Origin of the sequence: Pseudarthrobacter phenanthrenivorans, from assembly GCF_000813845.1 — a bacterium.
GTDB lineage: Bacteria > Actinomycetota > Actinomycetes > Actinomycetales > Micrococcaceae > Arthrobacter > Arthrobacter phenanthrenivorans_B.
Genome location: NZ_JWTB01000035.1, coordinates 1 through 57,671, shown reverse-complemented (window position 1 = coordinate 57,671; position 57,671 = coordinate 1). Strand labels below are relative to the sequence as shown.

The window sequence follows — 57,671 nt, the reverse complement described above, 5'->3', positions numbered from 1 at the left end:
CAAGAACCCGAGACGTAACGGGGAATCAACATCGGTCGCAGAGCGAGCCTTGTATGCAGCTCGGCGCCTTGCCAGGCCGCCCTTGCCTTTCTGGGCGGGGTCCCTTGGGGGGCCAGTACTGTCAGAAGTGGCGCAAAAGGGCCAGGAATTTCCCTTGCGTGGGCCCTTTGTGGCTGTAATTAGGACTGGTTCTGGCCTGCTGCCAGGCGCAGGGAGATGGTGTTCGCCGCCTTCTTCACAGCCTGGATTGCCTGCTCGACGTTGATGTCACGAACGTTTTCGTCCCATGCGACCCCGACGCTTCCTACAGCCGTCTTCTGGTCAGTGAGGATAGGCGCTGCCACCCCGTAGACGCCCGGATTGAACTCGCCCTTGGTCAACAGGTACCCATTTTTCTTGATTTCGCCAAGGTTCCTGCGGAATTCGCTCCAGCTGGCGCCCAGGCCGGCCCGCTCGATTTCTTCGAGATGACGAGGATAGATGGCCTTCAGTCGGTGGTGGGGCAGATGGGCCAGGATGACTTTGGAACCGGCTCCCTGAAACATCGGACGCCGCTGGCCCCGGCTGAACCGGTTGGCGGGGCTTTGGGGGGCCCGGCATTCGCCAATGCACAAGACTGAATCGCGGAACGCGGTCAGCAGAAGTGCCGAGTGTCCGACATGTTCCACCAGATCCTCAAGAACTCCCTGGCTTGCCAGGAGGAGGGGATCCGTCTGCCGGATTTGCAGGTCCATCTCTATGATGCGTGGGCCAAGACTGTAGTAACCGTTGCGTACTGTGGTGAGAAGCCCTGCATCATGCAGGGTCTTAATGTAGCGGTATCCCGTAGAGCGGGATGTCTCCAGTGCAGTAATGAGGTCCGCGGTAGACCAAACCGGATCCTGCTCTGTGAACAGTTCCAGGATCTGAAGCATGCGCGAGAGGCTGCCGGCGCTATCAGCGGTTTCTGCGACCTCGCCAACGTCAGCCGAACCGCGTCCACTCATAAGATGGATCCCATCCTTCTCTTCACATCCCAGCAGGGGTGCCTCCACACCTAAGTGAATCATCCACGTCTGGGTGCTGATCAGGGCAATAGCGCCAATGTCTCTTCGACGGTACCAGCAATGGTGATGATTATAGTGCCCGGGGGCGGCCACTGGCTTTTGTCGCCAGCGACCGCGCCCGCTGTATTCACGGATTTGATATGTGAAGGGTGTTCTAGGCTCTTTGGATGCTGGGCGAAAACGTTTCCAGAGGACCGCGAGCGACTACAGCTGCATGTAAACGCTCTTGGTATAGAGGTAGGTGTCCATGTGCGCTGCAGTTCCCTTGAAGCCGTAGCCGCTGAGTTTGGTGCCGCTGAACCCAACGAGCGGGTCAATGTAGCCGTAGCAGTTGACCCACATGGTTCCTGTATGGACCCCGTTGACAGCCCGCAGGGCTGTGGAGAGGTTTTGCGACCAGACCGCTCCTCCGAGGCCGTACTCGGAATCGTTGGCAATGGCGATGGCTTCGTCAATGTCATCGAACGGCAGAATTGATAGGACCGGCCCGAAGATCTCTTCGCGGGCGATGCGCATGGTGTTGTTGACCTCACCGAAGACGCTGGGTTGGACGAAATAGCCGTTGCCGAGGTCATCGCCGAGGCGTGCCCCGCCGTAGAGCAGCTCTGCGCCTTCGTTCCGGCCAATGTCGATGTAGTTAAGAACTGTATCCAGTTGATTCTGATTGACGACCGGACCCAAAGTGGATGCGCTGTCCAGGCTGTGTCCGACCCGCAGCGTATCCATGAATGACAGCAGTCGCTCGGTGAACTGGTCGACAACGGACCTCTGGACCAACACCCGGGTTCCCGCGAAGCAGATCTGGCCAGAGTTCGCGAAGACGCCCATGGCGGCTCCGGGCACAGCTTTGTCCAGGTCCGCGTCTGCGCAGATGATGTCTGCAGATTTGCCGCCCAGTTCCAACTGCAGCTTTTTGATGTTGACCGTTGATGCCTCGATGATGCGGCGGCCTGTTTCCGTCGAACCGGTGAATGCGACCCGGTCAACATCCGGGTGGGCTGCCAGTGCGTTCCCGGCGGTGCTGCCGGATCCGGTGACGACGTTGATGACACCTGCGGGGACGCCGGCTTCGTGGAGGATCTCGGCTGTACGCAGCACCGACAGCGACGCTTCCGAGGCCGGCTTGAGCACGGCGGTGCAGCCGCTGGCCAGGACAGCACCGATGATCCAGAACTGGCCGTTCAAGGGCCCGTTCCACGGAATGATCCCGCCGATGACACCTACGGGGGCCTTCAGGGTCATCGTCGCTACATTGCCCGGGATTCCGTTCATCAGCGTTTCACCGGAAATGCTGGTGGCCTGGGAGGCAAAGAACGCAAGCATTTTCATCAGCGAGGCCTTGGAGTTCCGCAGCCTCGAAACCGGGGCGCCCATATCCAAGGCCTCAATCTGGATCAGTTCCTCAAACCGCTGGTCAAGGACCTGCGCGACGCGGTTCAAAAGTGCCTGCCGCTCGTAGGGGCTCCATGAGCTCCACGGTCCGTTGAATGCCTTCCGTGCGGCCAGTACCGCGCGGTCGACGTCCGATGGTCCGCCGGCGGCGAACCGGGCCAAGACTTCGCCGGTGGAGGGATTATTGGTGGTGAGCGTGTTTCCGGACTCCGCCGGGACCATCTGGCCGTCGATGAAAAGCTGGTGCACTTCACGGGACAGGAAGCTCTGGGCCTGTTCTGACGGGGCGAAACTCTGCTTGGTGGTGGTCATGACATTCCTTCCAGGATGACCGTTGACATGCTGTCAGTCGAAGATGAAGACGCCTTTGCCGATTTTGCGCTGGTCGAACAGCTCGTAGGCTTTCTCGGCCTCGGCGAGACGGAACTCGTTGGTGAACAGCGACTCCACGTCCAGGCCCCGTTCGGCGACGAACTGGGCGCAGTCTTCCTGCTGGTTTTTGCTGAACGTGAGCGAGCCGAGGACGGTTTTGTGCAGGTGGATCAGCTCTTCGCTGTCCAGGTCAATTTTTCCGAAGACTCCGACCATGCATGCCGTGCCCCAGGGCCGAACAGCCTGTATCGCCTGCCGGCGCACAGCAGGGATGGCACTGCACTCAATTGATTTGTCGGCGCCCTCACCGCGGCGGGTCAGCTCCCTGATGGCTTCCACAGGGTCCTGTTCGCGTGAGTCGACAACATAGTCGGCGCCGAATTGTTTCGCCATCTCCAGCCGGGACGGTTCGACGTCAACGGCGATGACCCTCGCGCCAAAGGCCTTCGCCAGCAGGGTCACGCTCAGCCCCACAGGTCCCTGGCCAAAGACTGCCACGGTATCGTCGGCTGAAAGCTCTACGCGTTTGATGGCCGCGTAGGCAGTTCCGGTTCCGCAGGAGATGGCGGCGCCAGTCTTGAAGGACAGCGAATCAGGCAACTTGATCAGCGTGTGGGCGGGAATCTTCATAAAATCTGCGTGCCCGCCGTCGCCGTTGAGGCCGCCATAGACGATCCGGGCGTTGGGACAGTACTGTGTCCAGCCGGAGCGGCAGTACTGACAGGTCCGGCATCCGTCGTAGTGGTGGACCATGACGCGGTCACCTACCTTGGCCTCGCTCGGCTTGACGGCATCGCCGACAAGTTCCACGACTCCACACGGTTCGTGACCCTCAATAACGAGCTCCGAGCCGGTACGGACGGGCCCATGAAGGTGGTGGAGGTCGCTTCCACACATACCGGAAGCCTTAATGCGGATCACAACTTCATCCGGCCCAGGTACGGGGTCCGGATAGTCGCGGATCTCAAGCCTACCCTCGCCTTGGAAAACAACGGCTTTCATAACTACTGCTCCTTGATGGTCAGGAGATGGACGGCACCGGCGGCGCCTTCGGATACATTCTGCATCGGAGTTGTGGCGCCAAGCCCTCCCTGACCGCAGGAGAGCCATGCTGTAACGATGAATTGTGGAGAAGCCCCCAGTGGTGGTGTCACCGTGGAGATTCTGTCGGCTGATGGATCTGGCGTCCCCGGACCTTTAAGTCAGGTCCGGGGACGCCAGGCTTAGTGGTACACAGTGGTACACATTCAGGGGTGCTGGGTTGTTGCCGCAGAGCCTCCTTGGGGAGCAAGCGCAACAGCGCGTCTAGGCGCGGGACTTGGGTTCCTCAGCATCCACGTCGGCCGTGTCACCGGCAGGGGCGATCTGAGCCAGAGCCTCGGTGGAAGTGTCCACACGGGATGCGGCGAAGATCACCGTAGCGGCAACGTATAGGCCGGACACGGTCAGGATCACTCCGACGATTCCAAAGCTGGTGAACAGCCCCAGGACGATGAACGGGGAGAAGATCAGGCAGACGCGGCCTACGGTCTGGGCGAGGCCGCCGCCGCGGAAGCGGAAGGCGGTGGGGAAGAACTCCGGCACGGTACCCAGGCACATGGTCAGGAAGGCCGCAGCCATGGCGACCAGGATGAAGCCGATCGTAATGATGAGCGCGGGGTCGGTCATGAAGGGGTAGACACCGGCGAAGATGGCGGCGAGGGTACCGGAACCGACGATGCTGCGCCGGCGGCCCAGCTTGTCAGCAAGCAGCGCACAGAGCAGGGGACCTACAACGTAGCCGGACATGATCGCGGCGTTGAATCCCAGGGAGGACGTAACGTTCATTCCCTGCTTCACGAAGAAGGTGGGCATCCAGCCGGTCACGGAGTAGGAGCCAAACAGGCAGATGACGGTCAGGCACAGTGCCAGTACGGTCCGCCCGATGACGCCGCGAGAGAAGAGCACCGTGACGGGCACGTAGTTGGCCTTGTCATGGGCAATACCGACCTTCTGGTCGACAACCGGCGCCGGGGTGACCTTCGGGCTGGTAACGCCCGATTCCTTTTCGATCTTCTGGAGAGCTGCTTCGGCTTCCTCGTAGCGGCCGCGCGATTCGAGCCACCGCGGAGACTCCGGCATATTGCGGCGCAGCCACCAGGCGATCAGGGCGCCAACGCCGCCGATGATGAACATTGCCCGCCACGAAAACGCAGGAATGACCAGGAAGCCGATGAGCGAGGACAGTGAAACGCCAAATCCGCCGAAAACCCCGAGGAGCCCGAGGTATTTGCCGCGGTGGGAACGCGGGAAGAATTCGGTGATCATGCCGTAGCAGATGACGTATTCGGCACCCATTCCGATGGCCATCAGGAGCCGCAGGCCGATGAGCACTTCGATGTTGGGCGCAAAGGCCGCGGCCAAGGCCAGGATTCCGAACAGGCCGAGGCTGAACTGGAACGCGAAGCCTCGTCCGATCCGGTCGCTGAGCCAGCCTGACAACGCCGCTCCAGTTGCCAAGCCGGCGAATGTGGCTGACAGGAACAGGGAATTCAACTCGAGCGTGGAGAACCCGGCGGGCAGCATGGAGGCCAGAACTGCGGACGAGAGGGTGTTGTCGAACGAGTCGAAGAACAACCCAAGGCCAACCAGCCATGCCATGCGCCGGTGGAACTTGCTGATGGGGAGGCTGTCGAGCCGGTGGGCCGCGTTGACGTGCGTGGTGGTCATCGGACAGCACCTTTCGGACGTGCTGCCGGGGACGGCACCTGGCAGGGAGTTGCTGAGGAACGGGAGGACGTGAGAGGGAGCAGAGCGCGCTCCGGAAGAGCCCGCGTGATACGGGCGTGGTCGACTGGGCTGAGGGCACAGGCTTCGCATGAATTCGATCGACACTGTTCAGGCATGCGTCTAACTACCTTTGGCTTGGTGTTCTTTGCGCATCGGCGCGAACACGACGGTGTGTGTATTGAACTGATCCTCATGGCCCTGCCGGACTCCTCAAGGACAAGGATTTGCCGTATCTGTCAGGACAGAAAGTTTGAAGTCAAACTCTGCCACGACGGTGACGGCGCACACAGTTCTTATGAACAAGTTCACGATATCCTGCATTATGGGACTTCGTCAATATAGCCATTTCACGTGCCTAAACCCGCAGATAACTGAATAGGCCCCACAGCGCGGCAGCGGTGTGGGGCCTATTCGTGGTCGGAAGCTAGGGCTGCTCGGCCACGGACTGGCCGATGCTCTCCTTAGCTGCCGGGCTTACCCCGTGGTGCAGTTGTTCCCGATCCCGCGTCTGGGCAGCGGTACGGGCGGGGACCTTTACGAAAAGCAGCAGGACGAATGCAAGGGCCAGTGCAACCATGGGGACGGTCATTCCCACGATTGTGTCCCCGGGTGTGGCGAGTTTGCCGATCAGGAACGGACCGAAGAAGCCACCGGCAGATGCAAGGGCGTTGATTACGGCGATTCCCACAACAGCCTGCCGCTTGGTCAGCACCTCGCTGATGAGGGCCCAGTAGGTGGGAATGTTTCCGATAACGCCGCACGCGAGCAGGATGAGTCCGAGCATGCCGAGCACGGGGGACCCGCGGAAGACGGCGGTCATGATTAGTCCAATGATTGCGGTGGCGAAACAAGCCAGGACGATGAATTTGCGGCGGCCGCTGATGTCGGCGTAGCGGACGAGCAACAGCATGACGACGGCGCCGCAGGCGTAGGGGATGGCGCCGAAGATGCCGATATTGGTGGGGGAGTAGGACGGGTTCAGCTGGGAGACAACCTGGGGGAGGAAGAAGGTCATGCCGTACGTCGCAACTCCGGCGAGGGCATTGATGAGGCCGAGGTAGAGGATTTTTGGATTTTTCAGGGCGCGGAGCTCGCTGCCGTGGTCGTGCTCTTCGGCGGGCATGGCGGCGTATTCGTCCGCGATTGCACCTTCCAGCCATTCTTTTTCATCAGTCTTGAGCCATTTGGCCTTGTGGGGGCGATCAGCGAGGGTAAGCAGGATCCAGATTCCGAGGAGGACCGGGGGCAGGCCCTGGAGAATGAAGATCCAGCGCCAGGAGCTAAGACCGAACCAATCGGCGTGGTCGAGGATTAATCCGCCGCTGAGGCTACCCACAATGAGGGCGACGGGCATTGCTAGTGCCATGGCGCCAATGGCACGCCCCCGGTCGTGATTGAGGAACCAATACGTGAGGAAGAGGATGAGCCCCGGGAAGAGCCCGGCCTCGGCTATGCCCAGAAGGATCCGGGCGATGTAGAGCTGGGTCACGTTGTACACAAACCCGGTGGCTACCGTGACCAGTCCCCAGGTGATGGCGATACGGGCCAGCCAGAGACGGGCGCCGACCTTGGCCAGGATCATATTGCTGGGTACCTCAAGAACCACATAGGCGATGAAGAAGATGGCAGCGATGGCGCCGTATGTCGCTACGTCTATACCGAGCTCCTTTCCCATCGTCAATTGCGCGTAACTGATGGAAGACCGGTCCATATAGTTGAATGCGTAGAGCAGGAAAGCGACGGGAAGAATTGTTCGCCTGACTTTCCTAATCACTGCTGATCGGCCTACCGCCGCGTTGGCGGGTAATGAATTTGTAGCCACGCTACCTCCTTGTAGGGTGCGCCCAAGAGAGCTTGATGTGTGGGTGTTTGGTTGCCGGATGCCTGCGGGCTTCCGTATTGCAATTGGCGAGCCGCCCATGCTTAGGTCTGATGCTTAAGAAGGGGACAGTATTCCTGTTTATATTCTCCGAGTAGGGCTTCTTCGGAGATTACATGACCTTGGAGTACATCATTCAAGGCCTTCTTCAGGACATTAACTAGTCAGTTCAAGAAGCCGAGTTACCTCGTCGCAGTGTTCCAAACTTCTGATGAGACTTTGCGCCCTGGTGATCGTTTCTGTAGCCATATGTGCGGTTGATGCGTGGGCGCAGTCGCTGAACTTTTCGTTGAGCTCCTCCCAGGTCATGGGCCTTTCTGGTGTACCAGGGACTGCTGAGCCGTCACGCTCTAGACGGCGGCCGTCATGGGTGGTGACTTCGACCTTCCCTGCCGGCAACTTGAGGTTCCAGTTGAAATTTGGGTCAAAAACGGGTTCCACTTTGTCGGCAAGGGCTAGGACGCGGGGGTCATTGAGGCTGTCGGTAGAGAAATCGGAGATCTTCATTCTGCCCTTGATGAGTGCCAGGGCGACAGTAAATGGCAATGAGAATTTAGCGTCCATTATCGTGTTGGGTTTCTTTCGTTCGTCGATGGGTTTCACCATCCGCTCAGCAAAGTCGCCCACATAGACACGCACCTCCTTTATTTCCTCAGGCTTTAACCCGTGTTCCCGGGCAAGTTCGATGGCAGCATGGATGTAAGTATGGGCGTTGCCCACCGCCGGCCAGTATTTGTACGTCATTCCTGCAGAAAGAAATGTTCCGCCTAAGTCCGCCAGAATTTTTTCGCGGTTGTAATCGCCGTGGAAGTAGACCTTGAAAATGCCTGCTTCGCCTTCGAAGAGGTCCTCCATGCCGAGCATCCCGTTCTGAGCCAGAAGGGTTGCGTTGACGGCGTTTTGTGCGATGAATCCGGCATAAAGTCCCCGAAGGTTGCTGCCGGTCCCGAAGATCTGTTGCATCGTCCCGCCGGCATTGAGGCTGGCGATGCCCATAGCATGTGCGATCTGTTCGGCACTCAGGCCCAGGAGTGAGCCGCATGCTGCCACGCCGGAGTATATTCCGACGACACTGGACAGGTTCCAGTCCATCTTCCAGCCGACGTTGCAGCGCAGGCGAATAAACAGTTCCTGACCGATGGCAATTGCCGTGATCAGTTCCTCGCCGGTCACATTTCCCTGGCGATCTGCCAGGGCTAGGAGGGCTGGAATGAGGGAGCTGTCAGGGTGCGCGCCCCAGGGTGTCTGGCTGTCGTAGTCCAAGCCATGCGCGAGTGTTCCGTTGGCAAAGGCTGCGGCAGCCGCCGGTACGCGACCCCCGAATCCCAGGATTCGTGCTTCTTCCTTGCCCCCGGCATCTGCGACGAGTTCGATGATTGGCCTAACGGCCGGTTCCATGCCGCTGGCTCCGAGCATTACGCCCAAGGTGTCCAGAAGGCTCTTCTTAGCGGCGTCAACTGCATCGTGGGGCAGGTCGGCAAAGCGTATCCCAGCGGCGAACTCCGCAAGGGGGTGGGAGAGGTCAGGTGTGTTTCCCATGAGGTGGTGATCTTCCTAGTGGTTATTGACGTTTGGGATGGACATTGGTGGCGAAGGTCATCCGGCGAAGCGTGTTTCGGGGAGGCCGGTGACACCGAGTCCGTAGATCGCGAAAAGTCCGCCGGCTCCGGGCTGTGTGCTTGGCACACCACGCACTGGCTTGGCCATACTGGTGAAGTAGAGGATGTCCAGATTGGGCCCTCCAAACATCACGCTTGTCACGTTTCGGACAGGAAGGGCAATCTGACGGTCGATGGATCCGTCGGGTGCGTAACGAATGATGCGGCCGCCCAGGACTTTCGCGTTCCAGAGGAAGCCTTGGGAGTCAACGGTCGCACCATCGACGGTGCGGGCGAAGTTCGTGTCCGAACAATGGACCCGCTTGTTCGTTGCTTCCCCCGTGGCTAGATCGTAGTCATACGCCCAAATGACCTTGTGCTCGGAATCACCGAAAAAGAATGTCTCGCTATCGGGACTCCAGCAGGGGCCGTTGGAGCAGATCATGCCGGTGTCGATCTCCGTCACGGAGAGGTCGGGATCGAGCCGGTAGAGGGACCCGTTCGCGGAAGGTTCCCGGGAAACGTTCACGTTTAGAGGATCAAAGTCATAGCCCATTGTCCCTGCGAAAAATCTGCCGGCTCGGTCGACCTTGCCGTCGTTGAAGCGGTAGTTCTCCTTGTCCTGCAGTGGGTTCGCGATGGGCGTCACTTCTTGAGTATCGAAATCGTAGAAGTTGAAGCCGTTCGCCAGGGCCACAACGGCGCCCCCGCTTTCGCGGAGCGCCATGGAGCCGATATAGGTAGGAAGGTAGTAGGTGAGCCTGTCCGACCCGTCCTCACGGCAGCTCCAGATTTCGCATGCCGTGCTGTCCACCCAATACAGCCGTTGATCCCCGACGTCCCACAACGGGCCCTCACCGAGGTGATTCTTGCAGTCGACCAGAAGCCGGATCTCGACCATGGACGTCTCCCTTCGTACTGGGAAGCTCGAGCAGGTGAGCCCGAAAGTCAGAGGCAGGCTGTTTGGCCACCGTCCACCGAGACGACGGCACCCGTCATAAAACTTGCATCATCCGTGAGCAGGAACGCGATCACGGCAGCTATCTCCTCGGGGTTTCCGATCCGGCCTATGGGATGTTTCGCGTTGATCCGCTCGACGGCTGCCGGGTCTTGCATCATGTATTCGATCAATGGCGTCCTCGTCATCCCAGGAGCGACTGCGTTGACGCGGATCCCAAGAGGACCAAGCTCAGGTGCCATTGACTTAGTGATGCCGGAAATACCGAACTTCGATGCCACGTAAGAAAGCCTGTTGGGTACGCCAAGCAAACCGGCCCCGGATGAAATATTTACAATTGCGCGCGGCCCAGTGTCATCCTTCACCGCGCGCACAAAGGCTTGGCACATGTTTATGGTTCCGTCCAGATTCACTGCCATGATCTTTCGGTGCTTTTCGGGATCCGAATCAATTATCGTTCCTTCTCCGGTAATTCCCGCGCAATTGATCAAGCCATTGAGGCTCCCCAGTTTCTTGCGCATTTCGGCAAGAGTGGAGACAGTCGCAGTGTGGTCGCTAACGTCCAGCACGGCGCCATGAATCCGGTCTGAGTCAGGGTCGACGGCTTTGGCAGCATTGACGCCGGATTCGTTAACGTCCACCGCGACGACTGTTGCTCCCTCGTCGAGCAGTCTCTTCACACTTGCTGCTCCGATGCCACTCCCGGCGCCGGTGACTACGACACTTTGCCCTTCGAATCGCTTCATCGAGACTCCCTCTAGGTTCTTGCAGGCCGTCGAGCTGCTGATTGGAAACCACAGCAAGGCGGCCGTCAAATTTTGTATTTGAAATAGCGTTCCATATTTGGTGGGCAGCGTCAATAGGATTACTCGCCTGCATGGCATAGGGCGACGAGGCCGGCGCTTCGTTGGCCGCGGGGATGGGGGATTAGGAGCGCGGCCGCGGCTGAGGGCGAAGCTACGGGAGCTCTCTTTTGGGTCGGGGGAGAGGGTGAAGGGGTGCAGTGATAGTGGCTGCAGAGTAGTCCGGTGCCGAGTGAGTGACTATCCGGCGCGGCCTACGAGAGCTGATCCTGAGGAGGACGGACAGACCCGCGGCGTCCACGGGATCAACACGCAGGCAAGGCTTCACCTGCTAGCCCAAGCCAACTAATCGTCACTGCCGGCCAAGGGGGCGAGTGCTGGTCATGGCCAGCGCTGGGCATCAGGCCCGTCGGGGGAGGTTGAAGCTCCTCTAGTTATTCCTGGCCGCGCCCGCGCCCATCCTGCGAGAAAGTTCTGCGCAGGTCTCTACAAGGAGTGCTCGGGCTTCATCGACGGGCATGTTATCTGTCCCGGTGAGGCGATGAATGTACGGCGTAGTCACGGCTGCTACAGCTTTGCCCGTGTAGTCGAACACCGGAGCCGAAATATTCGTCACACCTTCAATCGTCAGAGACTTCCCCTGGCAGAAGCCGGACTTCCGTACTTCCTGCAGGTCAGCAAGGAATCTTGCTCGTCGGGCACTCGTCTCGTTGCCCGCGAGTTTCAGCAGATGATCCAGTTCTTGATGCTCCATGAACGCTGCGAGAACCCGTCCGGAAGCGGAATCGTCGATGGGAATTTGCGACCCTAGTCGCACGGTATTGACGTTGGTATCCGGGCAGTCTACTTGAGCGATAACGAGCAGCTTTCCCGAACTGAGGATGCAGAGGTGAATGCTCTGGCTGATGCGGTTGGCGAGCTTCTGCATCTCGTCTCCGGCAATCGCTGTCAAGCGCCGAATGATGGGATGGCGATGGGCTACTTCGAAGAGTTTGGTGGCGAGATGGTAGCGCTCCCCGTTGTCCAACTCCACATAGCCTCGTTCGAGCAGCACCATCAGCACGCGGAAGATCTCGGATGTGGTTCTACCCAGGCGTTTCGCGATTTCCGCTTGGCCAAGACCCTCGTCTTCAGACGCTAAAAGTTCGAGAATGTCCAAGCCCTTTGACAGGGCGGGCGCCTTGTACTTGCTCTCGCTTGCGTCAGCCTGCATTCCTCGACCCCTCAAGCTTGTGCCAGTAGCGGCGCTTCCACTGGACCATCAAATATAAAACGCTCACAGTATATATGAAATGCAACAACTCCTGGTCCATCTTGGCCGCTTCGCCTCCTGGCCCGGGCCATGATCGCCTATCGTGAGTCATCATCTGTCACGGACTCCGCAATGGCGACAGAAAGAAGCTCCCCGGGGCCCCGCCGACGCAGCAAGGGGCCCACTGGGGCTCCGGATTGGACCTGAAACCGGGAGCCTGGTTCGGTAAATGCCAAAAAGTGGCGGGTGGGGGCTCGTAGACGACCCGCCGAATGAGTCGCGGAACAGCCTGGCAACTAATCCTGACCTGGAATGAAATTACAGCCGACGCTCTTCGCTTGGCGACCGTTGCCTGATCGACAAAGCATGATCATCATTGCATAAGCCATTGACCATGTCCCACAATGCCGGATATCTTTAGTGTGTCCTCAATGACTGAATACGACGCTGTAGAACGGCAGCCTTGTAAAGGACAACCATCATCACCAGACGAGTGGGTGGGGCACCCGACTAAACGCGTGATGATGTCGCAAACCAAGGACACGACTAGCACGCGCTCAGCTTTTGGGTGCAAACAGTGTTCACGACGCTTTAGGGAGATCGCGAAAGATGAAGACGAAGATGTCAGAAGGGCCTTCCGTAGCCTCGGGAAAAGATGACTACCGTGTCGGGCTTATTTCTGCGGAGGGTGTGACCGTTCCTCGGGGCGGTTACGTGATGGACATTCTAAATCCCGCCACGGGTCAGGTGATCGGGACCCTGTTTGAGGCCGGGGCTGCCGACGTCGATGCCGTGGTGGCCGGTGCGAAGGCTGCCTATGAGAAGGTCTGGCGCCGGACTGCACCGGAGGACCGAGCCAGAATGCTTGCCGCCTGGGCTGACGAAATCACCGCGCACCGGGAGGAACTGGCCGATCTCGAGGTTTCGGATGTGGGGCACCTGCGCCGCGAGGCGATGGCCGACATCGACAACAGCGCTCGGGTCCTTCGTTACTATGCCGGCATCGCCGACAAGATCGAAGGCCGCACCTTCGCGCAACTGCCCGACCGGCTCTCCTATGGACTGGACGAGCCTTTCGGCGTCGTTGCCGGCGTCAGCCCGTACAACGGCAACGCGAACTTCGTTGCCCTGAAGGCAGGACCGGCCCTGGTCGCCGGAAACTGCATTGTGATCAAGGCCCCCGAGGTCGCGCCATTGCTGAACTACCGCATGGTCGAACTCGCCCTGCAGGCCGGGCTGCCCGCCGGGGTCGTGAATGTCGTCACCGGCCGCGGCGACAGAGTCGGTCCGCTGCTCACCGAACACCCCGACATCGGAATGATCGCCTTCACCGGTGGCCCAGGCTCCGGACGGGCCATCATCCACCAGTCCGCCACCAATATCGTGCCAACGTTCCTCGAGCTTGGCGGCAAGAGCCCGGCGATCCTGCTCCCGGACGCCAACCTCGACATCGCCATCCCTTCGCTGCTGCACTCCAACTTCGCTAAGAGCGGCCAGTCCTGCGTCACCGGGTCCCGGATCTTTGTCCCCGCCTCAATGTACGCAGAAGTCAGCGAACGGCTCGGGCAAAAAGCCAAAACCGTGCGCGTCGGACTGCCGACTAAGGAATCCTCCCAGATGGGCACCCTCATCAACCGCCAGCACCGCGCGCGGGTCGATGCCCTGGTCAAAAGCGCCATAGACGCCGGTGCGGTCGCCTTGGCCGGCGGCGCCCCGGCAGAGGACGGTGACTTGGCGGAGGGTGCCTTCTACCAGCCCACCGTGTTGGCAGACGTAACAGACAACAACCCGGCCGCACTTAATGAAGCCTTCGGGCCGATGGCGAGCGTCCTGTCCTACACCGACACCGACGAAGTCATCGCCCGCGCGAATGCTTCAGAGTTCGGGCTCAGCGCGCAAATCTGGGGTAACGACGCACGGATTATCCAGCACCTGTCTAAGGAACTGATCGCAGGAACGGTGTGGATTAACACGTACCGCTCGTTCCATCCCACCGTCCCATTTGGTGGCATGAAGCAGAGCGGTTTCGGAAAAGAAAACGGCTTTGACTCAGTTGCCATGTACACCCGCCGCAAGGCAGTCGTTTGGGACCTAACAACCGAACGCCAGCTTCCATACACCGACATCTAGTTCAGCTGCGGGGGCGATTCCTGCCGCTCAACTCTTAACCCCCCAGTCCGATCGCCCAACGGGGCCGACGGACAGCGCGAGTAACGATACCCGCGTGGACCTTTTTAGTTGTGACCAAGAAGGAGTATGTGCAGTGAGTGGAACCATTGTTGTGGGCGTCGACGGCAGCGCAACAGCGAGAAAAGCAGCTGAGTCCGCCCGCGACCTGGCAGCTGCCTTGAACGCCTCGTTGCATGTGGTGACTGCATTTGACAGTGATCGCACAGAAGTCTTTGGGACAAACGGCGACCAGCTGGTTGTGTCGAGCGCTGATACTGCCGAAGACCTCGCTCAGACGATTGCAGATTCCTTGGGGGAGGGCGTGAAGACGACAAGCTCGGCAGTGCGGGGCAGACCAGCCGACGCTCTCATCAAGGAAGCGCTGCGGACAGATGCGCGGATTATCGTGGTGGGGAACCGAAGGATGAAGGGTATTGGCCGTGTCTTGGGAAGCGTCGCTAACAGCGTTGCTCATAACGCCCCGTGCGACGTGTACATCGCCAACACCTACGATGTCGACTGACATCAGGCCTATGTCCTAACTTGCGTGGTGTGTGGAAGGCAGGCCGGCGAAGGAGAACTTAAGAGCGGCTCCGACCCGCGACGACAGAAAACTGCCGCCTCTTTCCCGTTTGGTTCCTTGCCTCTTGGGCGCCGCTTGCATTGCCTGATGAAAGGCCGCCGTTGGTATCCACCTCTTCCTTGCCGAGCAAGCGGAAACGTATGCCTTTCCTCGTGACTGTCCTCGCCATTGGTACGTTCCTAATGGGAACCTCCGAATTCGTGGTCGTCGGTTTGCTCCCGGATATCGCATCGGACCTTTCCATCGGGGTTACTGATGCCGGGCTCCTCGTCACGGCCTTTGCGCTCGGTATGATCGCCACGCCGGCAGTCGCCTTTGGGTCCTTAAAAGTTCCGCAACGAACCGCGCTAGTTGCTGCCTTGGTCATCTTCGCAGCCGGACATTTCACGGTCGCCCTGACAGTCAGCCTGCCTACAATCCTGGTGGCCCGATTCCTTACGGCCCTTGCAACCGGCGCTTTCTGGTCCATTGCAGCAGGGGCTGCGGCCCGAGCCGCGGGAGACGCTTCTGCTGCGCGCGCCATCGGATACGTAATCAGTGGCGGCACCTTCGCAACGGTTATCGGAGTTCCCCTTGGCTCCTTCGCAGGCCAGTCGGGGGGATGGCGAGGGCCTTTTTGGGCTCTCACCGTCTTCGCCCTGCTGACAGCCATGGCCATTGCTCGTTTCGTACCGGCGGGCCCGCCCGCAAGCCAGGAGACAAGGATGCGCGCCCAACTCTCGTCTCTCAGGAGTGGACGGCTTTGGGGAGTACTTCTGGCGTGTGTTTTGATCAACGCCTCCGTATTGTCCACCTATGCCTTCATAGGCCCGCTTCTCGTTGAGCGAGCCGGCGTCCCGGTCGAACTTCTCCCCTTTAGCCTCGTGGTTTTCGGCTTGGGTTCACTGGCAGGATCGCTCGCCAGTGGGGGTTTTGGTGACCGGGCACCCTATGCCACGGCGTTTATCGGTGGCTGTGCTGTTCTCGCAGCACTCGGTGCGCTGTGCCTTTTGTCCGAGTTCGCCGTTCCAACCGTCGTTTTGCTTGCTGTGGCCGGGCTTTTCGGCATGGGTACGAATCCGATACTGATGGCGCTGGCTGTTCGATATGCCGGCCGTGCCCCTTTTCTTGCCACATCACTCGCGACCTCCTTTTTTAACATCGGAACGGCAATCGGTAGCTGGGTCACCGCGCGAGCTATTGCCAGCATCGGCACCGTCGCCATCCCTCTCGTGGGTTCAGCCTTCGCGTTTCTCCTCGTGGTCCCGCTGACTCTGCTGCCAATACTGGATCGGAAGAACACCAGAATCGGGCAGCAGAAGCACCATAGGGAAGCGGTTGGAACCGAGGCAAGGCCCCAGTGAGTTCGGCCGACAGCCGGCCGCCGTTTCGAACCACGGATCTGCAATTCCCTGAAGAAAGGCAATGCTATGAAAGCAACTCTTATGTACAAGTCCGGTGACGTCCGTGTTGAGGAGGTGCCTGACCCAGTCATTCAGGAACCTAGCGATGCTCTTATCCGCGTAACCTACGCTTGCGTGTGCGGATCAGACCTTCATCCCTACCACGACCTCAAGGAAACGCCCGAAGGCCGCCGCATGGGCCACGAAGCCATCGGGGTGGTCGAGCAGGTCGGTGATCATGTCACCACGCTTAGCCCCGGTGACACGGTCATCGTTCCGTTTGCCTGGTCGGACGGCACATGTTCGTTCTGCCGTGACGGCATCACGACTTCGTGCGTTCATGGAGGGTTTTTCGACGGCGCGCCTTCAGCGACTCAGGCCGAAAAGCTGCGCATTCCCCAGGCTGACGGGACCGCCGTTGTTATCCCTGCCGGCACTGACGAATCCCTCATGCCCTCACTTCTGACCCTTTCAGACGTGTACCTCACCGGATACCACGCCGCAGTCCAAGGCAAAGTGGAAGCAGGCAAGACTGTCACCGTAATCGGCGATGGAGCCGTAGGCCTCTCGGCCGTGCTCGCCTCGAAGCAGATGGGTGCCGAGACCATCATCCTCATGGGTCGCCACATGTCCCGAACCGACCTTGGCAGGGAATTTGGTGCCACCCATGTCGTCGCTGAGCGCGGAGAAGAAGGCATCAAGAAGGTCATGGATATCACCAACGGTGAAGGCACCCACATTGTGCTCGAAGCCGTGGGTTACATGGAGGCGTACGAACAGGCGTACAGCGTACTCCGGCCGGGGGGCGTTATCTCGCGCGTTGGTGTTCCGCAGTATGAAAGCGCTCCGGTAGGGGTCACATCGCTGTTCGGGAAAAACGCAACCCTCACCGGTGGCCCCGCTACTGTGCGTGCCTACCTCGAATCCGTGATGCCTCGAGTCCTGGACGGCACGATCAATCCGGGTCGCGTTTTCGACAGTGAGCTTCCCCTTGAAGACATTGCCGAAGGATACCGGCTGATGGACTCCCGCAAAGCACTGAAGGTCCTCGTACGCCCCTGACCGGGAGGTTCAGTTTTTGGGGGGAGGGCTCCGTCCTCCCCCTTTGCTTGGCCCAGCACTCAAGGTGGAGCCTTACCCGAAGGACCACCCCTCAAAATCTTCAGCCAATTTCGCTCTTAAACTAGAACCTTCAGCGCCAAGACCGCTTACAGCCGATCACGCCGTCTCGCCCTCCGCTCTGGTCCCGGGTCCCAGCTAGGCGTAGCGTTCGGATGAGACGTACTGGCTTGCCCAAACAGGGTGAGCAGCAGCGGCGCGGAACCTTCGTCCGGGCTGCTGACGTCGTTCCTCTAGAAGGGGCCCGGAATGTCTGGCTGGAACGCCGATAACTCAGCAGGAGCCCTTGAGGCTGGCTCAATTACCTTAGTCGAGGGTTCTTCCTTCTGCATTTCTTCCGCGAACGGTGACATCCGCCCGGGAAATCCCCATGGTGTTTTCGATGAGGACACACGAATCCTCTCGGGGTGGACCCTGACGGTAAACGGTCAGCCCGTGGAGCCGCTCACGGTGAAGTTGAAGGAACCGTACAGGGCGCTGTTTGCTGGCCGCGTACCCAACGCAGATGGGCATGCGGACACACCGCTGATTGTTGAACGACTGCGTGAGGTGGGAGTCGGGATCCTGGAAAGGATCACAATCCGCAACTACTCGCCTCTTTCTGTCCCGTGCGTAGTCGCCTTGGGGATTAGCGCAGACTTCGCAGACCTTTTCGAGGTGAAGGAAGCCAGATTTCGCCGGCGCTGGAAGAAGCACCGGGAGGCACACAAGAACGGGCTAACAATCCAGGCTGCATGGCATGAGCTCCGGAAGGGGACTACAGTGTCGGCGCCTGGCGCTGAAGCGTCCCGGGAAGGCGTCACTTACCATCTCGTAATTCCGCCGCACGGAGTTTGGAGCACCAGCTTGAGTGTCGTGCCAAGTGGGGACGATGCTGGTCCAGGTGGGCAGTTCGTGCGTCCCGACGAAGACAGCCTCAGCCCACGGGACCAGAGGAAACTGGAGTGGGTAGCCCGGATACCGGTGCTGAAATTGGGCAGCAGTTCCATCGAGCGGACCCTGCGCCGCAGCTATGACGATCTTGGTGCCCTGCGGATTCAGGACCCTGCTCACCCGGACCGTATCGTGGTTGCTGCCGGGGCGCCGTGGTTTATGACACTCTTCGGCCGGGATGCCCTTTGGGCGTCCCTGATGGCGCTGCCTGTGGATCCGTCTCTGGCCTTTGGCACGCTACAGACGCTGGCCGACCGCCAGGGCAGCGTGGTCGACGCCATGAGCGAGGAGGAGCCGGGCAAGATACTCCATGAGGTGCGGTTCGGTGTCTCCAGCGGGTTGGCTCTCGGAGGCAAATCCGCGTACTACGGCAGCGTCGATGCCACTCCATTGTTCGTGGCTCTCTTCGGGGAAGTCAGCAGGTGGGGATTTTCTTCCGATGCCGTAACTGCCCTGCTTCCGAACGTAGACCGGGCGCTGGATTGGATTCGTGGATACGGCGACAGGGATGGTGACGGTTTTGTTGAGTACAGCCGCCTCAATGACCGAGGCTTGATCAATCAGGGTTGGAAGGATTCCTGGGACGGTGTCAACTTTGCCGATGGAACGTTGGCGGAGCCGCCAATCGCCCTGTGCGAGGTACAGGCATACGTCTATGGCGCTTACTTGTCGCGGTCATGGCTGGCGTACGATGCCGGCGACGTGGCCCTGGCAGCGGAGTACCGCGACCTTGCGGCCCAGTTGAAGGAACGGTTCAACGCTGAGTTCTGGTTGCCCGAACGCGGCTATTACGCCGTGGCTCTGGACGGAAACAAGCGGCCTGTTGACGCATGCACGTCCAACATGGGGCACTGTCTGTTGTTCGGCATCGTGGATGACGACAAGGCACCACTGGTCGCCAAACGACTGATGTCAAAGGAGATGTTCAGCGGCTGGGGTGTCAGAACCTTGGCCACCGACATGGGCGCCTACAACCCCGTCAGCTACCACAACGGATCGGTGTGGCCACACGACAATGCCATTATCGCTGCCGGGCTCCTGCGGTACGGCTTCAAAGAGCACGTACAGCGAATCTCCACAGCTCTGCTGGAGACCGCTGAGTACAGCGGTGGGCGCCTGCCGGAGTTGTTCTGCGGCTTTGATCGCGAGCATTTTGACGAACCCGTTCCTTATCCGACGGCATGTTCCCCCCAAGCGTGGGCCGCCACCACCCCGATCATGCTGATCAAGACATTGATGGGCTACTACGCGGACGTTGCCCGCGGGGGGCTGTGGATGGACCCCGCCATCCCCGAATCCTATGGAGACCTTCACATAACCAATGCGCCAATGGCCGACGGCAGGATCACGATTGACATCTCAGGGTCCAAGGTACGGGTGGAGGGACTGCCGCCGGGTATGCGACTGCATCTAGGCGTCCGCCCAAGAGCCAGCGAACTAGCCGAAAGGGCCAAAGGAGCCCGGCGCCCATAAAGGAGTATTTCTCCTCACCTTTTATTACGAAATCCCATATTTCGGGATAAGTTTAAGGTGTGGTTGGTATCGACAACCACCAGGAGAGACATGCACATCATTTCGCCTTGGAAAGGGGCCTCTCGATGGTCGCCCATGGAAGCACTCCCGCCAAAACCCCCGGCATCAGTCTGGGCCTAACTCTTCTTTTCGCTTTCGTTGGCGGCGCCGGCGTAGGCAACCTGTACTGGGCCCAACCACTCTTGGGAGATATTGCTGCAGATCTGGACGTCGTTCCCGGCACCGCCGGGTTGCTGGTGACGTTGACGCAGATCGGGTATGCGTTGGGCGTGTTTTTCGTTGTACCTCTTGGCGACACCATCAACAGAAAGCGGCTCATACCAACAATCATGGCGTGCTGCTCGATTTCGCTTGCCGGGTGTGCCCTGGCCCCGGATTTCGCCCTCCTGCTAACCACCCTCGCCATGGTCGGTTTCACCAACGTGGCCGGTCAAATGCTGCTTCCGCTGGCGGGAGACCTCGCCACAGACGAACAACGGGGACGGGTTCTGGGCACGGTCGCGTCCGGGCTTTTGAGCGGTATCCTCCTCGCCCGAGTGATCAGCGGCATCGTGGCTGACGCCTTCGGGTGGCGCATGATCTACCTCCTGGCATCAGGAACGATACTGATTCTTGCAGTCATCATGTGGCGCGCGATCCCGGCCCAGAAGGCCAGAAAGCGGATACCTTACGGCAGGCTCCTCTGCTCTGTTGTTCAAGTCACCCTTCGTCATCGCCGCGGAAAGGTCATCCCGTTCTTCGGAGCCTCCTTGATGTGCGTCTTTACCGCCTTTTGGACCGGGCTCACCCTCCTGCTGGCCGCGCCCCCATTCTCCCTTCCCGCGTCACAGATTGGTCTTGTCAGCCTGCTCGGGGTCTTTGGAATCCTCGGTGCGCAGTTCACCGGCCGGCTCTATGACCGTGGATGGGCCATTCCTGCCATCGGAGTCGGGCTGGTCATATCCTTGTCCGCAATCACTATCGCCGGGTTCGGCGCTTCGTCCATGATCGCCGTCTTCGTGGCCATCGCCCTGCTGTCCGTGGGCGCCCAGTCCGTGCTCGTACTCCTTCAAACGATGATGGTGTCCATTAACCCGGCAGCGCGGAGCCGCCTCAACACGGCCCACATCGTCAGCAACTTTTTCGGGGGTGCAATCGGCTCCACGATGGCCGCCGTGCTCTGGCACGTCGGCCAGTGGGCGGCAATCATGAGCTGCTCAGCATTTGTTGTACTAATAGCCCTTATGTTGTGGTTCTTCCAAAGAAATCGTGCCCTCGCGGCGAACGGCGAGGTGGTCGAGCGACCAGCCCGCGTTCCCCGACAAGTCGTTGAATCGAATTGAGGTCCTCAACCAGGACCGAAAGGCAGGCGCTTGTCGTTTCGACGCAGGGCCCAGGGCTGTAACTTCCGCATGCCTTGCATCCGCTGCCATCGATCATGTGTCACATCACCACCAGGGCCACTAAACGAGCGTAACCGGAGGACGGCACCTCGCCGTTGGCGCAGTGGCCGAAACCTGGGGCCGCTACCATGGCTGACCAAAGGGATCCGAAATGGGCCATGATTCGGCCTGGGGTGTTGCCCGACCTGCCGGGTGCGGGGAAGGCTCATGGGCTGCCTTGGGAGTCTGGGCCGACTCAGCGGGTTCGTCACATAAGGCATCAGAGCCAAGCTGACCGGCAGTGGGTGCTGGCGAAGGAGCCGCGCCCCGAGAGCGTAAATCTTCCGGCCGGCCGCCCTTCTGGTGATTGCGGCGCAGCCTCGGACGGCATTGTCCAAATATTCTCACGATTTAGGATATCTACGTCCAGTCGTCCTGAAAACATGATTCGACCAATTTCAAGACGCAAATCTCAGCTCCATCAGGAGCTAAGTAAAGATCCACGGACTGGGTGACCGGAAAACTAGGGTTCGTCAGGATTTCTGGACATCACGTTCCTTTGTAGGAGCCGTCGCTGACCCTGTGGACGGCGGCCTGGGCGGCCCGGTTGAGTTACGAACGGTGAGGCTCGCTGGCGTCGAAACCACTCGATGGGACTCCTCATTCCCCTCAATCCGCCCCACCACTGCCTCCAGTGTCGCCTCGACGATCGCCTCGACGTCCTGCCGCACCGAAGTCAGACTGTGGTATGACAGGGACGCCAGATAGCTGTCATCGAACCCGATGACGGAAATTTCCTCGGGCACGCGGATACCTGACTGGGCGAAAACTTCCATGACGGCGACCGCGCATTGGTCTGCGCAGCAGATGACGGCGGTGGGGCGTTCGCTGCTTAGGACAATCTTCCTTGCCACGTTCGCTGCGTCTTCCTCCGAGAAGTCGCTTGCGAGCACTTCAGTCCGCTCAGCTAGGCCGAACATACTCATAGCGTTCCGAAAAGCGTCCGCACGACTCTTCCCTGCTGGCCCGCCAAGACCACCGACATAAACAATGTCACGGTGGCCGAGGTTCACAAGGTGCTCGACCGCGAGGCGAAGTCCTTCTACTTCGTCAAGGTATACGTTGTCGACCTCAGGCGTGTGAGCCCACTCGCCAAGCCAAACGAGCGGAACAAGATTTGAAGCCTCTCTCAGCACGCGAGATTGCGGGTCTGGATTGAGGGCGACAAGCCCCTCGACTCGCTCTTCCATCAATTGGGAAACGACCACGTCGGTTGGTCGCTCGACCGTGATCGGCCCAAGCGCTAAGCCCATGCCGCGCTCCGCCGCGCGGACAAAAAGCCTCTCCACGACGCGCACGTGCAAAGGGCTGCGCATCTTGAACACTATTCCGATCATTCGTGTACGGCTTTGCCTGAGGAGGCGCGCCGACGCATTCGGCCTGTAACCGAGTTCCTTCGCCGCTTCGAGAACCCGATCGCGTGACTCTGCGCTCGGCCCTGGAACACCCCTCAGGACCAGGGAAACTAGCTGCCGAGATACCCCCAAATGCTCGGCGACATCCTTCATTGTTGGAAGACGACCGGCGCGCTGACTACTCTCTGAAGTTTCCAAATCCTCGCCCGTGCTCGTTGTGCAAGTCCTTGGAGGGACTATACATCCCGGTGCACCGCGCCTTTCGTGGGGCGCAGCAGGTTCCTCAGCGGAGGAGTATGCAGTCAGTAGTGGAATGCGCCGTCCCGCTTAACCAGCACTGGACTCAATATTTCCTAGCATGCGGCCGGACGGCCCTGGCAAAGCAGCCGCTGCCGCAGCTGGTGCGCCAGCCCAGCCCGATCCTATGACTGGACCATGGAGCGGAATCTCCGTGGAACCCGATCGGACGCATACTTTTCGTGTCCGGTGTCGGTAGGGTGAAGGCGGATTGGATCAAGCTAGGGGAGTGGCCCGCAAGGCTCGAGGGGCTGGGAAAAGCCGAATCCGAGGTCGTCCACCAGAGACTTAGTCTCCGGCCGGGATCAGTTCATGGAAGAGTGCGTCCACATCGGGGAGTTCTTCTATGTGCATGATCTTGTCTATGGCCGTGTCCAGCTTTGCCGGCGGCAGGGCTTCTTCGGCGTTCGCTCTGAACTTCTCTACCAGGTCTTCATCGCTCGCGCGGTATTCCTCGTTTTCTGATGCCAGCCAGTATGCGTATTCGGCGCTTTGCGTGAATTGTGTTCCCCGGGCCCGAATTTGCACTCGACACGGCCGGCGTTCGATGTACTCTCGGCGCTCTACTACGAGTTCCTGATGGCGCATCTCCTCGGCGCGTGGGTAGGCCTCAATGGTGACTTTCTGCATCAGTTCGCGGACGCTGGGGTTGTTCCTGGTTTCCTGGCTTTGCCATGCCGAGGAGATCTGGACTCTGTGGGCTGCGACCGCGAGCAGGTAGGCCAGGTTGGTTTGAGTGTCGACGTTGTGACGCAGCTGATCGAACTGGAACCGGGGCAGCATCGCGAAGGTTTCGTTCTCTACATGTATCGCCTCGATTTCCTCAGGTTGCAGTCGATGCTCCTCGATGAGTTTCGAGAGTGCTCCCAGCGGGGCCTGGAAGTTGCCGGCGCTCGGCCAACGCTTGTACATGACTCTAAGGATGTTCCACTCCGCCCCCAGAGTATCCACGATCTTGTTCGAGTTAAATTGCTGGGATCCCACCATTGCCGGAAACCCGGACGGGCCGTCGAGGACGCTGCGGTCTCCCTGGTAACCCATGCTGGCCAACACAGCTGCGGTCACCCCTCCCTGCGCCGTCCAGCCGGCTGGACCATATTTAGCCATGCCTCCTCCTCCGGGCGTAGAAAGGAACTTGTTGTGCGAAGGTACGGGCGCCAGGTATCCGGCAAGGCCCAGCGCGTCGATCATGGACTCTTCGGAAAGATTCAGGATCTTGGCAGCTCCTGCGGCCGCTCCAAACTCGTCGAAGGATAATCCCCAACTCGGGGCGATACCCCCGGTGGCTACTCTCATGGAGTCAAGCGAGAGCCCCACCCGAGACGCCACCTCGTGGGCAAGTGCCAGGGCAACGATCAAGGACTTTCCTGAGGCCTTCCTGCTCTCGGCCATTGCCAAGGCGGGGGACGTAACGAATGGTGACACATGGGCGGGAGGCAAAATGGGGCAGTGGTCGGTCGCATGGATCAGTTCGGCGTTGGCGAATGCCGCGAGAGCAGTTGGCACCTTTTCTCCAATCCCCAAAATGGTGGCCTCACGGTGCCCTCCCGAGGAGAGAGCGAATTCCACCGCGAGCTTGCCCTTCTCCAGGTCTTTCGAGCCCAGTGCACATCCGATGACGTCAAGAAGTATCCGTTTAGTCTCGTGCATGACCCGTGGAGGAAGATCCTCGTAGCTGGTCCTGGCCACGAAGGAGGCTAATTCTTCTGTGACACGTCGGTGGACTGTCCTGTCAGCTGGCACCGGTTCGGAGCGGAACCGATCCCGTCCTGAGGCGGGACCGGGGCCAGTGGCTTGGGAGAAGAGGGGTGTACCGTTCATACCTTGGCGTCTCCGGTCTGGGCCGGCGTCGCAGCCGCGGCCGATGTGCGCTGATGTTGAGGCCTGACGAATGCCAGAAGGACGATGGCGATCGCCAGACAAATAGCCGGGACGATGAACGCGACAATAACGCCGCTACCTGCAGCCATCTGCCCGATGAGCAGCGGGCCGACGAAACCGCCAAATGACGCGATTGAGGTCATGATCGCGAGGACGACAACTCGCTGCCGGGGAGTGAGAAGCTCGGTGATGAACGCCCACATAGGGGGGCTGTAGGAAACAATCCCAATCGCTGCAACGCATAGGCTAACCACCTGCATCACCGGATTACCTTGGAACGCAATCGTGCCCGACAGCCCCATGAGGCCAATGACCAGACAGAGAATTACCACGCTCCGCCTGCTCTTTGCACGATCGGAGGCCCGCCCGAAGAAGAGCATTGCGATACCTGCCAGGATGTAGGGAAGAGCCCCGACAAAGCCGATGTTTGTCGCTGAGTACGCAGGGTAAATCTGCTTGAGGACCTGGGGGAGAAAGAACGCCAGCGCATAGTTGCCGACGCTGCCGAAGAAAGTCATCAGGGTCAGAGCGATGACGCGCGGACTCTTGAAAGCGACAATGGAGAACCGATGCTTTACCGCGCCTTCGGTTGCTGCGACTGCTGCGTTCTCGGCGTTGATTTTCGCTTCGAGCCAGCTGCTTTCCGAGGGGCTGAGCCAGCGTGCTTTGCTTGGCCGATCAGGAAGGACCAAAAAGACGTAGATGCCGACGAGAACCGGCACAAGTCCTTGCAGGATGAAGACCCATTGCCAGGGCTGCAGACCGAACCAGTGCGCGTTGTCAATGATCCATCCTCCGCTCAGGCTGCCGGCAAGGAGTGCGACGGGCTGAGCGAAGACCATCGCAGCTAGGGCACGTCCGCGGTCTTGCTGGAGGAACCACAGGGACAAGAAAAGGAGGAGGCCAGGGAACAGGCCAGCTTCGGCGATTCCCAGCAGGACCCGTGCCACGTAGAGCGAGGGAACATCCCATACGAAGCCAGTAAGCATGGTGACAAGCCCCCACGTGACAGCAATTCTGGAGAGCCACAAGCGGGCCCCGACCTTGGCAAGGATGATGTTGCTAGGCGCTTCGAGCAGAACGTAGGCGATGAAGAAAATCGAGGCGGCAACACCAAACGTGGCGATGTCGATGCCCAGGCTTTGGCTCATTCCCAGTTGTGCATAGCCAATTGAGGACCGATCCATGTAGCTGGTTGCATACAACAGGAATGCGATGGGAAGGATAGAGCGCTTTACCCGGGTGACGACCCGTGGCCCGTCGACGGGGGGTGAGGTTGGTTTGCTGGTTGACATCATTGTGCTCCAGTTGATCCTGATGGGCGTTGATTAGGGATGATGCGGCGCGAGGTGACACCACCTTTCATGGCGCGTCAGCGGCACAACGCGTCATGGAAGCTGAATGGTTAGGAGCCTCCTCAATGCGACCGGAGGACAGTCTTTGCGGACAGGCTCTCTTTACAAAACGGGTACTTAGCACGTGCTAAATTTTGGTTATCCAAAAATATCCCGATCTATGGGAACCAGTCAATAGGTAGTGCGAGATCCTCGGTTCCGACAAGTGAGGAAGGCGGGACTTGATGCGGGCTGCAACTTCCGCACTCGAGGCTGCTGTATCTCAATCCGGACTGCTTCACGCCCCTGAAGGGGGCTGCTGCTTTTTGGAGCTGACGCCTTGCGTTGAAGCTGGCCATGGCCTCCAGGCACGCCGATAACATAGGTTCTCTAAAGCTGGACTGTGATGACTGTCTACGCTCGGCCAAGCGATGCTTGCCGTGCATACCGAAGGCGAACGGCTGCGGGGCGGTTGGTCGAAGTGCTGGGCAGCCCGCGGGGGACTTTGCGATGCTCCGCAGGAATTGGCGAAACTCCGGCCAAATAGCGGTTGGCCGAAGTTCCATGGATAACCATGCGGCGTAAACCTTGGCGTTGGCTGGGAAACGCCGGGAAAGAGGTGGTTCTATTTCAGTGCGGCCTGGCGGAGGTACTGGTTGACCATTTCCCTGCTGATCCCGTAGTCGTGGGCGAGGACGACTTTCGGGATCCCGGTGCCGGCGCGCTTGACCAACTCGGCCGCCAGTTACGGTGTCAGGGTCTTCTTCCGCCCTTTGTCGGCGCCGCGCTGCTTGGCCAGGGCGATGCCTTCGCGCTGGCGTTCTCTGATCAGGGACCGTTCGAATTCGGCGAAGGCGCCCATGACTGAGAGCATGAGGTTGGCCATTGGGGAGTCCTCGCCTGTGAAGACGAGCTGTTCCTTGAGAAACTCCACCCGCACCCCTCGCCGGGTGAGTTCCTGGACCAGGGCTCGCAGATCATCGAGGTTGCGGGCGAGCCGGTCCATGCTGTGAACGACCACGGTGTCGCCGTCGCGGACGAACCGCAGCAACTCTGTCAGCTGTGGCCTTGCGGTGTCACGGCCGGAGGCCCTATCCGTGAAGACCCTGTCCAGGACGTGGCCCTCGAGCTGACGCCGCTCATTCTGGTCGAGCGTGCTGACCCGCACATAGCCGATGCGCTGACCGTTTACGGCCGCCTCCAACCCTTGACTTGTGGAATCGAGTGTCAGGGTGTGGCGGGGGAACGTCAAGGTCTGGGCGGTGGGGAGTGGGGTGATGCGGTCAGTCGATGCCGTCGGCCATGCCGTCGAAGACCAGGTAGTCGCCGTGGGCCGGCTGGAACCCGAAGCTTTCCCAGTACCGCCGCAGCGCGGCCTTCCCGGCAAGGTATTCCGGGCTGCCTTCCATCGGGCCGTTGTCGGTCAGTGGGGGAGTGGCCTCAATGATGACTTTGGTCGATGACCTGCCAATCGTGCTGAGGACCGCTTTCAGGATCGAGTGGCCAAGCTTGTTTCCTCGGAATTTCGGTGCGACTTTCAGCCATGACAGGATCATCAGATCCCCGCCGAGGCTCATCTCGTGGATCAGGTCTGGTCGGTTGACAGTGAGCATCTCGCCGATATTGGCGACCTCTTGGTTTACCGCGTCCAGTGTCAGGAAGAGGTCAATAATGCCTGCGTCCGGGACGATGCACAGCTCGGCCTCGCCGACGGTCACTTCCTTGCCGTCGTTATCATCTTCGTTGTCCCAGACCTGGCCCTTGACCTTCACGGTCCAGAACATCGGATAATCGTCCGGGTCGTGATGGACGCCGGGAACCCCGCGGAAGGTGCAGCGGTAGTCGTAGGTTAGGTACTCCGGGACCAGGTCTGACACGGAAATCCTTCGAGGGCTCGAGTCTGAGAGACGTTGGCTTGGCGCCGTGGTCTCGCCGCGCGCAACGCATCGGCAATTCCAACAGTAGGGGCTCAAGCAGGGAGGAACGTCCTGGTTGATAACGACGACGGCGCACTTCGGGCGGCTCGGGGACGTCGCCCGAAGTGCGCCGGGCTGACCGAGAGCAGGGCATCACTTCGGCCGGATGCCAGGGGAATCCCTTGCGCCAGCAGGTGTACCTAAGGAAGACTCGTCGAACGCATGCTGAATTGATGAAAAATTTGGAGCGGGACACCACGAAAAGCGCAAGCAACGACGCCACGCGCATGGGCGGCAACGACGCCGGCCCAGTGATCCCGCAGACGAAAGGATCGCAATGGCAGGAATGTTCGAACTGTTCATCGACGCAGAATCAGCCTTCAGGTTCCGCCTGACAGCGCCCGACGGCACCGTCATGGCCGTATCCAAACCCTTTACCACCAAGACCGACGCCGTCGCAGGGATTGCCGCCGTCCGCGAGTATGCCGGCATGGGCCTGATCACCGACTCCTGTAGGACTCTGCACGATATCGAACATCGCCCCTACGATGACGCGCCTGCTCCAACCGACTCCCAGCGGGTTCCAAAGATCGACTTCCACGGGCGTGCCAGGGCTGTCCGCCGGGCCGTGTCCGGCCCACGCTGGGCCGGGGCCATACACAACCTTTCGTAAGCTTGAGGGAGGGCCTTTCCGCCCCCTTCTGACCAGCAGCTTGACATAAGGTCCGTTATCGGCTTTGAATTTTCTGGCCGGGTGAGCACGACCCTCATGTGTGGGCGCCGGTGGAAGCTGCAGGCGCGACGAGCCGGTCGGTCGCCACCGTCCGAGGCGGCAGGTGTGAAGGCCTTCCAGCCGCTGGCCCGGAATGCCGAAGGCCGCCTCAGCAAAAAGCCCGCCCCCGCTACCCCAGCGCCGCGAGCAACCGCTCATTCAGGCGGGCCACAATCCCTGAGAACATGGCATCGTCGTCGAGGGCTCGCGTCATAATCAGTCCGCCTTGGATCGCTGCCACGGCGTCCACGGCAAGGCCTGCGGCATCGGGCTTGGCAACCCCGCCCCGCTCCAGCGTTTCCGCGAGGACGCCCACCCAGTCGGCGAAGTATGCGTGGACCTCCGCGGCGAAGGTTTCCTGTTCTTCCCCCAGGGTCATCGCGGCGAACAGGCAGACCCGCTCCCGGGAAGCGAAGTACTCCTCCACAACGCGTGACATGGAAGTCACCGCCTGGGCGGCATCCGCGGCCGTGCGAAGCGGTTCGAACACCTGCCCGTCGAACCACGCCCGCACCTGCATCAGGACCGCGCGTGCCATGTCCGCTTTCCCGTCGGGGAAGAAGTGGTAGAGGCTGCCCCGCCCAATACCGGTCTCCTGCTGGATCACGGACAGTGAGCCGCTTTCGAAGCCCCGCCGGCGGAAGACGCCGGCGAGGGCAAGGACTGCGTCTGAGCGGTCAAGAACAGTCCGGGGCATCAGAGTCCGAGTTCGGTCAGGCCCGGGTGGTCCGACGGGCGCGCGCCGGGGGCGTCCCAGAAGAACTTGCGCTCGGACTCGTCAATCGCGACGTCGTTGATGCTCGCGTGGCGGTGGGTCATGAGCCCATTATCGTCGAAGCGCCAGTTCTCATTCCCGTATGCGCGGAACCACTGGCCGGCGGCATCGTGGTACTCGTACGCGAAGCGCACCGCGATCACGTCCCCCGTGTAGGCCCAGAGCTCCTTGATCAGGCGGTAATCCAGTTCCCGCTCCCATTTGCCGCTGAGAAATTCCACGATCGCGGGGCGGCCCGAGAGGAACACTGCGCGGTTGCGCCACCAGCTGTCCTCGCTGTAGGCGAGGGAAATGCGTTCAGGGTCGCGCGTGTTCCAGCCATCTTCGGCACTGCGCACCTTGAGGATGGCGGAGGCTTCATCGAACGGAGGAAGGGGCGGTCGTGTCATGGAAGGGTCCTTTCAATGAAAGAGTGTACCGATCGATTAACTCTGTACTTAAAAGTACAGAATTCTGATGGGGCCCGTCAACACCTTCCGCCTCAGCCGTAGCATCCGGACATACAGCGCAATGCAGGCGCCCCCGCCCGTAACCTGTTTAAATGCCTCGTTTCGCACTGGACATCGAGTCCGTCCCCCGTCCTGCCCGTTCGCAGGAACTCCTGGACGCCGTGAACCACAGCGTGGTCATCGCCGACGGCGCCATGGGCACCATGCTGCAGGGCCGGGACCTGCAGCTTGAGACGGACTTCCAGAACCTTGAGGGCTGCAACGAGATCCTCAACGACACCCGCCCGGACGTCATCGCGGACATCCATGACGCCTACTTCGCCACCGGCATCGACGCGGTGGAGACCAACACCTTCGGCGCCAACTGGTCCAACCTCTCCGACTACGGCATCGACGACCGCATCGAAGAACTGGCAAGAAAAGGCGCCAAAATCGCCCGCGAACGCGCCGAAGCGGCAGAAGGAACCGACGGCCGCATGCGCTGGGTCCTTGGCTCCATGGGCCCCGGCACCAAGCTCCCCAGCCTGGGCCACACCAGCTACGACTGGCTCAAGCAGACCTTCGCCCTCCAGGCCGAGGGCCTCATCGACGGCGGCGCGGACGCGTTCCTCATCGAAACCAGCCAGGACCTCCTGCAGACCAAGGCCGCGGTCAACGGCTGCAAGCAGGCCATCGTCTCCAAAGGCATCCGGCTTCCCATCTTCGTCGAGGTGACGGTCGAGACCACGGGCACCATGCTCATGGGCTCCGAAATCGGCGCCGCGCTCACCGCGCTGGAACCGCTCGGCGTCGACGCCATCGGCCTGAACTGCGCCACCGGCCCGGACGAGATGAGCGAGCACCTGCGCCACCTCTCCAAACAGTCCTCCGTCGCCATCGCCTGCATGCCCAACGCCGGACTTCCCGTCCTGGGCGCCAACGGCGCCCACTACCCGCTCTCACCAGCCGAACTCGCCACCGCGCACGAACAGTTCGTGCGCGAATTCGGCCTGGGCCTGGTGGGCGGCTGCTGCGGTACGACGCCGGAACACATGGCCGCCGTCGTCGAACGTCTTGCCCCCTTCCGCAGCAAAGCCGTGGTCACCAACAGCGGAAAGCCTGCGAGAATCCCGGAGGAGCGCGAAGCAGGCGTCGCCTCCCTGTACCAGCACGTCAACTTCGACCAGGAGTCCGCGTACCTGGCCATCGGCGAGCGCACCAACGCCAACGGCTCCAAGGCCTTCCGCCAGGCGATGCTCGAAGAACGCTGGGACGACTGCGTGGACATCGCCCGCGACCAGATCCGCGTCGGCGCCCACCTGCTGGACGTCTGCGTCGACTACGTGGGCCGCGACGGCGTCGCCGACATCAAGGAAGTGGTGAGCCGCTTCGCCTCCGCCTCCACCCTCCCGCTGGTCATCGACTCCACCGAACCGCCCGTCCTGCAGGCCGGCCTGGAACTCATCGGCGGCCGCCCGGTAGTGAACTCCGTCAACTACGAGGACGGCGACGGCCCCAACAGCCGCTTCGCCCGCATCATGCCGCTGGTCAAGGAACACGGCACCGCCGTGATCGCCCTGACCATTAACGAAGAGGGCCAGGCCCGCACCACCGAGGGCAAGGTAGCCATCGCCTCCCGCCTGGTCGACGCCCTGGTGGGCGAATGGGGCATGCGCGTCGAGGACATCATCGTCGACTGCCTCACCTTCCCCGTGGCCACCGGCCAGGAGGAAACCCGCCGCGACGGCATCGAAACCATCGAGGCCATCCGCCAGATCACCACGAAATACTTGGGCATCAACACCACGCTCGGCGTCTCCAACGTCTCCTTCGGCCTGAACCCCGCAGCTCGCATCGTGCTCAACTCTGTGTTCCTGCACGAGGCCGTCCAGGCGGGTCTGACCAGCGGCATCATCGATGCCGCCAAGATCGTCCCGCTCGCCTCCCTCCCGGAGGACCAGCGCAAGGTGGCCCTGGACCTGGTCTGGGACCGCCGCGAATACGACGCCGACGGCAACGTCACGTACGACCCCCTCGCCAGCATGCTGGACATGTTCGCCGGCGTCGACACCGCAGCCCTGAAGGACCAGCGCGCCGCCGAACTCGCCGCCCTGCCCACCGGCGCGCGCCTGGAACGCCGCATCATCGACGGCGAAGGCAAGGGCCTCGAGGAGGACCTGGACCTGGCCCGCAGCGAGGGCATGACCCCGCTCGGCATCATCAACTACCACCTGCTCGAGGGCATGAAGGTGGTAGGTGAACGCTTCGGCGCCGGCGAAATGCAGCTGCCGTTCGTGCTGCAGTCCGCCGAGGTCATGAAGAACGCCGTCGCGCTGCTCGAGCCGCACATGGAAAAGTCGGACTCCTCGGGCAAGGGCACCATGGTGATCGCCACCGTCCGCGGCGACGTGCACGACATCGGCAAGAACCTGGTGGACATCATCCTCACCAACAACGGCTACAAAGTGGTGAACATTGGCATCAAGCAGGGCATCGCCGAGATCATCGCCGCCGCCGAGGAACACAACGCCGACGTGATCGGCATGTCCGGGCTGCTGGTGAAGTCCACCGTGGTGATGAAGGAAAACCTCGCCGAGCTGCAGTCCCGCGGCCTGGCCAAGAAGTGGCCGGTCATCCTGGGCGGCGCCGCCCTGACCCGCGCCTACGTGGAGCAGGACCTCGCCGAGCAGTTTGACGGCGTGGTCCGCTACGCCAAGGACGCCTTCGAGGGACTCTCCCTCATGGAACCGCTGGTGCGCGTGGCCCGCGGCGAATCACCGGACGACGTCGGCCTGCCGCCGTTGAAGAAGCGCATCCACAAGGGCGGGGCGAAGTTCACCATCACCGAGCCGGAAGCCATGCCCGGCCGATCCGACGTCGCCACCGACAACCCCGTGCCTGCGCCGCCGTTCTGGGGCACCCGCATTGTCCGCGGCGTATCACTGCACGACTACTCCGCGTTCCTCGATGAGCGTGCCACCTTCATGGGCCAGTGGGGCCTGAAGCCCGGCCGCGGCGAGGACGGCGCCTCCTACGAGGAACTCGTGGAACGCGAAGGCCGCCCGCGCCTGCGCTACTGGCTGGACCGCATCCTGGGCGAAGGCATGCTGGACGCCTCCGTGGCGTACGGCTACTTCCCAGTGGTCTCCGAAGGCGAACAGGTGGTGGTGCTGCACCACGGCGAGGATCCCGACGGCGTCCTGGGCCAGGCGGGCCTGCTCGCCCCCGACGGTGGTTCAGGCGGACCGATCGGCAGCGACCGCCTGCGGTTCGACTTCCCGCGCCAGCGCCGCGACCGGCACCTGTGCCTGGCCGACTTCGTGAAGTCCCGCGAGTCCGGGCAGATCGACGTGCTCCCCGTGCAACTGGTGACCGCCGGCTCCAAGATCGAGGAATTCACCTCCAAGATGTTCGCGGCCAACCAGTACCGCGACTACTACGAGCTCAACGGCCTGGTCATGCAGCTCACCGAGGCGCTGGCCGAGTTCTGGCACGCCCGGATCCGCAAAGAGCTGGGCTTCGCGTCCGAGGAGCCCAAGGACACGGCAGGGTACTTCAAGCTCGACTACCGCGGTGCCCGCTTCTCGCTCGGCTACCCCGCCTGCCCGGACATGGAGGACCGCCGGAAGGTGACGGAGCTGCTGAAGCCCGAGCGCATGGGCGTCATCCTGAGCGATGAGCTGATGCTGCATCCCGAACAGTCCACGGACGCATTCGTCTTCCACCACCCGGAGGCGAAGTACTTCAAGGTGTGAGCTGGCGCCGCTTCCTCGACGGGGAGGGGGCCGCGGTTGGGCGGGCCTTCCCGGCCTTCCCGCCGGCCTCCGCAACGCCCCCGGACACCGGCTTCACCCGCCGCAGCGAAACAAGGACCGCCCGGCCCACCACGGCGATGCCGATCACCGTGGTGACGGCGCGCAGGGTGTCCCAGCCCGCCGTCGACGTCAACAGCGAATACAGCAGGAAGCTGCTGAGGTTGGTGCCCAGCGGTGCGCCCGGAACGTAGGAGATGCCGGTGCCGCCGCCCACCGCGAACGGCCAGAACCACAGGTTCAGCAGCAGCCCGAACACGTACGACGACACCACCCCGTACGCCGCCAGCATCCACAGTTCCGCTTTGCCGCGCACCCTGCGGGGGAGCAGCCCAGCCCCCGCACCTACCCACGCGCAGGCGAAGATCTGGAACGGTGTCCACGGCCCGATCCCGCCCCACAGCGCGCTGGACACGGCGATGGTGGCCGCGCCCAGCAGCAGACCAAACCGGGCACCGAACGCGCGGCCCGCAAGGATCAGCAGGATAAACACCGCCTCCACGCCGCCGACGCCGGTGCTCGCCACCCGCACGGCGGACCCGACGGCCGCCAGCACTCCGAGCAGCGCCACGGTATGTGCGGAGCGAATGGACCCGTCCAACGAAAGCACGACGGCGACCGCGGCCATGGGGGCGATGGCCAGGGCAATGTAGGGGGTTGCGGCGGCAGCGTCCTGGGGGAGGGCTGCGGCGACCAAGGGCCAGCAAAAGGCAGCGAGGGCCAGCAGGTTGGCAGCCGCCAGCACTGTGAGTTCGACGGCCCGCGGCATCCGCAGGCGGCGGCGCGGCCGTTTCGCAGCGGGACGATCAGGCGGGGGTTCGGACCAGGCGGCGAGTGGTTGTGCCGCGGAAAGGGCGGGTTCTTCCGGGTCGACTGTCGGGGACGAGGGCGCAACGCCGTCCCGCATCGGCAGGATCCGCGCACCCAGGCCGTGGGCGAAGTCGAGGTCGTGGGTGGCGATCAGGACGGCCGTGCCGTCCTCCGCCGCCGCGCGCAGTGCCGACGAGACGGCCGCCCGGGCCACAGGATCCAGCCCGCGCGTGGGCTCATCGATCAGGAGGACCTGCGGCGTGTCCATGGCCTGCAGGGCGATGGCAAGGATCCGGCGCTCGCCGGCGGACAGGTCCCTGGGGTGTTCGTCGCTGTGGGGCATCCCGGCATGGCCCCGCAGGAGGGCCAGCCGTGCTGCGGCGGAACCGGGCTCGATCCGTGCGCGCCTCGCGCGGGCCAGGCGCCGCTCCGCCGCGCGGAGCTCTCCCGCGACGGTGTCCCTGGTGAAGAGGTCGTCGGAGGCGTCCGGCACCAAGGCCACCCGGCCGCCGTCGGCCGTCTTTCCACTGCCCGTCTTTCCGCCGCCCGCTTCACCGCCAGTTCCCTCGCCCAGGGCCAGCGCCACCAGCAGGGACGACTTTCCGGCACCGTTCGGCCCCACCAGCGCCACGATCTCGCCGCGGTGCAGGGCCAGGGAAGCGTCGCGGACCACCGGCGTGCCGCCGCGGTGCACCGAAAGGTTCGCGGCCGCCAGCACAGGCTCGGAGTCCGCGGACGCCCGCGCAGGACTGTCATACGAAGGAGCAGGCGCGGCCGGTGCCTCGCCGCGCACCAGGGCATCGCCCTCGAGGGTCCACCAGGAATCGGCCACGGGAACCAGCGCCGCCGCCCGGTGTTCCGCCACGATCACGCAAACACCCGCCTGGTGGGCCAGGGCGTCGAGCACACCGATGACGCGGGACCGTGCGGTGGCGTCCAGGTCGGCCAGCGGCTCGTCCACCAGGAGGAGCCTCGGGTGGTCCACGACGGCGGCGGCGATGGCCACGAGCGTGGCCTCACCTGCGGAGAGGGTGCTGACGTTCCGGTCCAGCAGCGCGATGATGCCGGTGCGTTCGGCAACCTCCTGCACCCGTATCTTTGCATCGGCGGCGCGCATCCCGCGCAGCTCAAGGGCCAGGGCGATGTCGTCCCGGACCCGGGTGGTGGCGAACGCGGCCCGGGGGTTCTGGAGAACTACGCCCACTACACTGGCCGTTTCACGCGGGGGAGCGGAAGCACGGTCCAGCCCGCCCACCCGCACCGCCCCGGAAAGATTTCCGCCGTCAACATGGGAGAGCAGGCCGGCGAGGCCGCGCAGGATGGTGGACTTGCCGGAGCCGGTGGGCCCGGTGATGACCGTGATGGAGCCGCCGGCCGGCACAAACTTGTCCACCTTGATGCAGGCGTCGCCAATCCGGAACTGTGCGTCGCGCACCTCAAGCGGCAGGCCGCCGTCGTTCCCCTTCTGCTGTGCTGCCTGGCTCCCAAAGCCGCGCAACTCCAGGGCCGCGGCAACCCGGGAGGCATGCTCGAGGGTGCGTTCCAGAACGGGAACCAGGGCGCGGGGGCCAAAGCGTTCACCGCGGAGCCGGAACGCCAGGCGGACGGACGCGACGGCATCGGAGAGTGCCGGCAGCGCCGCCCAAGCCACCACCAGCATCCGGGCCACGCCCTGCAGCGGACCGCCGCGGGCCAGCCGGACGAAGCCGCGGGACACATCCACCCAGGCGTTAAGCAGCCCGAAGCCGAGGATGGTCGCGGCGATGGGCAGGGCGGACAGCACGGCCGCCCACAGTCCGGGTCCGGTGACCGGCCCCAGGAACACCACGTGCGCGTAGGGGGCGGGGAGCCGCAGCGGCGGCAGGTCGAGCAGGAGGGGGCTGCCGGTGCCCGCGCCGTTGAAGAGGACGCGGTAGATGACCCGCGCCGCAACGAACACAGCGGCGAGGACTGCCGCTGCGCGCAACGGCGCGGGCCGGAAGGTCATGCCGCGGGGGCTGCCGGCTCGTTGTCCACGGTGTAGAGCAGTTCAAGGCTCTCGCCGGGGTTGAGCTTGAGGCTGTCCAGGCCTTCCTGCGCGTAGGCCCACGTGCCGGCGGCGGGCTTCACCCAGAGGGCCCAATAAGAGACCGTGTTTTTGTCATCGCACGCTTCGCGGGTCGTGCCGCCCTTGTGCTTGATGTCGAAGTCCGCAGCGGGCACGCCGTTGACGCGGCACGCGAAGCTCGTGGGGTATTTGGCGGTGCCCTCGGTCTTGATCTTGGCTTCCTCCAGGACCTTGGACGCGACGGTGGGTCCGTCTACGGACACGCAGGTGGAGGTATCGGCGGCGGACTGCTTCAGGGCGCCCGAATCGACGATGACCTTCACGCCCGCGCAGGGGCCGGCGGCGGTGGAAGAGGCGCTGGCCGAAGCTGATGCGGAGGAGGCAGAGGCGGAGGCAGCGGGGCTGGACTGGGTGGCGGCCGGGCTGGAACAGCCAGCGAGGGCAAGCAGGAGACCGGCGGCGGCGAGGGGGCCCGCGGCGGCGGTACGGATCTTAGTCAAAGTCACCTGTCAAGGGTAGGGCGCTGGCGCTCCGGATCCGCCAGGGCTTTCCTTGTATGACGCCGGAGCTCAACATGGCTGGCCCCGGGACGCAGAAAAGGCCGACGGCGGCACTCGCGTGAGTGCCGGCGTCGGCCCCTTCCTCTGAAATGCGCTGCTGCAGCGGACCCTGCTGCAGCAGCAGCCCTATTGCACCTGCACGTCCACCAGCTGGTGATCCCCCGGAGCGTCAGCCGTGGCACGCGAGGACGGGTGGGCGGCCACGGCGGCGGCATGCTCGGCCAGCACACCGGTCTGGTGGCGGATCTTCAGCCGGTACAGCAGCGCCCCGCCGGCGGTGACGGCGGCAACGAACAGGACGCCGCCCCACTGCAGGTACCACTCGAACGGCGGCACCGAGTTGTAGATCTCCGGCCGGGGCCAGATCAGGTTTACCGTCATGGCCCCGCCCCACACCACGGCAAGGATGTTCACCGGGAGGCCCCACTTGCCCATCGAGAACCCGGGCTCGGAACCGTCGTCCGCCAGCGGCCACTTCTTCAGGAAGCGTTTGCGCAGCAGCGGGACCGTGACCAGGAGGTAGGACAGGTAGATCAGCACGATGCTGATGCTGGACAGGATGGTGAAGATGGCCGGCTGCATCACGTTGACCAGCAGCGGGATGACGGCCATGATGCCGATGACGATCGCCGCCACGGTGGGGGTCCGGCGCACCGGGTCCACCTTGCCCAGCTGGCGGCTGAACGGCAGGTTGTTGTCGCGGGCCATGGCGAACATCATCCGGATCGCTGCCGCGTGGACCGCCAGGGTGCAGACCACCACGGCCACCACGATGCAGGCCAGGAAGGCCTTGCCGAAGGGCCCGCCCAGGACGGAGAGCACGATGTGCTGCAGCCCGCCGTCGGCAGCCCCCACCTGGGGATCGCTCAGGTCCGGGGCCGCCAGGATGCCGAACAGCAGGATCAGCCCGCCCAGCAGGAACGATGCCGTGACGGCGCGCAGGATGGCCTTGGGCGCGGTGCGCTTGGGGTCCTTGGTTTCCTCGCCCAGCGAGCTGGCGGTATCGAACCCGTACATGACGTAGCCGGAGGCCATGGCGCCGATGAGGAAGACGCCGAAGAAGCCAAGGTCGTTGCCTTCGCCGAAGCCGTTGGTCTGGAAGAAGACCTCCGGGCCGCGCACCACGTGCCAGCCGAGGGCGAGGATCAGCAGCACGGCCGCGATCAGCTCCACGAAGACCCCGATGCTGTTGATCCGGGTCATCAGCTTCACGCCGAACGCGTTGATCAGGGTGGAGATGGTGATCATGATCGTGGCCAGCACCACGCCGTTCATGGCGAAGTCGTACGGGCCGGTGCCGTCACCGACGAACTGGAAGCCGGACCAGAGCTGCGGCAGGGTGATCTGCAGGGCCAGCGCCACCGAGCCCAGCGCCATGATGGAGGAGAGCAGCAGCAGCCAGCCGGCCAGCCAGGACGAGGTTCCGGAGGCCAGCCGCTTGGCCCAGTTGTAGACGGAGCCGGCGACGGGGTAGCGGCCGGCCAGTTCGGCGAAACAGAGGGCCACCATCAGCTGGCCGACGAACACGATGGGCCAGGACCAGGCGTACGCCGGGCCGGCCATGGAAAAACCGAAGTAGAACAGTTGGAAAACACCGGTGAGGATGGAGATGTAGCTGACACCCGCGGCGAAGCTGGCAAACTTGCCGATGCTTCGGTCGAGGGTCTGGGTGTAGCCGAATTCGTCCATGCCGCTTGAATCAATACTCTTGCTGGGTTCCAATATGGACTCCTGGGTCAGAAAGCACGATGGGACCGGCCGCCCTGGGGTGCGGCGCAATAACGCTTGCGGAGGGCCGTCGCTGTTGGGGAATGCGGCCCCCTCAAAACCTGCCGCTTAGGCCAGGGACGTGGTGAGCTCCTTTTCTTCCCGGGCGTCTGCGGCGGTGTGGCCCGCGCCGGTGTGGTCTGCCCGGATGAGGTCGGCGCAGCGCTCGCCGATCATCATGACGGTGATGTTGGGGTTGACGGTAACGTGCTCGGGCATGACGGACGCATCGGCCACCCGGAGTCCGGTGACGCCCTTGACCCGGAGCTCCGGATCCAACGGCGACATGTCGTCGTCGTACGCTCCCATCCGGACGGTGCCCACCGGGTGGTAGACGGTGTTGTGGGTCTTGCGGATGTAGTCCTGCAGTTCCTCATCCGTCTGCGCCTCGATGCCGGGCGAGAGTTCGCGGCCGGTCCATTCCGCCAGGGCGGGCTGTGCGGCGATTTCGCGGGCCTTGCGGATGCCGGCCACCATGACGCGCATGTCGTGGCCCTCGGGATCGGTGAAGTAGCGCGGGTCCACCATGGGCTTATCGCGGAAGTCGCGGCTCCGCAGCCTTACTGTCCCGCGGGAGCGGGCGTGGGTGACGTTGGGAGTGAGGCTGAAGCCGTTTTCGGTGGTGGGGTAGCCGTGCCGCAGGGTGTTCATGTCGAAGGGGACGGAACCGTAGTGCATCATCAGGTCGGGGCGGTCCAGGCCCTCTTCGGTGGGGGTGAAGATCCCGATCTCCCACCATTGCGTTGAGGTCTGCACCATGGGCTGCCTGGCCTCGAACTGGACCACGCCTTCGGGGTGGTCCTGCAGGTGTTCGCCCACGCCGGGGGAGTCCACCAGGACCTCGATGCCGTGCTGGGCCAGGTGTGCTGCCGGGCCGATCCCGGACAGCATGAGCAGCTTGGGGGAGTCGATGGCGCCGGTGGACACAATGACTTCCCGGTGCGCGGTGAGCCGGTGGGTGCGGCCGAATGCCGAGTCCACCACGTCCACTCCGGTGCAGCGCTTGTCCGCGTCGAACACCAGCTGGCGGGCGCGCAGGCCGGTCAGCAGGGTGAAGTTGGGGCGGTCCACGATGGGGTGGATGTAGGAGACGGAGCTGGAGGCGCGGGTGCCGTCCGCCCGGCGGTTGATCTGGAAGAAGTTGGCGCCGTTGACCACCGTGGTTCCGGTGTTGAACTTCGCCCGGGGGATGCCTGCCTGTTCACAGGCGTCCAAAAGGGCGACGCCGGCAGGATCCGCCGGGGGCACGTTCATCAGGTGCACGGGGCCCGAGTCGCCGTGGTGCGGAGCGTCCGGGCCGGCGTCCTCGTTGGTTTCCAGCCGCTTGTACAGCGGCCAGGCCGCATCGGCGTTCCAGCCGGCGGCGCCGTACTTGGACTCCCATTCGTCCAGGTCTTCGCGGGGCGCCCAGAAGGCGATGCAGGAGTTGTGGCTGGAACAGCCGCCCATGACCTTGGCGCGGGCGTGGCGCATGAAGGAGTTGCCGTTCTCCTGCGGTTCGATGGGGTAGTCCCAGTCGTAGCCGGATTCCAGCAGTTCCATCCAGCGGTCCAGCTGCAGGATCTCGGGGATATTGCGGTCGTCCGGGCCCGCCTCGACCAGGGCCACGGTGACGTCCGGGTCCTCGCTCAGCCGGGCGGCGACGGCGGCGCCGGCGGACCCGCCGCCAATGACGAGGTAATCGAAGGAGCGCTCGCTGAGCTGCTCGATGTTGTCGACGTGCATCTAGTTCTCCTTGCCGTGGTCAGCGAACCAGCCGGTGACCTGGGGGCTGGTGTTCTGGTAGATGTGCTTGGCTTCCTGGTATTCGGCCAGGCCGGTGGGGCCCAGCTCGCGGCCGACGCCGGACTGGCCGAAGCCGCCCCACTCGGCCTGGGGAAGGTAGGGGTGGTAGTCGTTGATCCAGATGGTGCCGTGCCGCAGCCGGGATGCCACGCGCTGGGCCTTGCCGGCGTCCTGGGTCCAGACGGCGCCGGCGAGCCCGTAGATAGTGTCGTTCGCCGTGGCCACGGCCTCGTCCTCGGTGCGGAACGTTTCCACGGTGACCACGGGGCCGAATGCCTCGTCAACCACCACGGACATGCCCCGCTGCACGCGGTCCAAAATGGTCGGCTGGTAGTAGAACCCGGCGTCGTACTTCTCTCCGGATGGTGCCATGCCGCCCGTGCGCAGCCGCGCGCCTTCCTCGATGCCGCGCTGGACGTAGGCGTGGACCTTGTCCCGATGCGCGGCGGAGATCAGCGGGCCGGTTTCGGCGGCGTCCTCGAACGGTCCGCCGATGCGGATGCCCTCGGCGCGGCGGACCAGCTCGTCCACGAAGCGTTCGGCAATGGATTCCTCCACCAGCAGGCGGGCACCTGCCGAGCAGACCTGGCCGGAGTGGACGAAGGCGCCGTTGAGGGCGTTGTCCACGGCGGCGTCGAAGTCAGCGTCGGCGAAAATGACGTTGGGGTTTTTGCCGCCCAGTTCCAGCGCCACCTTCTTGACGGTGGCTGCGGCGGCGGCGGCGATCCGCTTGCCGGTTTCCAGGCCGCCGGTGAAGGAAACGAGGTCGACGGCGGGATGTTCCGAGAGCGGTGCGCCCGCCTCGGCACCTGGTCCGGTGACCAGGTTGGCCACGCCGGCCGGCAGGCCGAGGTCGTGCAGCAGCTGCATGGCCAGAATGCTGGTGGACGGGGTCAGTTCGGAGGGCTTTACGACAAAGGTGCAGCCGGCGGCCAGTGCGGGGGCGATCTTCCACGCAGCCTGGAGCAGCGGGTAGTTCCACGGGGTGATCAGTCCGCAGACGCCCACGGGTTCGTAGACGATCCTGCTGGCAACGTCCGGGTTCCCGGCGTCGACCACGCGTCCTGCCTGCTGCCCGGCGAGCCTGCCGAAATACTCAAAGCAGGCGGCGACGTCGTCCATGTCGATGCGGCTTTCGATGATCCGCTTTCCGGTATCAAGCGATTCGGCGCGGGCGAACTCTTCCCGGCGTTCGCGCAGGCCGGCTGCGACCTTCAGGAGGAACGTGCCGCGCTCCGGTGCCGGGACTGAGGACCAGCTGCCGGAGTCGAAGGCGCTGCGGGCTGCGGCGATGGCGCGTTCGGCGTCTTCCCGGCCGGCCTCCGACACCAGGGCCACCAGCCCGCCGTCTGCGGGGTTCCTGATTTCGCGTACGGCGCCCGATGCCGCCGACTCCCACTTGCCGTTGATGAAGAGGGAGGAAGCGGTGGCGGTTTCGGCCTTCGGGCTGCCGTCCTGTACTGCTGTGGCGTAAGTCATACCGAGGACAGTAACGCACCTTGAACGAGTGTTCAATACTTTTCTTGAACACTCGTTCAATGCTACGCAGCACTGCCCCCGTTATGCGGCGGGTGCCCTCAGTCCAGGCTGGGTTCCTAGGAGGTTCCGGTGTTGCCCGGAACCGGTGCGAAGGCGATCTCCTCCGTACGGGCGATGCTGCGCTGGGTGGCGGCGCGGTCCACGCCGAGGAGGGCGGTCAACCACATGCCGTTTTGGATGACGACGATATCGGCGGCCCTATCCCTGCATGCTTTCCAAGGGAGCTCAGGAATCGCATTGGACACCAGTGTGGCGAGCCCGTCCAGGTACCGGTCGAAGGCCGCTGCGTTGATCTGGGCGTAATCCTCGTCAGCCCGGGCCAGGGCCCACAGGTGCAGTCGCAGTGACAGGTAGCGGGTGGTCAGCAAATCTGCGCCTGCCACCCGGCGCAGTGCTTGGCGCAGTTGTTCGTCCGGAGCCAGTGCCGGGTCCTGGGCCACCAGCAGGAGGTCGTGCTCATCCACCCGGCGCAGCGCGGCCCGGATGAGGGTGGTCTTGTCGTCGTAGTAGTAGTTGACCAGGCCCAGCGCCACGCCCGCTTCCCGGGCCACGGCCCGCATGCTCACGCCCGAAATGCCGTGGCGGGACAGCAGGTCCATCGCCGCCTCGAGAATGCGTGTCTGCCTGTCCATCTGTTCGCCGGAGTTCACGGCACTGGTCCCCATCTGGCCAGACTATTGCCTAAGGGGCCGGGAGCGCACTTTCACGCCGGAGCCGGCCGGACCCCACGGCGCAGCTGATAATCTGGAAAAGGCCTCGAGCAGAGTTGGGCTTCCATGCCCCCAAGGATTTAACGTTCGGCCGGAGAAAGATGGAAAGCGCAAGCCTGATAGCCCTCTTTTTTGCCGGAGCCATGGGCCCAGCCAGGAGCGCACAGCCCAACGCCCCGCAAATCATCGAAAAACCCACCCGCCTGTCGGCTGCCGTGCTGGCCGCCAGGAGCCGGACCGCCACCTTCCTGCACCGCATGGCCTGGGCGGTTGAACCAGGCCCCCGCTGACGCAGGAGAGCCCCCGCCCAGGCACCATCAGTTGGTGTGCCCGGGCGGGGGCTCATTCGTCGGCAGGCCGCCTACTTCTTAGGCAGGCCTGCCGGGTTCAGTTCGGACTTCTGGACTGCCTCGGACGAGAGGCCCCAGCGGTCCAGGATCCTGGCATAGGTGCCGTCCTCGATCAGGTGGTTCAGGGCAGCCTGGGCCGCCGCCGCAAGGCCGTTGCCTTTTTTGGTGGTGAAGGCGATCTGCGCCGTCAAAGGCCAGCCGCCGTTCAGCGTGCCCACCTGCTTCGTCTTTCCGTCCTGCGCCGCCTTGTAAGCGGCAGCCGCGTTCGGGCCGAAGGTCAGGTCCGCACGGCCTGACTGAAGGGCCAGGCCCGAGGCGGAGTCGTCGTCGTAATACTGGAACTCGACCGGCGCCAAACCGTTCTTCCTGTTCTCCTCGTCCCAGCGCACCAGGATGGCTTCCTGGTTGGTGCCGGAGCCCACGATGATCTTCTTGCCGGCCACATCCTTGGCTTCCTTGATGTCGCCGATGCCGGAATCACTCTTGGCGTAGAAGCCCAGCAGGTCGTTGCGGTAGGTGGCGAAGTCGAACTTCTCCTTCCGCGCCTCGGTGACGGTCACGTTGGACAGCACGGCCTCGTACTTGGCCGATTCGATGCCCAGCGGCCAGTCGGCCCATGCGACGGGAAGGACCTCCACCTGGAGGCCGAGAGATTCACCCACTGCGTAGGCGATATCCACCTCGCTGCCGATCAGGGTCTTGTTGTCCGTGGCGAACAGGCTCAGCGGCGCCGCGCCGCCGGTGGTCACCACGGTCAGTTTGCCGTCAGCCTTGATGGCTTCCGGGACCAGCGCCGCTGCGGCGGGATCGGTTGAGACTTTGAAGCGGTCCTGCTCCGGGGAGAGGTTGAAGGTCTTGCCGGCGGAGTTGGCAGCGGACGACGACGGTGCTGTCGCCGCCGAAGCGCCGGGATCCGAGCAGGCAGCCAGCCCCAGCAGTGCTGAGACGGCAAGGGCCACGACGGCGGCGGGCCTGGTGGTGATGGTCATGGTTCCTCCTTGGAGGGGTGGGGGTGGTGCGGCGGATTGTGCGCGTTGCTGCAACTATCCGGCAGCCGCCGACGGCGAATCAAAGGGCCCGAAACGCTGGGATACAGGGAGTAACGGCCGTTAACCGGAGGACCGCGGCGGTCATATTCGGGTCCGCGTGGGCCCGCGGGGAGGTGCGTCACGGTTCCAGCAGAAAACGAGTACCCGGGCGAAAAAGACAGGTGGTGACTACGCGTGTTCTCCGCCCATGCCGACTCATACGGTGAAGTACGTTGCGGCCCGGGTGGGCCGCAGGCAAATGAGGGAGGCAACACATGAATCACTCGCCAGGCGGGAAAACTACTGCTGGGGGAACAGGCCTGCTCAGGCGAACCAGCACCAGGACAGCGGCGGCAGTCGCTGCGGGAAGCCTGCTGCTTGCGGGCGGCGGGGTGGCGTTCGCGGACGACATCTACAACAAACTCGACGCCACCATTGACTCGGTGGCGGAGATCATGCCACTCAACGCGGGCGGTGCCAGCGGCAGCACCATTCTGGCGGTAGACCCCACCAACGATGTCAAAAACGGCTGCAACCTGACCGGGTCAACAACGCTGACCCTTGACCTGGTGTCCAGCAATCCAGCCGTCGCCACGGTTTCACCCTCCAGGGTCACCTTCGACTCCTGTGGCGCCGAGCGGACCCTGACCGTAACCCCCGTGGGTGCTGGTTCGGCCACGGTAAGCGCCAGGCAAGTCAGCAACAACACCGATGGCACTTTCAACCTTGCACCGGCCACGTTCACCGTCAACGTGGCAGCGCCGGCGCCGTCCAACACGGCACCCAAGCTCAATATCACCGGCGTCACCGCTGGCGCCTCGTACACGAAGGGGGCCGTCCCGACAGCAATCTGCGAAGTAACCGACGCCGAGGACGGACACATTACGTTCGGTGCTGATATGGGTTCCATTTCCGGTCCGGATGGGGCCACGGGTGTCGGTTCCCAGACGGCTTCCTGCGGCTACACCGACAAGGGTGGCCTCACCGCTACAAGCTCTGTCACCTACGCGATCACTGACGGATCGGCACCCAGCATCGATTACACCCTCTCGCCCGCCAACCCCGACGGCTTGAACGGCTGGTACAAGAGCCCGGTGGCCCTCCACTGGATAGTCACCGAAGCTGACTCGCCCAGCACACTGAAGCTGACCGGCTGCGAGGACCAAACCATTTCCGCCGACCAGGTGGCGACTGACTACAGCTGCTCCGCCACCAGTTCCGGTGGAACGGCCGCTCCTGTAACCGTCAACCTGGGCAAGGACGCGACAGCCCCAACCGTAGCGGCCAACGGCGGGACGGGCACCCGTGGGAGCAACAACTGGTACACCTCCGACGTCGAAGCCTCCTTCACCGGCACCGACGCCACCTCGGGACTGCTGGCAGCAGCCCAGACGGTGACCTCTTCAGGTGAGGGTGCCGCTGTAAAGGTTGATAGCCCAGCGTTCACGGACATTGCGGGCAACACCACCACCGCAGGGGCGGCGTCGCAGATCTTCAAGATCGACAAAACTGCACCTGAGGTTAGCTTTACCGGCGCAACAGGAACCCAGGGCGCTGACGGGTGGTACCGCAGCGACGTCGTTGCCACGTTTACCGGCACCGACCTGGTCTCCGGCCCCGCCACGCCCACGCAAAGTGTCACTTCGTCCGGCCAAGGCGCTGACGTGAAGGTCGAAAGCCCGGCCTTCAGCGACAACGCCGGCAACACTACGCCTGCGGGAGCGGCACGGCAGACCTTCAAGATCGACCTGACACCTCCCACGGTGACCTTCGACTCTGTGGTCGCGGACAGCTACTTTGGCTCCACCGCCGCAAAGCCCACCTGCACCGCCTCCGATGCCCTGGCCGGGGTCAGCGGCAGCTGCACGGTCGACGGCTACGACACCAAGACCGGGACGCACACCCTGACGGCCACTGCCACGGACCTTGCAGGCAACAGCACCACGGTGACCCAGTCCTACACGGTGAAGGCCTGGACCCTGAAGGGTTTCTACCAGCCGATCGACATGAACGGGGTGGTGAACACCGTCAAGAATGGCAGCACGGTACCGGCGAAATTCGAGATCTTTGCCGGTGATACCGAGCTGACGGATCCGAGTCTGGCCAAGTTCACTACCCAAAAGGTGACATGCTCGCTCCTGAGCCTGGTGGACGATATCGAAACCACCACCACGGGCAACACGTCGCTGCGGTACGACGCCACTTCCGGCCAGTTCATCTACAACTGGAAGACGCCCGCCACGGCCGGCAGCTGCTACACGCTGACCATGACGGCGAACGACGGCAGCTCCATCAGTGCGAACTTCAAGCTGAAGTAGCGCTTCCGGGCCGGCGCCCAACGACGTGCGCCGCAAGGAGGGGACCAGCTCATGGCGAACTGGTCCCCTCTGTCATTGCCTCAGAAACTGGTGCTGACTACCCCAGGGCAGCCAGCACTTCCTTGGCCACGTCCTCGCTCGACTGCGGGTTCTGCCCGGTGATGAGGTTGCCATCCCGCACCACGTTGGAGGACCACGCCGCGCCGTTCTCCACAACGGCGCCCTTCTCCTTCAGCGCATCCTCCACCAGCCACGGCGTGTTCTCCCCGGTCCCGCCTCCCAGCTCCTCCTCGTTGGTGAAGACCGTCAGGCGCCGGCCCTTGAAAGCGAACCCGCCGTCGTCGTCCGTTGCGCTCAGCAGCCCCGCCGGACCGTGGCAGAACGGCGCAATGATCTTGCCGTCCCTGTTGGCCGCCACCAGGAGCCGGCCAAGGTGGGCGTCCTGGTAGAGGTCGGCCATGGGGCCGTGCCCGCCGGGCATCACCACGGCGTCATAGGCGGAAACGTCGACGTCGGCCAGGACCAGCGGGTGCGACAGCTCGCCGTCGATCTTGGCCAGGTAGTCCTTGAAGCCCTGCGCACGTTCCCCGCCGCCGGCGGACTCGGGCGCCAGGCTCACCTGGTCAACAGTGGGCTTCCGCCCGCCGGGGGTGGCGATGTGGACCGTGTTGCCGGCTTCCATCAGGGTCTGGTGTGACACCACCAGTTCCTCCGCCCAGTAGCCGGTGGGGTGCTCGCTGCCGTCCTTCATGGTGAGGGAATCGGCGGCCGATACGACCATCAGGATGTTTGCCATGGTGTAGCTCCTGTCCTCGTTCTTGGTTGGCGTGTTTTTACTTGCCGGCCGCTTCAAGCTCGGCGTACGTGTCGTCGTCGAGCGTGATCCCGGCGGCGGCCATGTTCTCTTCAAGGTGCTGCACGGAGCCGGTGCCCGGGATGGGCATCATGACGGGGGACCGGCGCAGCAGCCAGGCCAGTGCCACCTGGGAGGTGGTGGCGCCCAGGCGCTTGGCGGCTTCGTCCAGCGGGCCGCCCGGCTGGGCCAGCTCGCCCGCGGAAATCGGCGCCCACGGGATGAACCCGATCCCGTTCTCCTCCGAGTAGCGCAGAACGTCCTCGGAACTGCGGTCGGTCAGGTTGTAGCGGTTCTGGACGGTGGACACGGTGAAGTGCTTTCCGGCCGCCTCAAGCTCCGCCACGCTGACCTGTGACAGACCCAGTGCGCGGACCTTGCCTTCGTCCTGGAGTTCGCGCAGCACCCCAAACTGTTCCTCGGCGTCCACCTTGGGGTCGATCCGGTGCAGCTGCAGCAGGTCCAGGGTGTCCACCTTCAGCTTGCGCAGGCTCAGCTCCGTCTGCTGGCGCAGGTATTCCGGCCGGCCCACGGGAATCCACTTGTTGGGGCCCGTGCGCGTGAAGCCCACCTTCGTGGCGATCTTCAGCCCCTCCCGGTACGGGTGCAAGGCCTCGGCGATGATTTCCTCGCTGATGTTGGGGCCATAGGAGTCAGCGGTGTCAATGAAGTCCACGCCGAGTTCGACGGCGCGGCGCAGCACGGCCACGGCGGCCTGGCGGTCTGCGGGCTCACCCCAGACACCGTCACCGACGATGCGCATGGCACCGAAACCGAGCCTGTGCACGGTTCCCAGATCCTTCAGGTCAATCGTTGCGGACAGTTCCAGCTGGTTCGTTGAATCATGGCTCATAGGGGCGGCAACCTCATCAGTGTGCTGAGTATTCCGGAGATCACGAAATAAGCCGGGGACCGCCGTCGTTATGCATCAAGTGCCGCCGTGCTCCGGCCGGCGCCCCTTACGAAACGTTCCTGAAAGGCCGCAACCGACGTGACTCTTCCCCTCTCCATCCTTGACCTGGCAACCATCGGCAAAGGCCAGACGGCGGCGGAGAGCCTGGCGGGCAGCGTGGCCATGGCGCAAAGCGCCGAGAAGCTGGGCTACCGCCGCGTCTGGTACGCCGAGCACCACAACATGTCCTCCATCGCTTCCTCCGCCACCAGCGTGCTGATCGCGCACGTGGCCGCGCACAGCGAAAGCATCCGGCTGGGGGCCGGCGGCATCATGCTGCCCAACCATTCCCCGCTGACCATTGCCGAACAGTTCGGCACCCTGGAAACCCTGCACCCGGGCCGGATCGACCTTGGCCTGGGCCGGGCCCCAGGCAGCGACCAGAACACCATGCGCGCCCTGCGCCGCGACCCGATGTCCGCGGACAGCTTCCCGCAGGACGTCCTGGAACTGCAGGGCTACCTGACCGGCCCCACCCGCATCCAGGGCGTCGAGGCCACCCCGGGCAAGGGGACCAACGTGCCGCTGTACATCCTGGGCTCGTCCCTGTTCGGCGCCCGGCTGGCCGCGCAGCTGGGCCTGCCGTACGCCTTCGCCTCACACTTTGCCCCTGCCGCGCTGCAGGACGCCGTGGCCATCTACCGCAGCGAATTCAAGCCCTCCGCCCAGCTGGACGCGCCCCACGTTATTGCGGGCGTCAACGTCATCGCCGCCGATTCCGCAGCAGACGCCCAGGAGATGCTGCAGGCCACCAAGCGCGCCCGCGTCTCACTGTTCTTCGGCGGCGGAACCCGCGAATTCACCGATGACGAGGCGGACATGATCCTCGACTCGCCGCAGGGACGGCACATGGCACAGATGATGACCTACTCGGCCGTGGGCACCCCGGACATGGTCATCGACTACCTGGACAGCTTCGGCAAGCACGCCGACGCCGACGAACTCATCGTGGCGCACCAGAGCCCCGGCACCGCGGCACGGCTGCGCTCCGTCGAACTGCTGGCCGAGGCCGCCGGACTGGTGCGGGTCTGACCATGGCGAACGCAAAAGACGGCGTAGGCTTCCGGTCCGAGCGGGGACCAATCCTCATTGCCCTGATGCTGTCCACCGGCCTGGTGGCCATCGACTCGACCATCGTGGCCACGGCCGTCCCGTCGATCGTCCGTGACGTGGGGGGCTTCTCGTCCTTCCCCTGGCTGTTCTCGGCGTACCTGCTGGCGCAGGCAGTGTCCGTGCCCATCTACGGCAAGCTCTCCGACATGGCAGGCCGCAAACCCATCATCCTCACCGGGATCGGGCTGTTCCTGCTCGGTTCCGTGCTGTGCGGGGTGGCGTGGAGCATGCCTTCGCTGATCGCTTTCCGCGCCCTGCAGGGGCTCGGCGCCGGCGCGGTACTGCCGGTGTCCGTCACCATCGCCGGGGACATCTACACCCTGCAGGAGCGGGCCAAGGTCCAGGGCTACCTGGCCAGCGTCTGGGCCGTCTCCTCCGTGGTGGGTCCCAGCCTGGGCGGCATCTTCTCCGCCCTGGGCATCTGGCGCGGCATCTTCCTGGTCAACGTCCCGCTCTGCCTGCTGGCCGGGTGGATGCTGGTCCGCACCCTTCACGAAAACGTGGAACGGGCCACGCACAAGGTGGACTACGCCGGCGCCGTGCTGCTCGCCGGGTCGCTGGGCCTGCTGATCCTTGGCGCCCTGCAGGGTGGCCAGGCGTGGGCATGGAACTCGTCCATCAGCATTGGCGTCTTTGCTGTCGGGGCCGTGCTGCTTGTTGCGTTCCTGCTGGTGGAGCGCCGGGCAGCGGAGCCCATCCTGCCCTCCTGGGTGGTGTCCCGCCGCCTGTTGGCCACCACCGCGCTGGTGTCCTTCGGCGTCGGAGCGATGATGATCGGGCTCACCTCCTACGTTCCCACCTTCCTGGAAGGCGCCCTTTCCTCCTCGCCGCTGGTCGCGGGCCTGGCGCTCGCCGCCCTCACCCTCGGCTGGCCGCTCAGCGCCTCGCAGGCCGGGAAGTTCTACCTGCGGATCGGGTTCAAGTCCACCGCCCTGATCGGCATTGCCGTCGCGGTGGCGGGCCTGCTGATCCTGTCCCTGACGGCCGCTTCTCCCAACGTGGCGCTCATCGCGGTCAGCTGCTTCGTCGTCGGGCTTGGCCTGGGCCTGCTGGCCACCCCCACCCTGATCTCCGCCCAGTCCAGCGTTCCCTGGCACGAACGCGGGGTGGTGACCAGCACCAACATGTTCGCCCGGTCCATCGGCAGCGCCCTGGGCGTGGCCGTGTTCGGTGCCGTGGCCAACTCCATCTATGGCGGCAGCAGCGGCGGCGACGCCGATCCCGCCACTGTGATCAACGCGTCCGGTGCCGTGTTCCTGGCCGCGCTGGTGGCCGGCCTGCTCACGGTGGCAGCGGTGCTGTCCATGCCTGCGGTGAAGGCCGAAGACAGCGGCAATTCCGACGCGGAGCCCGTGCCCACCCAGGCGGACGGCAGCTCCAGCTAGGCTGCCGCCGGCGGAGATGTTCCTGCAGACAAGCCCTCAGGGCGAATGTGTGTTTTCTTCCCCGCTATTTGTTTTTTCCGCGTGCGGCTACGCGCCAGCGGTCCACGATTTTGCCGCTGGCGACGACAGTGATGTCGTCAACGAGATTCACGGCCACGCAGACGTGGTTCGGTATTACCCGTAACCGCTCTCCGAGAGGCGGGAGCTCTGCATCTGGTGGCCAGACCACGGTCGCGTGATGTTCCGAGAGCGCGGTGATGCGTGCTTCGGGATAGTCGAGCAGCCGTCCATAGCCGGTGGCCCACGCAGGTCGGTCGCCGCCCAGGATCTTGCTGCCAGAGTCCAGGACGATCCTTCGCGGTATGACGTCGTCGCCCTCATGCCGGCTTACCACTGTTGCGGCGACGGTCAGCGCGATGTCTTCAGGGGCGCATCGTTCCAGTTCCAGTTGCTGGGCATCATTGAAGACATAAACTCCTGGCCGGACCTCGGTGGCTACGGAATCACCGGTGAGAGTGGCGGTGGGAGTTGAACCGCCGCTGCGATGCAGGATTTCAAATCCTGCTTGCGTGAGCAGGTCCGAGGCCTGGCTGAGGGCCATCCGTTCTTCTTCGGTTGCTTTCAGGGGCATCCCGGGGGCGTAGCTGTGGCCCGGGAAGGTGAAGACGCCTCTGACCCTCAGACCGGCGCGTGCCGCGGCGTGGGCCACGCCAACGACGGCACCTGGGGCGATTCCGCTTCGGTGATGGCCGCTGTCGATTTCCAGCAGCACGTCAAAGTCGCCGGCTGCGTCATCCAGGGACGCTCCCATGGCTTCGGCGGCCTCCCGTGAATCCAGTCCCACTGAGATCTTTGTGGTGGCAGCAAGCCGGCGCAGGCGTTCGGCTTGACGGGGACCGACCCAGATGGGGTAAGCGATGAAGATGTCGGTAGCTCCGTGTTCTGCAAAGACTTCAGCCTCCCCGAGGGTCGCTACAGTGATGCCGACTGCACCGGCCGCCAGCTGCAGTTGCGCGATTTCGGGCACCTTGTGGGTTTTCACGTGGGGTCGGAGGTTCAAACCTTTCGCGTGGACGGCAGCGGCCATGCGGTCGATGTTCCGCTGGAGCACATCCCGGTCGACCAGGATCTCCGGAGTGTCGACTTCTTCCGGGATTGTCATCATGGGTTCTCTTTCTCTAGGTCAGTGCCCCTAGCGGGACGCCCGGAAGATCGACGGCGCGGGCCTGGTTCCGGTGGCGAGATCGGCAAGGATGCGCCCAATCACCGGCGTGAACTTGAAGCCGTGGCCGGAGAAGCCTGCGCCGATCACCACCGGCCCTATCCGGTCCAGGATGAAGTCCTCGTCCGGGGTGGTGGTATAGGTGCAGCTGATGGCCTCGAAGGAATCGGGATCGACGCCGGGCAGCCACTGCCGTGCGTAGTCCTGCAGCGCCGCGAGCTGTTTCGGTTCCGGCAGGAAGTCCCGGTGGTCCGGGTCCACCACCGGACCCACGCCGTGCCAGCCGGCCTTGATGCCCTCGCCGGGGGTCTGCATTCCATAGACGGGGGAGTACCAGCCCTGGTAGTCCCGGCCCGGGTAGTGGTTGAAGCCGGGCCACACCGCACCCGGGTCCGCCACCCGGAAATGCGCCGGCTGCTCCTGGGTCACCCGGAGTTTCGGGATCCGGAACTCAGTACCCGTCCGATTCAAAGCTCCGGACAGCAGCTTCTCCGTCCAGCCGCCCGCCGTCACCACGGCCTGGGCCGCGGTGACCACCTCCGTGCCCGCGGCCGATTCAAGCGTCAGCCGCACGCCGTCGTCGAACACCTCGAAGCCCGCCACCTTGGTGTGGTGCCTGATGTCGGCGCCCCGGGCCGCGGCAAGCCGCTGGAACGCCGGCAGTGCGGCCTCCGGGTTGAGCTGGCCGCCGTCGGGCATGTGCAGGACCTGCTGGTCGAACCGGATCCCGCGCCAGCGTTCGCCGGCCTCGGCCGGGACCACGAACTCTGCGCGGATGCCGGCGGCGGTGAGCGCCTCGAAGACCTTCGGCAGGTCCCCGCCCGGGCCGTGGGTGACGACGCCGGTCCGGGCCAGCAACTGCGCGCCGCTTTCCTGTTCCAGTTCCTCCCACAGCGCCAGCCCCTCGGCCAGCATGGCGACATAGTCGGGCTGGTGGTAACCGGGGTTCAGGTTGCGGGTTGCGCCGTGGGACGCCCCGATCTTGTGCGCGGGGCCGAACTGCTCCACCAGCGTCACCTCGCGGCCGCGGCGGGACAGCGCCCACGCTGCGGCGGAGCCCATGGCTCCGCCGCCAATCACCACGGTATCCAACACGGTATTCATCAGCCCTCCAGGGTTAGTGCTGCCATCAGGTTCAGTTTTGCCAGCTGCGCCGGCGGCGTCAGGCCAGCAAGAGCGCGACGCCGATCATCGCCGGTACGGCCACCACGGTGGTGATCAGCACGGTGTCCTTGGCCACGGTCAGCCCGGTCTGGTACCTGCTGGCGGCCACGAAGACATTCTGCGCGGTGGGCAGGGCGGAGGTCACCACTACGGCGAACAGCGCGTGGCCGTCCATTCCCAGCGCGAAGCGGGCGAAGACGTAGGCCAGTGCCGGCTGGACGGCCAGCTTGAAGCCGCTGGCCAGCAGGGTGTCCGTCCGCCGGCCCGCCGACGCCTGCAGCGGCCTGGTCCCGTTCAGGCTCATGCCGAACGCGATCAGCATGGCGGGGATGGCCGCTCCGCCAATCAGGTGGATGGGCTCCATGACCAGCGCCGGAACCTGGAAGCCGGTGCCGGCCACCAGCAGCCCCAGGCCGGACCCCACGATCATGGGGTTGCGCAGGATCATCAGGAAGAACCCGATCACGGTGGTGCGGTGCGTGCTGGTGCTGGAGTCCAGGATCATCAGGAACATTGGCGTGAAGAACGCCAGTTGGAAGATGAGCAGCGGAGCCACGTAGCTCGCGTCCCCCAGGACATATACCGCAATGGGAATACCCAGGTTCGCGGAGTTTGCCAGGGACGCGGACATGGCTGACATCAGGGACTCGGGGAGTGCCCGCTTCAGCCCGAACCTGGCGATGGTGAAGAAGATGGCCGCGGTGGTGATGGCAGCCATGGCGGTGACCAGCAGGGGCTCGGCGAACACTTCCTGCAGGCGGGCTTTGCTGAGGGTTTCAAAAAGGAGGGCGGGGCTGGCCACGAAAAACGTGAGGCCGCTGAGCACCGGCCTCGCGTTGTCGCCCAGGATCTTCCGCCGGCCCACGAACCATCCCACGAGGATGATGCACCAGACCACGAAGAAGCCCGCCAGCACCCCTAGCAAGGGTCAGCCTGGTGGCACGGGCGGGCCTTTTGGGCGCGGCGGAGGGAGGGGCCGGGACACACGCTCCGGTTACAGGGTGGCGTTGTTAAGCGCGAAAGGGGGGCGCATCATGCCGGGTGTCAGGCCCTCCGCAGGATCGTTGCCCAGCTGGATGATCCGGTTGTCCTGGTCCACGTGGACCACCCGCGGCTGATAGGCCTTGGCTTCTTCGGTGGTCATCTGCGCGTAGGTGATCAGGATGACGATGTCGTTCTCGTGCATGAGGTGCGCCGCTGCACCGTTGATGCCGATGACGCCGGAACCGCGCTCGCCGGCGATGGTGTAGGTCTCAAGCCGTGCGCCGTTGGTGACATCCACAATGGACACCAGCTCGCCGGGCAGGATGTCGGCGGCCTCAAGCAGGTCGAGGTCAACGGTGACCGAACCTACGTAGTGCAGGTCGGCGTGCGTCACCGTGGCCCGGTGGATTTTGGACTTGAACATTGTTCGATTCATAACGGCTCCAGTCTAGACCTGCGGCCCCTGGGCCGCAGTGACGCAGGAAACACTGCGGTCACGTACGGGCGCGGTGACGGGAGGATTCGGCGGGCAGGGGCAGCACCTGCGCACCAAGTGCTGCCTGGCCGCGCAGTAAAGGACACGGACGACGGCGGCCGCTCACCCGGCGTCGTCCCTTGCCACTGCCGCGGCGGCCGCAGCAAGGGTCTCCCTGGCAGCCAGGATGGCCGGGCGCTGCGCGCTGGAGCGGCGCACCGAGGTGAAGATGGTCCGGTGCGGCTTGCCGGGAAGCTCCAGCAACTGCGCCGTGGTGCCGCGGCCGGTCCACACGAGGTCCGGCATCAGCGCCACCGCGTTGCCGGACTCGATCAGCCGGGCCTGGGCCTGGAGGTCGGCGGTTTCGAACCGGACATCCGGCTCGAAACCGGCACTGCGGCACGCCTGCTCCGCCCAGTGCCTGGACGCCGCACCCCGGGGTTCCATGACCCATGCCAGCTCTGCCGTGTCCTCAATCCCGCGGATGGCCGGCCCGCCCCCAGCCGCCGGGGGAACGGCCAGGCGGATGGCGTCGGTGGTCAGCTTCACCCGGTCCAGCTCGGGGTAGCGGGGGGCGGCGTGCCCGGGATACTGCTCCGCAATCACCAGGTCGAAGTCGCGGGCCCAGGTTTCGTGCAGCGCCGTTTCCGGTTCGCGCTGGATCATCTCGATCCGCACCTCGGGGTAGGTGGCGGCCATCCGGGTCAGCGTGTCCGGCATAAGCGCCAGCGCCGCCGACTGGAACACGGCGATCCGCACGGTGCCGGTCACGGTGGTCAGGGACGCGGCCAGGTCCGCCTCGGCCTGCTCCATCGTTTCCAGCAGCTGTGCCGTGTGGGCCACCAGCACCTCGGCCTGCGGCGTCAGCTGCACCCGGCGCCCCGTCTTCCGGAGCAGTTCCACGCCCACTTCCTTCTCCAGGAGGGCCAGCTGCTGCGATACCGACGACGGGCTGTACTGCAGTGCCTCGGCCACCTCCGCGAGCGTCCCCCGGATGCTTAACTCGCGGAGCAGGCGGAGCCGGCGGACGTCAAGCATGATGGATTCCTAACTGAAACTAACGAATATAGGTTAGAAGTAGTCACTTTATCTAACGCAACCACGCACGCATACTGTTGAAACCGAGTTACCCCCGTCACAGCCAGTTTCCTTGGCGTGCCGCGGCGGGGTCGCACCCCCAAGCAGGAGTTCCGGATGAGCAGTAAAGACATGAGCCAATCGATTATGCGGCGAAAGCCCATCGATGACATTGAAGAAGAGAACAAGCACAGCGGGCTGTTCAAGTCGCTCGGGCTGTGGCAGCTCACCGCCATCGGCGTTGGCGGCATCATCGGCGTCGGCATCTTCTCCCTCGCGGGACTGGTGGCCGCCGGCAGCGAAGGAAACCCGGGAGTGGGGCCCGCGGTACTGATTTCCTTCCTCATCGCAGGCCTCGCCTCGGCGGCGGCGGCCCTGTCCTACGCGGAATTCGCGGGCATGATCCCGCGTGCGGGCTCCGCCTACACCTACGGCTACGTGGCCCTCGGCGAGGTGATCGGCTGGTTCATCGGCTGGGACCTGCTGCTGGAATACATCGCCATCGTGGCTGTGGTGGCCATCGGCATCTCCGGCTACCTTGACGCCTTCCTTGCGGGCATCGGCATCCATATGCCGGCCTGGATGACCTCAACCGTCGACGAAGGCAAGGGCGGGATCGTCAACATCCCCGCCATCCTGGTCTGCCTCCTGGTCACCTGGATCCTCTCCCGCGGCACCAAGGCCTTCGGCAGGTTCGAGCTCGTGGCCGTGGCCATCAAGGTGGTCCTGATCCTCTTCATCATCGGACTGGGCGTCTTCTACATCGACACCAACAACTACAACCCGTTCATGCCCAGCGGCTTTGGCCCCGTGGTTGCCGGCTCCGCCACCGTGTTCTTCGCCGTGTTCGGCTACGACGCCATGAGTACCGCGGCCGAGGAAGCCAAGGACGGCAAGAAGCACATGCCCAAGGCCATCGTGCTGTCACTCATCATCGCCATGCTGCTGTACGTCGCCGCCACCCTGGTCCTGACCGGCATGCAGAACTACAAGGACATCGACCCCAAGGCGGGCTTCGCCTCAGCGTTCACCTCGGTGGGCCTGCCCGTGATTGCCACCATCATTTCGGTGTTCGCGGTGCTGTCCATCCTCACCGTGATGCTGACCTTCCTGCTCGGTGTCACCCGGGTCTGGTTCTCCATGAGCCGCGACGGCCTGCTCCCCGGCTGGTTCTCCAAGACCGACCGCCACGGGACCCCGCAGCGCGTCACCTGGATCGGCGGCGTGGCCTCCGCCTTCCTGGCCGGCGTCTTCCCCATCAAGGCGGTCGCGGACCTGACGAATATCGGCATCCTGGCCGCGTTCGTCGTCGTCTGCCTGTCCGTGATCATCTTCCGCTACAAGCGGCCGGACGCTCCGCGCACCTTCCGACTGCCCCTGATGCCGTTCATCCCGGCGTTCGGCGTCCTGGCGTCTGCCTTCCTGATGCTGCAGCTGCACTGGGAGACCTGGCTGCGGTTCGTCGTGTGGCTCATCATCGGCCTTGCCATTTACTTCGGCTACGGCCGCAAGCACTCGCTGATGAACCCGAACAGCCCCCGCCACCAGGAGCTTGCAGAGCTGCACCGCCCGCTCTCCTGACCTCTCCCCGGACGCGCCATCACGTTCTGCCCGTTTTCCCCCAACGCCCCATCACGTTCTGCCCGCTTTCCCCCAACGCGCCATCAGGTAATGCGGCGTCTTGCTGAACCCTCTCCCACATTCCGTGGGGGAGGGTTCGTTGCTTTCGGGCGGAGGTGATGGGGCGTTGGCG

Annotated in this window: 42 protein-coding genes and 2 pseudogenes; 13 read left to right on the top strand and 31 right to left on the bottom strand. The window is 63.5% G+C overall.

From position 1 onward, the window contains the following. Nucleotides 1-179: 179 nt before the first annotated feature. The 9 genes from RM50_RS17115 to RM50_RS17075 all read right to left on the bottom strand — a co-directional run bounded on the left by RM50_RS17115 (nucleotide 180) and on the right by RM50_RS17075 (nucleotide 12,030). Nucleotides 180-914 (bottom strand): IclR family transcriptional regulator, encoded by a 735-nt coding sequence (locus RM50_RS17115; protein WP_167562183.1) that lies wholly within the window; start codon nucleotides 912-914, stop codon nucleotides 180-182. A 336-nt stretch (nucleotides 915-1,250) separates the two neighbouring features. Next, nucleotides 1,251-2,750, bottom strand: coding sequence for an aldehyde dehydrogenase family protein (locus RM50_RS17110; RefSeq protein ID WP_082007126.1), 1,500 nt, complete (start codon nucleotides 2,748-2,750; stop codon nucleotides 1,251-1,253). A 33-nt stretch (nucleotides 2,751-2,783) separates the two neighbouring features. Further along, the gene (locus tag RM50_RS17105; protein WP_043455083.1) at nucleotides 2,784-3,812 is read right to left on the bottom strand and encodes a zinc-dependent alcohol dehydrogenase family protein; all 1,029 of its coding nucleotides are present in this window, start codon (nucleotides 3,810-3,812) and stop codon (nucleotides 2,784-2,786) included. Between the two features lie 303 nt (nucleotides 3,813-4,115). Further along, nucleotides 4,116-5,519, bottom strand: a complete 1,404-nt coding sequence (locus RM50_RS17100; protein WP_043455081.1) for an MFS transporter — start codon at nucleotides 5,517-5,519, stop codon at nucleotides 4,116-4,118. A 484-nt stretch (nucleotides 5,520-6,003) separates the two neighbouring features. Further along, on the bottom strand, nucleotides 6,004-7,500 hold the full coding sequence (locus tag RM50_RS17095) for an MFS transporter (RefSeq protein ID WP_082007125.1): 1,497 nt from the start codon (nucleotides 7,498-7,500) through the stop codon (nucleotides 6,004-6,006). A 114-nt stretch (nucleotides 7,501-7,614) separates the two neighbouring features. Beyond that, on the bottom strand, nucleotides 7,615-8,997 hold the full coding sequence (locus tag RM50_RS17090) for an MmgE/PrpD family protein (protein ID WP_043455079.1): 1,383 nt from the start codon (nucleotides 8,995-8,997) through the stop codon (nucleotides 7,615-7,617). 57 nt (nucleotides 8,998-9,054) lie between these two features. Beyond that, nucleotides 9,055-9,957 carry an SMP-30/gluconolactonase/LRE family protein gene (locus RM50_RS17085; protein ID WP_043455077.1) on the bottom strand — a complete coding sequence of 301 codons (903 nt, stop codon included), beginning with the start codon at nucleotides 9,955-9,957 and terminating at the stop codon, nucleotides 9,055-9,057. A gap of 47 nt (nucleotides 9,958-10,004) precedes the next feature. Further along, on the bottom strand, nucleotides 10,005-10,760 hold the full coding sequence (locus RM50_RS17080) for an SDR family NAD(P)-dependent oxidoreductase (RefSeq protein WP_043455100.1): 756 nt from the start codon (nucleotides 10,758-10,760) through the stop codon (nucleotides 10,005-10,007). Nucleotides 10,761-11,247: 487 nt separating this feature from the next. Further along, nucleotides 11,248-12,030 carry an IclR family transcriptional regulator gene (locus RM50_RS17075; protein WP_043455074.1) on the bottom strand — a complete coding sequence of 261 codons (783 nt, stop codon included), beginning with the start codon at nucleotides 12,028-12,030 and terminating at the stop codon, nucleotides 11,248-11,250. Between the two features lie 648 nt (nucleotides 12,031-12,678). Between RM50_RS17075 and RM50_RS17070 the strand changes: the two genes are divergently transcribed. The 6 genes from RM50_RS17070 (at nucleotide 12,679) to RM50_RS17045 (ending at nucleotide 21,110) form a co-directional block, all read left to right on the top strand. Continuing rightward, a complete protein-coding gene (locus RM50_RS17070) occupies nucleotides 12,679-14,199 on the top strand; it encodes an aldehyde dehydrogenase family protein (protein ID WP_043455071.1) in 1,521 nt (506 codons plus the stop codon). A 133-nt stretch (nucleotides 14,200-14,332) separates the two neighbouring features. After that, on the top strand, nucleotides 14,333-14,761 hold the full coding sequence (locus RM50_RS17065; protein ID WP_043455069.1) for a universal stress protein: 429 nt from the start codon (nucleotides 14,333-14,335) through the stop codon (nucleotides 14,759-14,761). Nucleotides 14,762-14,973: 212 nt separating this feature from the next. Next, complete coding sequence (locus RM50_RS17060; protein ID WP_205622298.1) at nucleotides 14,974-16,164, top strand: MFS transporter; 1,191 nt, start codon at nucleotides 14,974-14,976, stop codon at nucleotides 16,162-16,164. Nucleotides 16,165-16,230: 66 nt separating this feature from the next. After that, a complete protein-coding gene (locus tag RM50_RS17055; RefSeq protein ID WP_082007124.1) occupies nucleotides 16,231-17,265 on the top strand; it encodes a zinc-binding dehydrogenase in 1,035 nt (344 codons plus the stop codon). Between the two features lie 306 nt (nucleotides 17,266-17,571). Beyond that, complete coding sequence (locus tag RM50_RS17050; protein ID WP_043455064.1) at nucleotides 17,572-19,728, top strand: amylo-alpha-1,6-glucosidase; 2,157 nt, start codon at nucleotides 17,572-17,574, stop codon at nucleotides 19,726-19,728. Nucleotides 19,729-19,787: 59 nt separating this feature from the next. Continuing rightward, on the top strand, nucleotides 19,788-21,110 hold the full coding sequence (locus RM50_RS17045; protein WP_205622297.1) for an MFS transporter: 1,323 nt from the start codon (nucleotides 19,788-19,790) through the stop codon (nucleotides 21,108-21,110). Between the two features lie 572 nt (nucleotides 21,111-21,682). On the opposite strand, the gene RM50_RS17040 is transcribed toward RM50_RS17045, so the two are convergent. From RM50_RS17040 to RM50_RS17020, 6 genes and pseudogenes are all read right to left on the bottom strand, one after another. Then, nucleotides 21,683-22,546 carry a LacI family DNA-binding transcriptional regulator gene (locus RM50_RS17040; RefSeq protein ID WP_240471983.1) on the bottom strand — a complete coding sequence of 288 codons (864 nt, stop codon included), beginning with the start codon at nucleotides 22,544-22,546 and terminating at the stop codon, nucleotides 21,683-21,685. 48 nt (nucleotides 22,547-22,594) lie between these two features. After that, nucleotides 22,595-22,717: pseudogene (locus RM50_RS21295) on the bottom strand (LacI family DNA-binding transcriptional regulator); the annotation flags it as partial. A gap of 432 nt (nucleotides 22,718-23,149) precedes the next feature. After that, nucleotides 23,150-24,682: an MmgE/PrpD family protein gene (locus RM50_RS17035; protein WP_082007122.1), complete on the bottom strand. Its 1,533-nt coding sequence runs from the start codon at nucleotides 24,680-24,682 to the stop codon at nucleotides 23,150-23,152. Further along, nucleotides 24,679-26,037, bottom strand: coding sequence for an MFS transporter (locus RM50_RS17030; protein ID WP_043455089.1), 1,359 nt, complete (start codon nucleotides 26,035-26,037; stop codon nucleotides 24,679-24,681). The genes RM50_RS17035 and RM50_RS17030 overlap by 4 nt, the downstream gene beginning before the upstream one ends. A 664-nt stretch (nucleotides 26,038-26,701) precedes the next feature. Next, nucleotides 26,702-27,280, bottom strand: a pseudogene (locus RM50_RS17025) (recombinase family protein). Nucleotides 27,281-27,359: 79 nt separating this feature from the next. Continuing rightward, a complete protein-coding gene (locus RM50_RS17020) occupies nucleotides 27,360-27,953 on the bottom strand; it encodes a hypothetical protein (protein ID WP_043455059.1) in 594 nt (197 codons plus the stop codon). A gap of 376 nt (nucleotides 27,954-28,329) precedes the next feature. On the opposite strand from RM50_RS17020, the gene RM50_RS17015 reads away from it, so the two are divergent. Then, entirely contained in the window at nucleotides 28,330-28,665 is a 336-nt protein-coding gene (locus tag RM50_RS17015; protein WP_043455058.1) for a YegP family protein, read from the top strand. 229 nt (nucleotides 28,666-28,894) lie between these two features. Here RM50_RS17015 and RM50_RS17010 read toward each other — a convergent pair whose 3' ends face one another. Then, complete coding sequence (locus tag RM50_RS17010; RefSeq protein WP_043455056.1) at nucleotides 28,895-29,461, bottom strand: TetR/AcrR family transcriptional regulator; 567 nt, start codon at nucleotides 29,459-29,461, stop codon at nucleotides 28,895-28,897. Beyond that, nucleotides 29,461-29,928: a DUF1348 family protein gene (locus tag RM50_RS17005; RefSeq protein WP_043455055.1), complete on the bottom strand. Its 468-nt coding sequence runs from the start codon at nucleotides 29,926-29,928 to the stop codon at nucleotides 29,461-29,463. Before RM50_RS17005 ends, RM50_RS17010 begins: the two co-directional genes overlap by 1 nt. 152 nt (nucleotides 29,929-30,080) lie before the next feature. Between RM50_RS17005 and metH the strand changes: the two genes are divergently transcribed. Then, complete coding sequence (gene metH / locus RM50_RS17000) at nucleotides 30,081-33,722, top strand: methionine synthase (RefSeq protein WP_043455054.1); 3,642 nt, start codon at nucleotides 30,081-30,083, stop codon at nucleotides 33,720-33,722. Here metH and RM50_RS16995 read toward each other — a convergent pair. From RM50_RS16995 to RM50_RS16970, 6 genes are all read right to left on the bottom strand, one after another. Continuing rightward, on the bottom strand, nucleotides 33,712-36,576 hold the full coding sequence (locus RM50_RS16995) for an ATP-binding cassette domain-containing protein (RefSeq protein ID WP_043455052.1): 2,865 nt from the start codon (nucleotides 36,574-36,576) through the stop codon (nucleotides 33,712-33,714). The genes metH and RM50_RS16995 overlap by 11 nt on opposite strands. Then, nucleotides 36,573-37,142, bottom strand: coding sequence for a hypothetical protein (locus RM50_RS16990; protein WP_043455050.1), 570 nt, complete (start codon nucleotides 37,140-37,142; stop codon nucleotides 36,573-36,575). Before RM50_RS16990 ends, RM50_RS16995 begins: the two co-directional genes overlap by 4 nt. A gap of 180 nt (nucleotides 37,143-37,322) precedes the next feature. Beyond that, nucleotides 37,323-38,885, bottom strand: coding sequence for an APC family permease (locus RM50_RS16985; protein ID WP_052260318.1), 1,563 nt, complete (start codon nucleotides 38,883-38,885; stop codon nucleotides 37,323-37,325). 147 nt (nucleotides 38,886-39,032) lie between these two features. Further along, nucleotides 39,033-40,688, bottom strand: coding sequence for a GMC family oxidoreductase (locus tag RM50_RS16980; protein ID WP_043455048.1), 1,656 nt, complete (start codon nucleotides 40,686-40,688; stop codon nucleotides 39,033-39,035). After that, nucleotides 40,689-42,227 carry an aldehyde dehydrogenase family protein gene (locus tag RM50_RS16975; protein ID WP_043455047.1) on the bottom strand — a complete coding sequence of 513 codons (1,539 nt, stop codon included), beginning with the start codon at nucleotides 42,225-42,227 and terminating at the stop codon, nucleotides 40,689-40,691. It abuts the gene before it with no gap. A gap of 116 nt (nucleotides 42,228-42,343) precedes the next feature. Further along, the gene (locus RM50_RS16970) at nucleotides 42,344-42,952 is read right to left on the bottom strand and encodes a TetR/AcrR family transcriptional regulator (protein WP_043455046.1); all 609 of its coding nucleotides are present in this window, start codon (nucleotides 42,950-42,952) and stop codon (nucleotides 42,344-42,346) included. Between the two features lie 146 nt (nucleotides 42,953-43,098). Between RM50_RS16970 and RM50_RS16965 the strand changes: the two genes are divergently transcribed. Further along, complete coding sequence (locus tag RM50_RS16965) at nucleotides 43,099-43,287, top strand: hypothetical protein (protein ID WP_043455045.1); 189 nt, start codon at nucleotides 43,099-43,101, stop codon at nucleotides 43,285-43,287. 71 nt (nucleotides 43,288-43,358) lie between these two features. Here the strand turns inward: RM50_RS16965 and RM50_RS16960 are convergent, their stop codons facing one another. Beyond that, nucleotides 43,359-44,336 (bottom strand): ABC transporter substrate-binding protein, encoded by a 978-nt coding sequence (locus RM50_RS16960; RefSeq protein ID WP_043455044.1) that lies wholly within the window; start codon nucleotides 44,334-44,336, stop codon nucleotides 43,359-43,361. Between the two features lie 314 nt (nucleotides 44,337-44,650). Between RM50_RS16960 and RM50_RS16955 the strand changes: the two genes are divergently transcribed. Continuing rightward, the gene (locus RM50_RS16955; protein WP_156133906.1) at nucleotides 44,651-46,693 is read left to right on the top strand and encodes a PxKF domain-containing protein; all 2,043 of its coding nucleotides are present in this window, start codon (nucleotides 44,651-44,653) and stop codon (nucleotides 46,691-46,693) included. A 97-nt stretch (nucleotides 46,694-46,790) separates the two neighbouring features. Here RM50_RS16955 and RM50_RS16950 read toward each other — a convergent pair whose 3' ends face one another. Both RM50_RS16950 and RM50_RS16945 read right to left on the bottom strand, forming a co-directional pair. Continuing rightward, nucleotides 46,791-47,489 carry a type 1 glutamine amidotransferase domain-containing protein gene (locus RM50_RS16950; RefSeq protein WP_043455040.1) on the bottom strand — a complete coding sequence of 233 codons (699 nt, stop codon included), beginning with the start codon at nucleotides 47,487-47,489 and terminating at the stop codon, nucleotides 46,791-46,793. 37 nt (nucleotides 47,490-47,526) lie between these two features. Continuing rightward, nucleotides 47,527-48,399, bottom strand: coding sequence for an aldo/keto reductase (locus RM50_RS16945; RefSeq protein WP_043455037.1), 873 nt, complete (start codon nucleotides 48,397-48,399; stop codon nucleotides 47,527-47,529). Nucleotides 48,400-48,537: 138 nt separating this feature from the next. On the opposite strand from RM50_RS16945, the gene RM50_RS16940 reads away from it, so the two are divergent. Together RM50_RS16940 and RM50_RS16935 are read left to right on the top strand one after the other, a co-directional pair. Beyond that, the gene (locus RM50_RS16940; protein WP_043455035.1) at nucleotides 48,538-49,530 is read left to right on the top strand and encodes an LLM class flavin-dependent oxidoreductase; all 993 of its coding nucleotides are present in this window, start codon (nucleotides 48,538-48,540) and stop codon (nucleotides 49,528-49,530) included. A 2-nt stretch (nucleotides 49,531-49,532) separates the two neighbouring features. Next, the gene (locus tag RM50_RS16935) at nucleotides 49,533-50,996 is read left to right on the top strand and encodes an MFS transporter (RefSeq protein WP_043455033.1); all 1,464 of its coding nucleotides are present in this window, start codon (nucleotides 49,533-49,535) and stop codon (nucleotides 50,994-50,996) included. A gap of 64 nt (nucleotides 50,997-51,060) precedes the next feature. On the opposite strand, the gene RM50_RS16930 is transcribed toward RM50_RS16935, so the two are convergent. The 5 genes from RM50_RS16930 to RM50_RS16910 form a co-directional block, all read right to left on the bottom strand. Next, nucleotides 51,061-52,161, bottom strand: a complete 1,101-nt coding sequence (locus RM50_RS16930) for a D-TA family PLP-dependent enzyme (RefSeq protein WP_043455030.1) — start codon at nucleotides 52,159-52,161, stop codon at nucleotides 51,061-51,063. Nucleotides 52,162-52,188: 27 nt separating this feature from the next. Next, complete coding sequence (locus tag RM50_RS16925) at nucleotides 52,189-53,322, bottom strand: FAD-dependent oxidoreductase (protein WP_043455029.1); 1,134 nt, start codon at nucleotides 53,320-53,322, stop codon at nucleotides 52,189-52,191. 58 nt (nucleotides 53,323-53,380) lie between these two features. Further along, the gene (locus RM50_RS16920; RefSeq protein WP_043455028.1) at nucleotides 53,381-54,307 is read right to left on the bottom strand and encodes an AEC family transporter; all 927 of its coding nucleotides are present in this window, start codon (nucleotides 54,305-54,307) and stop codon (nucleotides 53,381-53,383) included. A gap of 69 nt (nucleotides 54,308-54,376) precedes the next feature. After that, nucleotides 54,377-54,802 (bottom strand): aspartate 1-decarboxylase, encoded by a 426-nt coding sequence (gene panD, locus RM50_RS16915; RefSeq protein ID WP_205622296.1) that lies wholly within the window; start codon nucleotides 54,800-54,802, stop codon nucleotides 54,377-54,379. A gap of 162 nt (nucleotides 54,803-54,964) precedes the next feature. Further along, nucleotides 54,965-55,879 (bottom strand): LysR substrate-binding domain-containing protein, encoded by a 915-nt coding sequence (locus RM50_RS16910; protein ID WP_043455026.1) that lies wholly within the window; start codon nucleotides 55,877-55,879, stop codon nucleotides 54,965-54,967. 156 nt (nucleotides 55,880-56,035) lie between these two features. Between RM50_RS16910 and RM50_RS16905 the strand changes: the two genes are divergently transcribed. Continuing rightward, nucleotides 56,036-57,499, top strand: coding sequence for an amino acid permease (locus tag RM50_RS16905; protein WP_043455025.1), 1,464 nt, complete (start codon nucleotides 56,036-56,038; stop codon nucleotides 57,497-57,499). Nucleotides 57,500-57,671: the final 172 nt, after the last annotated feature.

Excerpts from the sequence above, each read along its gene's own strand:
- RM50_RS16935 (WP_043455033.1), top strand. The coding sequence starts at position 49,533 with ATGGCGAACGCAAAAGACGGCGTAGGCTTCCGGTCCGAGCGGGGACCA.
- RM50_RS17035 (WP_082007122.1), bottom strand. The coding sequence starts at position 24,682 with ATGAACGGTACACCCCTCTTCTCCCAAGCCACTGGCCCCGGTCCCGCC.
- RM50_RS16925 (WP_043455029.1), bottom strand. The coding sequence starts at position 53,322 with ATGAATACCGTGTTGGATACCGTGGTGATTGGCGGCGGAGCCATGGGC.
- RM50_RS17010 (WP_043455056.1), bottom strand. The coding sequence starts at position 29,461 with ATGCCCCGGACTGTTCTTGACCGCTCAGACGCAGTCCTTGCCCTCGCC.
- RM50_RS17030 (WP_043455089.1), bottom strand. The coding sequence starts at position 26,037 with ATGTCAACCAGCAAACCAACCTCACCCCCCGTCGACGGGCCACGGGTC.
- RM50_RS16965 (WP_043455045.1), top strand. The coding sequence starts at position 43,099 with ATGGAAAGCGCAAGCCTGATAGCCCTCTTTTTTGCCGGAGCCATGGGC.
- RM50_RS17070 (WP_043455071.1), top strand. The coding sequence starts at position 12,679 with ATGAAGACGAAGATGTCAGAAGGGCCTTCCGTAGCCTCGGGAAAAGAT.
- RM50_RS16950 (WP_043455040.1), bottom strand. The coding sequence starts at position 47,489 with ATGGCAAACATCCTGATGGTCGTATCGGCCGCCGATTCCCTCACCATG.
- RM50_RS16910 (WP_043455026.1), bottom strand. The coding sequence starts at position 55,879 with ATGCTTGACGTCCGCCGGCTCCGCCTGCTCCGCGAGTTAAGCATCCGG.
- RM50_RS16930 (WP_043455030.1), bottom strand. The coding sequence starts at position 52,161 with ATGATGACAATCCCGGAAGAAGTCGACACTCCGGAGATCCTGGTCGAC.
- RM50_RS17085 (WP_043455077.1), bottom strand. The coding sequence starts at position 9,957 with ATGGTCGAGATCCGGCTTCTGGTCGACTGCAAGAATCACCTCGGTGAG.
- RM50_RS16960 (WP_043455044.1), bottom strand. The coding sequence starts at position 44,336 with ATGACCATCACCACCAGGCCCGCCGCCGTCGTGGCCCTTGCCGTCTCA.
- RM50_RS17055 (WP_082007124.1), top strand. The coding sequence starts at position 16,231 with ATGAAAGCAACTCTTATGTACAAGTCCGGTGACGTCCGTGTTGAGGAG.
- RM50_RS16945 (WP_043455037.1), bottom strand. The coding sequence starts at position 48,399 with ATGAGCCATGATTCAACGAACCAGCTGGAACTGTCCGCAACGATTGAC.
- RM50_RS17110 (WP_082007126.1), bottom strand. The coding sequence starts at position 2,750 with ATGACCACCACCAAGCAGAGTTTCGCCCCGTCAGAACAGGCCCAGAGC.
- RM50_RS17005 (WP_043455055.1), bottom strand. The coding sequence starts at position 29,928 with ATGACACGACCGCCCCTTCCTCCGTTCGATGAAGCCTCCGCCATCCTC.
- RM50_RS16980 (WP_043455048.1), bottom strand. The coding sequence starts at position 40,688 with ATGCACGTCGACAACATCGAGCAGCTCAGCGAGCGCTCCTTCGATTAC.
- RM50_RS17015 (WP_043455058.1), top strand. The coding sequence starts at position 28,330 with ATGGCAGGAATGTTCGAACTGTTCATCGACGCAGAATCAGCCTTCAGG.
- RM50_RS16975 (WP_043455047.1), bottom strand. The coding sequence starts at position 42,227 with ATGACTTACGCCACAGCAGTACAGGACGGCAGCCCGAAGGCCGAAACC.
- RM50_RS16955 (WP_156133906.1), top strand. The coding sequence starts at position 44,651 with ATGAATCACTCGCCAGGCGGGAAAACTACTGCTGGGGGAACAGGCCTG.
- RM50_RS17075 (WP_043455074.1), bottom strand. The coding sequence starts at position 12,030 with ATGCAGGCTGACGCAAGCGAGAGCAAGTACAAGGCGCCCGCCCTGTCA.
- RM50_RS16970 (WP_043455046.1), bottom strand. The coding sequence starts at position 42,952 with ATGGGGACCAGTGCCGTGAACTCCGGCGAACAGATGGACAGGCAGACA.
- RM50_RS17115 (WP_167562183.1), bottom strand. The coding sequence starts at position 914 with ATGCTTCAGATCCTGGAACTGTTCACAGAGCAGGATCCGGTTTGGTCT.
- RM50_RS17095 (WP_082007125.1), bottom strand. The coding sequence starts at position 7,500 with ATGGGCGGCTCGCCAATTGCAATACGGAAGCCCGCAGGCATCCGGCAA.
- panD (WP_205622296.1), bottom strand. The coding sequence starts at position 54,802 with ATGAATCGAACAATGTTCAAGTCCAAAATCCACCGGGCCACGGTGACG.
- RM50_RS17105 (WP_043455083.1), bottom strand. The coding sequence starts at position 3,812 with ATGAAAGCCGTTGTTTTCCAAGGCGAGGGTAGGCTTGAGATCCGCGAC.
- RM50_RS16905 (WP_043455025.1), top strand. The coding sequence starts at position 56,036 with ATGAGCAGTAAAGACATGAGCCAATCGATTATGCGGCGAAAGCCCATC.
- RM50_RS17080 (WP_043455100.1), bottom strand. The coding sequence starts at position 10,760 with ATGAAGCGATTCGAAGGGCAAAGTGTCGTAGTCACCGGCGCCGGGAGT.
- RM50_RS17050 (WP_043455064.1), top strand. The coding sequence starts at position 17,572 with ATGTCTGGCTGGAACGCCGATAACTCAGCAGGAGCCCTTGAGGCTGGC.
- RM50_RS17100 (WP_043455081.1), bottom strand. The coding sequence starts at position 5,519 with ATGACCACCACGCACGTCAACGCGGCCCACCGGCTCGACAGCCTCCCC.
- metH (WP_043455054.1), top strand. The coding sequence starts at position 30,081 with ATGCCTCGTTTCGCACTGGACATCGAGTCCGTCCCCCGTCCTGCCCGT.
- RM50_RS16995 (WP_043455052.1), bottom strand. The coding sequence starts at position 36,576 with ATGACCTTCCGGCCCGCGCCGTTGCGCGCAGCGGCAGTCCTCGCCGCT.
- RM50_RS17090 (WP_043455079.1), bottom strand. The coding sequence starts at position 8,997 with ATGGGAAACACACCTGACCTCTCCCACCCCCTTGCGGAGTTCGCCGCT.
- RM50_RS17040 (WP_240471983.1), bottom strand. The coding sequence starts at position 22,546 with ATGATCGGAATAGTGTTCAAGATGCGCAGCCCTTTGCACGTGCGCGTC.
- RM50_RS16985 (WP_052260318.1), bottom strand. The coding sequence starts at position 38,885 with ATGGACGAATTCGGCTACACCCAGACCCTCGACCGAAGCATCGGCAAG.